Source organism: Companilactobacillus paralimentarius, from assembly GCF_963227125.1.
Taxonomy (GTDB): domain Bacteria; phylum Bacillota; class Bacilli; order Lactobacillales; family Lactobacillaceae; genus Companilactobacillus; species Companilactobacillus paralimentarius.
Window position 1 is genome coordinate 2,130,479 of the sequence record NZ_OY724131.1, and the last position, 57,671, is coordinate 2,188,149.

46 protein-coding genes and 5 tRNA genes (2 of these 51 running past the window's edge) are annotated in these 57,671 nt (G+C 36.5%); 9 read left to right on the plus strand and 42 right to left on the minus strand.

What is annotated here, in order from left to right:
• Positions 1-337, plus strand: the final stretch of a protein-coding gene (locus ACI6PB_RS10565) for a lysostaphin resistance A-like protein (protein WP_404327398.1). Its footprint begins 863 nt before the window's first position; only the last 337 of its 1,200 coding nucleotides appear in the window; its start codon lies off the left edge, out of view; its stop codon occupies positions 335-337.
• Positions 338-399: 62 nt separating this feature from the next.
• Here the strand turns inward: ACI6PB_RS10565 and fusA are convergent, their stop codons facing one another.
• Genes fusA through rpsL form a run of 3 tightly spaced genes read right to left on the minus strand, consistent with a single transcriptional unit; the run spans position 400 to position 3,478 of the window.
• On the minus strand, positions 400-2,499 hold the full coding sequence (gene fusA / locus ACI6PB_RS10570) for an elongation factor G (protein ID WP_025084406.1): 2,100 nt from the start codon (positions 2,497-2,499) through the stop codon (positions 400-402).
• A gap of 47 nt (positions 2,500-2,546) precedes the next feature.
• The gene (gene rpsG / locus ACI6PB_RS10575) at positions 2,547-3,014 is read right to left on the minus strand and encodes a 30S ribosomal protein S7 (protein ID WP_010018510.1); all 468 of its coding nucleotides are present in this window, start codon (positions 3,012-3,014) and stop codon (positions 2,547-2,549) included.
• 50 nt (positions 3,015-3,064) lie between these two features.
• Entirely contained in the window at positions 3,065-3,478 is a 414-nt protein-coding gene (gene rpsL / locus ACI6PB_RS10580) for a 30S ribosomal protein S12 (protein ID WP_025084405.1), read from the minus strand.
• Between the two features lie 229 nt (positions 3,479-3,707).
• On the opposite strand from rpsL, the gene ACI6PB_RS10585 reads away from it, so the two are divergent.
• A complete protein-coding gene (locus ACI6PB_RS10585; protein ID WP_404327399.1) occupies positions 3,708-4,370 on the plus strand; it encodes a prepilin peptidase in 663 nt (220 codons plus the stop codon).
• Here ACI6PB_RS10585 and ACI6PB_RS10590 read toward each other — a convergent pair.
• From ACI6PB_RS10590 to pth, 21 genes are all read right to left on the minus strand, one after another.
• On the minus strand, positions 4,360-5,178 hold the full coding sequence (locus ACI6PB_RS10590; RefSeq protein WP_051564080.1) for an alpha/beta hydrolase: 819 nt from the start codon (positions 5,176-5,178) through the stop codon (positions 4,360-4,362). The genes ACI6PB_RS10585 and ACI6PB_RS10590 overlap by 11 nt on opposite strands.
• A gap of 83 nt (positions 5,179-5,261) precedes the next feature.
• Positions 5,262-8,927, minus strand: a complete 3,666-nt coding sequence (gene rpoC / locus ACI6PB_RS10595; RefSeq protein WP_404327400.1) for a DNA-directed RNA polymerase subunit beta' — start codon at positions 8,925-8,927, stop codon at positions 5,262-5,264.
• A 24-nt stretch (positions 8,928-8,951) separates the two neighbouring features.
• Positions 8,952-12,557 (minus strand): DNA-directed RNA polymerase subunit beta, encoded by a 3,606-nt coding sequence (locus ACI6PB_RS10600; protein WP_056955947.1) that lies wholly within the window; start codon positions 12,555-12,557, stop codon positions 8,952-8,954.
• 250 nt (positions 12,558-12,807) lie between these two features.
• Positions 12,808-15,294 (minus strand): ATP-dependent Clp protease ATP-binding subunit, encoded by a 2,487-nt coding sequence (locus ACI6PB_RS10605; RefSeq protein WP_404327401.1) that lies wholly within the window; start codon positions 15,292-15,294, stop codon positions 12,808-12,810.
• 243 nt (positions 15,295-15,537) lie between these two features.
• Positions 15,538-15,611 (minus strand) — tRNA-Pro (locus tag ACI6PB_RS10610).
• 11 nt (positions 15,612-15,622) lie between these two features.
• Positions 15,623-15,694, minus strand: a tRNA-Gly gene (locus tag ACI6PB_RS10615).
• 10 nt (positions 15,695-15,704) lie between these two features.
• Positions 15,705-15,777: transfer RNA gene (locus tag ACI6PB_RS10620), tRNA-Thr, on the minus strand.
• Between the two features lie 64 nt (positions 15,778-15,841).
• Positions 15,842-15,924: transfer RNA gene (locus tag ACI6PB_RS10625), tRNA-Leu, on the minus strand.
• 37 nt (positions 15,925-15,961) lie between these two features.
• Positions 15,962-16,034, minus strand: a tRNA-Val gene (locus ACI6PB_RS10630).
• 537 nt (positions 16,035-16,571) lie between these two features.
• The gene (gene lysS, locus ACI6PB_RS10635) at positions 16,572-18,056 is read right to left on the minus strand and encodes a lysine--tRNA ligase (RefSeq protein ID WP_034543778.1); all 1,485 of its coding nucleotides are present in this window, start codon (positions 18,054-18,056) and stop codon (positions 16,572-16,574) included.
• Positions 18,057-18,131: 75 nt separating this feature from the next.
• Complete coding sequence (gene dusB, locus ACI6PB_RS10640) at positions 18,132-19,136, minus strand: tRNA dihydrouridine synthase DusB (RefSeq protein WP_025084401.1); 1,005 nt, start codon at positions 19,134-19,136, stop codon at positions 18,132-18,134.
• A 70-nt stretch (positions 19,137-19,206) separates the two neighbouring features.
• Complete coding sequence (hslO, locus tag ACI6PB_RS10645) at positions 19,207-20,088, minus strand: Hsp33 family molecular chaperone HslO (protein ID WP_025084400.1); 882 nt, start codon at positions 20,086-20,088, stop codon at positions 19,207-19,209.
• Between the two features lie 44 nt (positions 20,089-20,132).
• Positions 20,133-22,352, minus strand: a complete 2,220-nt coding sequence (gene ftsH, locus ACI6PB_RS10650) for an ATP-dependent zinc metalloprotease FtsH (protein ID WP_056955945.1) — start codon at positions 22,350-22,352, stop codon at positions 20,133-20,135.
• 83 nt (positions 22,353-22,435) lie between these two features.
• The gene (gene hpt / locus ACI6PB_RS10655; RefSeq protein WP_025084399.1) at positions 22,436-22,981 is read right to left on the minus strand and encodes a hypoxanthine phosphoribosyltransferase; all 546 of its coding nucleotides are present in this window, start codon (positions 22,979-22,981) and stop codon (positions 22,436-22,438) included.
• A gap of 9 nt (positions 22,982-22,990) precedes the next feature.
• Positions 22,991-24,310 carry a tRNA lysidine(34) synthetase TilS gene (gene tilS / locus ACI6PB_RS10660; protein ID WP_025084398.1) on the minus strand — a complete coding sequence of 440 codons (1,320 nt, stop codon included), beginning with the start codon at positions 24,308-24,310 and terminating at the stop codon, positions 22,991-22,993.
• A 58-nt stretch (positions 24,311-24,368) separates the two neighbouring features.
• Positions 24,369-24,785, minus strand: a complete 417-nt coding sequence (locus tag ACI6PB_RS10665) for a S1 domain-containing RNA-binding protein (RefSeq protein WP_025084397.1) — start codon at positions 24,783-24,785, stop codon at positions 24,369-24,371.
• A gap of 23 nt (positions 24,786-24,808) precedes the next feature.
• The gene (locus tag ACI6PB_RS10670) at positions 24,809-25,204 is read right to left on the minus strand and encodes a septum formation initiator family protein (RefSeq protein ID WP_025084396.1); all 396 of its coding nucleotides are present in this window, start codon (positions 25,202-25,204) and stop codon (positions 24,809-24,811) included.
• Between the two features lie 97 nt (positions 25,205-25,301).
• Positions 25,302-25,541, minus strand: a complete 240-nt coding sequence (locus ACI6PB_RS10675; protein WP_025084395.1) for an RNA-binding S4 domain-containing protein — start codon at positions 25,539-25,541, stop codon at positions 25,302-25,304.
• Positions 25,538-27,109 (minus strand): polysaccharide biosynthesis protein, encoded by a 1,572-nt coding sequence (locus tag ACI6PB_RS10680; RefSeq protein WP_081784474.1) that lies wholly within the window; start codon positions 27,107-27,109, stop codon positions 25,538-25,540. Before ACI6PB_RS10680 ends, ACI6PB_RS10675 begins: the two co-directional genes overlap by 4 nt.
• A 1-nt stretch (position 27,110) precedes the next feature.
• The gene (gene mfd, locus ACI6PB_RS10685; protein WP_404327402.1) at positions 27,111-30,635 is read right to left on the minus strand and encodes a transcription-repair coupling factor; all 3,525 of its coding nucleotides are present in this window, start codon (positions 30,633-30,635) and stop codon (positions 27,111-27,113) included.
• Between the two features lie 22 nt (positions 30,636-30,657).
• Positions 30,658-31,215, minus strand: a complete 558-nt coding sequence (gene pth / locus ACI6PB_RS10690; RefSeq protein WP_025084393.1) for an aminoacyl-tRNA hydrolase — start codon at positions 31,213-31,215, stop codon at positions 30,658-30,660.
• A gap of 146 nt (positions 31,216-31,361) precedes the next feature.
• Between pth and ACI6PB_RS10695 the strand changes: the two genes are divergently transcribed.
• Both ACI6PB_RS10695 and cbpA read left to right on the plus strand, forming a co-directional pair.
• Entirely contained in the window at positions 31,362-32,345 is a 984-nt protein-coding gene (locus ACI6PB_RS10695; RefSeq protein ID WP_025084392.1) for an L-lactate dehydrogenase, read from the plus strand.
• Positions 32,346-32,461: 116 nt separating this feature from the next.
• Positions 32,462-33,124, plus strand: coding sequence for a cyclic di-AMP binding protein CbpA (gene cbpA / locus ACI6PB_RS10700; protein ID WP_025084391.1), 663 nt, complete (start codon positions 32,462-32,464; stop codon positions 33,122-33,124).
• Positions 33,125-33,677: 553 nt separating this feature from the next.
• On the opposite strand, the gene alr is transcribed toward cbpA, so the two are convergent.
• From alr to murF, 4 genes are all read right to left on the minus strand, one after another.
• Positions 33,678-34,790: an alanine racemase gene (gene alr, locus ACI6PB_RS10705; RefSeq protein WP_404327403.1), complete on the minus strand. Its 1,113-nt coding sequence runs from the start codon at positions 34,788-34,790 to the stop codon at positions 33,678-33,680.
• 1 nt (position 34,791) lies between these two features.
• Complete coding sequence (gene acpS, locus ACI6PB_RS10710; RefSeq protein WP_404327404.1) at positions 34,792-35,151, minus strand: holo-ACP synthase; 360 nt, start codon at positions 35,149-35,151, stop codon at positions 34,792-34,794.
• 276 nt (positions 35,152-35,427) lie between these two features.
• On the minus strand, positions 35,428-36,966 hold the full coding sequence (locus tag ACI6PB_RS10715) for a DEAD/DEAH box helicase (protein ID WP_025084387.1): 1,539 nt from the start codon (positions 36,964-36,966) through the stop codon (positions 35,428-35,430).
• 83 nt (positions 36,967-37,049) lie between these two features.
• Positions 37,050-38,414, minus strand: coding sequence for a UDP-N-acetylmuramoyl-tripeptide--D-alanyl-D-alanine ligase (murF, locus tag ACI6PB_RS10720; RefSeq protein ID WP_025084386.1), 1,365 nt, complete (start codon positions 38,412-38,414; stop codon positions 37,050-37,052).
• Positions 38,415-38,503: 89 nt separating this feature from the next.
• Between murF and ACI6PB_RS10725 the strand changes: the two genes are divergently transcribed.
• A complete protein-coding gene (locus ACI6PB_RS10725; protein WP_025084385.1) occupies positions 38,504-39,736 on the plus strand; it encodes a multidrug efflux MFS transporter in 1,233 nt (410 codons plus the stop codon).
• Positions 39,737-39,777: 41 nt separating this feature from the next.
• On the opposite strand, the gene ACI6PB_RS10730 is transcribed toward ACI6PB_RS10725, so the two are convergent.
• From ACI6PB_RS10730 to ACI6PB_RS10755, 6 genes are all read right to left on the minus strand, one after another.
• A complete protein-coding gene (locus ACI6PB_RS10730) occupies positions 39,778-40,026 on the minus strand; it encodes a type B 50S ribosomal protein L31 (RefSeq protein ID WP_025084384.1) in 249 nt (82 codons plus the stop codon).
• Between the two features lie 100 nt (positions 40,027-40,126).
• On the minus strand, positions 40,127-41,623 hold the full coding sequence (gene abc-f / locus ACI6PB_RS10735; RefSeq protein WP_025084383.1) for a ribosomal protection-like ABC-F family protein: 1,497 nt from the start codon (positions 41,621-41,623) through the stop codon (positions 40,127-40,129).
• A gap of 258 nt (positions 41,624-41,881) precedes the next feature.
• Positions 41,882-43,156: a UDP-N-acetylglucosamine 1-carboxyvinyltransferase gene (locus ACI6PB_RS10740; RefSeq protein ID WP_025084382.1), complete on the minus strand. Its 1,275-nt coding sequence runs from the start codon at positions 43,154-43,156 to the stop codon at positions 41,882-41,884.
• Between the two features lie 40 nt (positions 43,157-43,196).
• Positions 43,197-44,810, minus strand: a complete 1,614-nt coding sequence (locus ACI6PB_RS10745) for a CTP synthase (protein ID WP_025084381.1) — start codon at positions 44,808-44,810, stop codon at positions 43,197-43,199.
• A 165-nt stretch (positions 44,811-44,975) separates the two neighbouring features.
• The gene (gene rpoE, locus ACI6PB_RS10750; RefSeq protein WP_404278280.1) at positions 44,976-45,620 is read right to left on the minus strand and encodes a DNA-directed RNA polymerase subunit delta; all 645 of its coding nucleotides are present in this window, start codon (positions 45,618-45,620) and stop codon (positions 44,976-44,978) included.
• Between the two features lie 46 nt (positions 45,621-45,666).
• Positions 45,667-46,107: a DUF1934 domain-containing protein gene (locus ACI6PB_RS10755; protein ID WP_025084379.1), complete on the minus strand. Its 441-nt coding sequence runs from the start codon at positions 46,105-46,107 to the stop codon at positions 45,667-45,669.
• Positions 46,108-46,162: 55 nt separating this feature from the next.
• On the opposite strand from ACI6PB_RS10755, the gene ACI6PB_RS10760 reads away from it, so the two are divergent.
• The 4 genes from ACI6PB_RS10760 (at position 46,163) to mscL (ending at position 50,839) form a co-directional block, all read left to right on the plus strand.
• A complete protein-coding gene (locus ACI6PB_RS10760) occupies positions 46,163-46,969 on the plus strand; it encodes a lipoate--protein ligase family protein (protein ID WP_025084378.1) in 807 nt (268 codons plus the stop codon).
• On the plus strand, positions 46,969-48,309 hold the full coding sequence (locus ACI6PB_RS10765; protein WP_025084377.1) for an HD domain-containing protein: 1,341 nt from the start codon (positions 46,969-46,971) through the stop codon (positions 48,307-48,309). The genes ACI6PB_RS10760 and ACI6PB_RS10765 overlap by 1 nt, the downstream gene beginning before the upstream one ends.
• 137 nt (positions 48,310-48,446) lie before the next feature.
• Positions 48,447-50,141 carry a glycerol-3-phosphate dehydrogenase/oxidase gene (locus tag ACI6PB_RS10770; protein ID WP_025084376.1) on the plus strand — a complete coding sequence of 565 codons (1,695 nt, stop codon included), beginning with the start codon at positions 48,447-48,449 and terminating at the stop codon, positions 50,139-50,141.
• 284 nt (positions 50,142-50,425) lie between these two features.
• Positions 50,426-50,839: a large conductance mechanosensitive channel protein MscL gene (mscL, locus tag ACI6PB_RS10775; protein ID WP_025084375.1), complete on the plus strand. Its 414-nt coding sequence runs from the start codon at positions 50,426-50,428 to the stop codon at positions 50,837-50,839.
• 69 nt (positions 50,840-50,908) lie between these two features.
• On the opposite strand, the gene ACI6PB_RS10780 is transcribed toward mscL, so the two are convergent.
• The 8 genes from ACI6PB_RS10780 to ACI6PB_RS10815 all read right to left on the minus strand — a co-directional run.
• Positions 50,909-51,940: a hypothetical protein gene (locus ACI6PB_RS10780; protein WP_309510717.1), complete on the minus strand. Its 1,032-nt coding sequence runs from the start codon at positions 51,938-51,940 to the stop codon at positions 50,909-50,911.
• Between the two features lie 131 nt (positions 51,941-52,071).
• Positions 52,072-53,049 (minus strand): ribose-phosphate diphosphokinase, encoded by a 978-nt coding sequence (locus ACI6PB_RS10785; RefSeq protein ID WP_025084373.1) that lies wholly within the window; start codon positions 53,047-53,049, stop codon positions 52,072-52,074.
• A 13-nt stretch (positions 53,050-53,062) separates the two neighbouring features.
• A complete protein-coding gene (glmU, locus tag ACI6PB_RS10790) occupies positions 53,063-54,451 on the minus strand; it encodes a bifunctional UDP-N-acetylglucosamine diphosphorylase/glucosamine-1-phosphate N-acetyltransferase GlmU (RefSeq protein ID WP_054642414.1) in 1,389 nt (462 codons plus the stop codon).
• A 74-nt stretch (positions 54,452-54,525) separates the two neighbouring features.
• Complete coding sequence (purR, locus tag ACI6PB_RS10795) at positions 54,526-55,368, minus strand: pur operon repressor (RefSeq protein ID WP_025084372.1); 843 nt, start codon at positions 55,366-55,368, stop codon at positions 54,526-54,528.
• A gap of 291 nt (positions 55,369-55,659) precedes the next feature.
• Entirely contained in the window at positions 55,660-55,950 is a 291-nt protein-coding gene (locus ACI6PB_RS10800) for a Veg family protein (RefSeq protein WP_025084371.1), read from the minus strand.
• Positions 55,951-56,087: 137 nt separating this feature from the next.
• Positions 56,088-56,966 (minus strand): 16S rRNA (adenine(1518)-N(6)/adenine(1519)-N(6))-dimethyltransferase RsmA, encoded by an 879-nt coding sequence (gene rsmA / locus ACI6PB_RS10805; RefSeq protein ID WP_404327405.1) that lies wholly within the window; start codon positions 56,964-56,966, stop codon positions 56,088-56,090.
• Positions 56,953-57,534, minus strand: a complete 582-nt coding sequence (rnmV, locus tag ACI6PB_RS10810) for a ribonuclease M5 (protein WP_309511213.1) — start codon at positions 57,532-57,534, stop codon at positions 56,953-56,955. Before rnmV ends, rsmA begins: the two co-directional genes overlap by 14 nt.
• Positions 57,531-57,671 carry the 3' portion of a TatD family hydrolase gene (locus ACI6PB_RS10815; RefSeq protein ID WP_025084368.1) on the minus strand. The gene runs 621 nt beyond the window's last position, so 141 of the gene's 762 nt are visible here — the last part of the coding sequence; its start codon lies beyond the right edge, outside the window; the stop codon is at positions 57,531-57,533. Before ACI6PB_RS10815 ends, rnmV begins: the two co-directional genes overlap by 4 nt.

The following is a 57,671-nucleotide window of genomic DNA, read 5'->3' on the forward strand; positions in this document are numbered from 1 at the left end:
TATCCTAAGCAGTCTCTGTTTTGGAATTATTCATTTGAGTAATGTCTCCGCTGGTCAAAGTTTGGCTAACACGATCGATCAGGTTATTTTTGCCTGTGGTATGGGTTTACTGATGTGTGGTATTTATCTATACACTAACCTTTTCTATCTTCCAGTTATCTTTCACACATTATTAGATACGCTTGCTTTTACAACTTCGGGAGAAATGATGTCCGGTAAAGTTACTAGTGTTGATGCGCTATTTACCATTATAGAAACAATTATTTTTGCGCTTATCGCTATAGGTTTGCTAATTTCAGTTTACCGTCGAGGACAAACACAAAGTTATAAATTTTAATTGAATGCACAAAAAAACACAATAACATTTGTTATTGTGTTTTTATTTTTATTCACTAATTATTAGTCAGCGTCAGGGTTTCCGCCATTCTTCTTGATAATATCAGCTTGAATAGACTTAGGAACCTTTTCGTAGTGATCCATTGTCATTGTAAATGTACCACGACCTTGTGTTGCTGAACGAAGTGTTGTAGCGTAACCAAACATTTCTGCAAGTGGAACAAAGGCATTGATAAGTTGTGCATTACCACGTGCTTCCATTCCTTCAACGCGTCCACGACGAGCAGTAACTTGTCCCATAACATCACCTAAGTATGATTCTGGTGTAACAATTTCAACCTTCATAATAGGTTCAAGAATTACAGCACCAGCAGTCTTAGATGCATTACGTAGAGCCATTGAAGCGGCAATCTTGAAGGCAGCTTCTGATGAATCGACTTCGTGGTATGAACCATCATACAACTTAGCTTTAACATCAATCAATGGATAACCGGCAAGAACACCGTTCTCCATAGCTTCTTTCAATCCTTGTTCTACTGAAGGGATGTATTCACGAGGAACAACACCACCGACGATAGCATCTTCGAATTCGAAGCCTTTACCTTCTTCATTAGGTGTGAATTCAACCCAAACATCACCATATTGACCTTTACCACCAGATTGACGAACGAACTTACCTTGAGCACTTGTTTGTTGTGTAAATGTTTCACGGTAAGCAACTTGAGGTTCACCAACCTTACATGCAACGTTAAATTCACGTTTCATACGGTCAACCATGATATCCAAGTGTAATTCACCCATTCCGGCGATCAATGTTTCACCAGTTTCAGGGTTTGTTTCAGCTTGGAATGTAGGATCTTCTTCAGATAGTTTTTGGATAGCAATATCCATCTTATCTCTATCTTCCTTTGAGTTAGGTTCGATAGAAACTTGGATAACTGGATCTGGAATATCCAATGATTCAAGAATCAATGGATCTGAAGGATCAGTTAGAGAATCACCAGTTGTAGTATTCTTCAAACCGATAACAGCAGCGATATCACCTGAGAATACTTCTGGGATTTCTTTACGGTGGTTAGAATGCATTTGTAGCAAACGACCAACACGTTCACGTTTGTCTTTTGTTGAGTTCAAGACATAAGAACCAGATTCTAGAGAACCTCTGTATACACGAATGTATGTCAAACGACCAACGAATGGGTCAGTAGCAATCTTAAATGCTAAACCAGCAAATGGTTTGCTGTCATCAGCCATAAGTTCAACTTCTGAATCATCCTTAGGATTTGTAGCCTTGTAAGGACGTACATCAAGTGGTGATGGTAGATAGTCAACAACGGCATCCATCAACATTTGAACACCCTTGTTCTTGAAGGCAGAACCTGCAAGAACTGGGAAGTACTTCAAGTTGATTGTTGCTTTACGGATAGCTGAGCGAAGTTCATCATTACTGATTTCTTCACCTTCAAGATACTTCTCCATAATGTCATCATCAACATCAGCAACTGATTCAACTAATTCAGCACGTCTCTTTTCAGCTTCAGCACGATATTCTTCAGGAACATCAACTGTATCCCATTTTGTACCTAATTCATCTTCGTCATAAAGGTCGGCTTTCATTTCGATCAAGTCGATAACACCTTCGAATTTGTCTTCGGCACCAATAGGCATTTGAATAGCATGTGCGTTAGCATCTAGTCTTTCATGCAATGTTTCTACAGAGTAGTCAAAGTTAGCACCGATTTTATCCATCTTGTTAACAAAAACAATTCTTGGAACACCATATGTTGAGGCTTGACGCCAAACATTTTCTGTTTGTGGTTCAACACCAGATTGAGCATCAAGAACTGTAATAGCACCATCTAGAACACGGAGTGAACGTTCAACTTCGATTGTGAAGTCAACGTGTCCTGGAGTATCAATAATATTGATACGATTGTTCTTCCATTCAGCAGTTGTAGCAGCTGATGTGATAGTAATACCACGTTCTTGTTCTTGAGCCATCCAGTCCATTTGTGAAGCACCATCATGTGTTTCACCAATTTTATGGATCTTACCAGTATAGTACAAGATACGTTCAGTAGTTGTAGTTTTACCAGCATCGATGTGGGCCATGATACCAATGTTACGGGTATCTTCTAGTGGAAATTCACGTTTATTAGCCATGAATAATTGTTTCTCCTCTCAAATTAACTAGTTTATGTAACTAGATCCTACCAGCGATAGTGAGCGAATGCACGGTTAGCATCGGCCATCTTATGTGTATCTTCACGTTTCTTAACAGCAGCACCAGTATTGTTTGCTGCATCCATGATTTCATTTGCTAGACGTTCGTCCATTGTGTGTTCACCACGTAGACGAGCATAGCTTGTGATCCAACGAAGTCCAAGAGTTGTACGACGATCTGGACGAACTTCGATAGGAATTTGATAGTTAGAACCACCGATACGGCGAGCCTTAACTTCAAGTACAGGCATAACATTGTTCATTGCTTCTTCAAACACGTCCAATGGTTCGTTACCTGTCTTATCTTTAATAATATCGAATGCACGATATAAAATTGTTGAAGCAGTACCTCTTTTACCATCATACATCAAGTGGTTAATCAAACGAGTTACTAGCTTTGAGTTGTACATTGGATCTGGCAAAACATCACGTTTTGGAGCTCTACCTTTACGCATAAAAAATTCCTCCGTTATTACATTATTTCATTAAGAATGATTATTTATTGTTATTTCTTAGGCTTCTTAGCACCATATTTTGAACGGCTTTGCATACGTCCATCAACACCGGCTGTATCTAAGGCACCACGAACAACGTGATAACGAACACCAGGTAGATCCTTTACACGTCCACCACGGACAAGGACAACACTATGCTCTTGTAGGTTGTGGCCAATACCAGGGATATATGCTGTTACTTCAATAAGGTTTGATAATCTAACACGGGCATACTTACGTAAAGCTGAGTTAGGTTTCTTAGGTGTCATTGTTCCGACACGAGTTGCAACACCACGTTTTTGTGGAGCTGGGTTCTTTGTAGCAACTTTCTTCATACTATTGTAGCCAAAGTTCAATGCAGGAGCATCTGATTTAGATACTGTTGACTTACGGCCTTTGCGAACTAATTGATTAATTGTAGGCATTCAAAGTTCCTCCTAAAAATTTAAGTACACACATCCAGGTGGTTCATAATTTTGTAAAATAATAAACCACGTTAGTGGCGTACGTTCTGAGCTTATATTTAAATAAACAAACTAATATTGCTGCCAATAAAAGCACGTCTACTAGAATACCATCTATAAAAAGCCATGTCAACGTAATCTCCTAAAAGTTATCCATAATTTTCCCGTAATTTAAAACGAGGTGATTAAAATGGAACTTTTTTTTCAAGTAACTGTCTTTATCTTAGGAGCTTGCATTATCTCCTTTCTAAAAGTAATTGCACAAGATTATCCAAACATCAACTATACCAGACGTTCCAGGTGCGATTACTGTCATAGAATTTTACAGTGGTATGAAATCATTCCTATAATAGGCTATCTCATAGTTCATGGTAAATGCTCTAGCTGTAAAAATCAAATTGATTTTTTTAACCCACTTCAAGAATTCAGTGGTGGTATTTTTCTTCTCTTAACAGTACATTTTGGCACTCTAAATTATCTACCATTGTTTCTAATGCTAATTATTCTAGGATTCAGTGATGCCTTTTATGGATATATCTATCCCATCTTCTATTTACTAGCTTTACCAACTGTCATTTGGCATTTTTCTATAATTCATTTTCTAACAGCTATTATTATCTACTTAGCTTTATTACTTTTAAACAACCATGCCTTAATTGGTTTGGGTGACATAGAGGTTCTAGCACTATTAGCTCTAATTTTTGATCTAAGCAACGTTTTAAAAATAACTATTCTTGCTTGCCTATTATGTATTATCCAATTTCTTTTCAATAAAAAAAGATCATATAGATTTGTTCCCTATCTCACCATTTCAACAGGCATAATCTATCTGATCTTTATAATTAAAATTTAGGTAAAATTTTTTGAAGTTTCATCCAGTTCACACACAATTCCCACCATTTGGCATCGTAAACATTGTAATCTCCACCATCTGGATGCTTTGTCACATATGTTGAAAGTGATAAACCGTGTCCACCTGAACCAAAGAGATGCATTTCATAAGGAATCCCTAGGAGATCCATCTTTTGTGCATAAATAATTGAATTCATAACTGGAACTGTATCATCAGTCACTGTTTGCCAAATAAATGTTGGTTTACCATGTTTAGTTAGATGTTCTTGGGCTTGCCAGTAATAGATATCTGAGCTGATCTTCATTGACCACTCTTCATCCTTAGGCCAACCAAGAGTCATATCGATAACCGAGTAACCTAAAATATTAGCAGCTGGTTCTACTTCTAAGTCGTCTGTAAAAATCTTTTTACGCTCATCTGGATTTAACATAATTGAATTAAAGTTAGCTACTACATGTCCACCAGCAGAAAAACCAACCAATAAAACTTTGCTCAAATCAATATGGTGACTCTCACTTTGTGTCTTCAACCAATTCAAGGTCGTCGCCATCTCTTGTAATGCCAAAGGATAAACAGCTTTACCATCCTCAATCAATTGGTAATGTAAAACTAAAGCGTGTATTCCTGCCGCATTAAATTTCATAGCAATTGGTTGTGCTTCACGATCAGAATGAAATTTAAACGCACCACCTGGACAAATAATTGCTAATGGTTGATCGACCGGTTCGTCAAAATCGGAAATAGGGTCTAACCAATAGGTATCTAAAGTAAACTTGCTATCTTCATAAGATAATTCCTGTTTTTGCAAAATACATACCCTCCCAAAATTTCTATCAATAATATCATTATACAAAAAAAGACGACCTTACCGGCCGTCTTTTTCATTTATTACTATTTTTCTGATTTAGCTGCATCTTCAGCTTTCATTTGAGCTTCGATGTCAGAAATTGTGTAGGCACCATTCAAAGAGTTATCTGCCATAGGGCCAGTCTTCTTTGGTTCCATATGGTTGTACTTAGCCATACCAGTACCGGCAGGAATAAGTTTACCAATAATAACATTTTCCTTAAGTCCAAGAAGTGGATCATTCTTACCACGAATTGATGCATCAGTAAGAACTCTTGTTGTTTCCTGGAAGGAAGCGGCTGACAAGAAACTGTTTGTTTCAAGAGAAGCCTTAGTAATACCAAGAAGTACTGGACGTCCAGTAGCTGGAATACCACCATTGAACAATGTTTCACGGTTATGGTCAGTAAATTGAGAAATATCCATCAATTGACCAGGCAATACATCTGTATCACCAGGATCAAGGATACGGATCTTTCTAAGCATTTGTCTAACCATAACCTCAAAGTGCTTATCAGAGATATCAACACCCTGCATACGGTAAACTTTTTGAACTTCAGCAAGTAAGTAGTTTTCTGTATGTAGAACGTTTGTAACTTTGATCAATTCCTTAGGATCAATTGAACCTTGTGTTAACTTACCACCACGTTTAACGTGATCACCTTCGGCAACCGCAACACTTGATGTATAAGGAACACTATATGTTCTAGTATCAATATCACCTTGAACAGTAATTTCCTTAGTGTGTTCTGCTGGGTTTTCATCAATGGCTGTAATTGTACCATCAACTTCTGAAATAACGGCAAGACCTTTAGGATTTCTAGCTTCAACAATTTCTTGAACACGAGGAAGTCCTTGAGTAATATCGTCACCACCAGCAACACCACCGGTATGGAAGTTACGCATAGTTAATTGTGTACCTGGTTCACCGATTGATTGAGCAGCAACAGTACCAACTGCTTCACCAATTTCAACTTCTTCACCAGTAGCAAGGTTACGACCGTAACACTTCTTACATACACCATGTTTTGTATCACATGTGAATGCTGAACGAATTGTAACGTGTGTAACACCAGCATCAACGACCCTTTGAGCCATTGTTTCATCCATCATGACACCACGAGGTACGATAACTTCGCCTGTCTTAGGATCTTTAACTGTCTTTTGTGTATAACGACCAACAAGTCTGTCATACAATGGTTCGATCATATCTGTACCTTCCATAATTGAACTTACAACAAGTCCACGGTCAGTACCACAATCTTCTTCACGAACAATAACATCTTGAGCAACATCAACCAAACGACGTGTTAAGTAACCTGAGTTAGCAGTCTTCAAGGCTGTATCGGTCATACCTTTACGAGCACCATGGGTTGACATGAACATTTCCATGACTGATAGTCCTTCACGGAAGTTAGAAATAACAGGGATTTCCATCATACCACCATTAGGGGCGGCCATAAGTCCACGCATACCAGCTAGCTGTGTAAAGTTTGAAATGTTACCACGGGCACCGGAATCAGACATCATTGAGATAGGGTTTGTAGGATCAAATGAATCGATCAACAATTGTTGAATTTCATCCTTTGTATCGTTCCAAACACTAATAACACGATCATGTCGTTCGTTGTCAGTAATAAGACCACGACGGAATTGCTTAGAAATTGAAGCAACTTGTTTGTGAGCTTTTTCAACGATTTCAGGCTTTTGAGTTAGATTAGGAACATCTGTAACACCAACTGTTAATCCAGATAATGTACAAATTGTGTAACCTAATTCTTTCATATCATCAAGAAGTGATGATGTTCTTTGAACACGATATACTTTAAAGATTTGAGCAATGATATCTGATAGATAACCACTCTTAAGTGGATCTACTAGATCCATTTCATCAAGACGTTGATGAATATCTTCACCCTTGCCTAAGAAGTACTTGTCAGGAACACCGTTCTTCAAATTGTCATCAGTTGGTTCATTCAAGTATGGGAAATCTTCTGGAAGAATTTCGTTAAAGATTACTTTACCAACACTAGTAATCATAACTTTATCTCTTTGATCATCCTTGAATGGTTTGTTAGGCATTGAATCAACAGCAATACCAATTCTTGTATGGTAATGAACATCACCATTTAGCAAGGCTGTTTGAACTTCGTTAGAATCCTTGAAGATCTTACCTTCACCAGTCATATGTCTTGTTTCAATTGTTAGATAGTAGTTACCTAAAACAACATCCTGTGAAGGTGTAACAATAGGCTTACCATCTTTAGGAGCAAGAATATGATGGGCAGCAAGCATCAACATACGTGCTTCAGCTTGAGCTTCATCTGATAGTGGCACATGGATAGCCATCTGATCACCATCAAAATCGGCATTGTAAGCTTCACAAGCTAGTGGATGCAAACGAATTGACTTACCATCAACCAATACAGGTTCAAAAGCTTGAATACCAAGTCTATGAAGTGTAGGGGCACGGTTAAGTAATACTGGACGTTCTTTGATAACGTCTTCTAGTACATCCCAAATGTCATCATCTTGGCGATCAATCTTTCTTCTAGCATTCTTGACGTTAGAAGCAATTTCACGCTTAACAAGTTCATGCATAACAAATGGTTTGAACAATTCCAAAGCCATTTCACGAGGCAATCCACATTGATAGAACTTCAATGTAGGTCCAACATCGATAACTGAACGGCCTGAGTAGTCAACACGTTTACCAAGTAAGTTTTGACGGAAACGTCCTTGCTTACCCTTAAGCATATGTGATAGTGACTTCAATGGACGGTTACCAGGTCCTGTAACAGGACGGCCACGACGACCATTATCGATCAAGGCATCAACAGCTTCTTGCAACATACGTTTTTCATTTTGAACAATGATGTTAGGAGCATGTAGATCTAACAATCTCTTCAAACGGTTGTTACGGTTGATAACACGACGGTATAAATCGTTCAAGTCAGAAGTGGCGAAACGGCCACCTTCTAGTTGAACCATAGGACGAAGATCAGGTGGGATAACAGGAATTGCTTCCATTACCATCCATTCAGGTTTGTTACCTGATTTTTGGAAGGCACTTAAAATATCCAAACGTCTGATAGCACGTGTACGTTTTTGACCTTGAGCAGTCTTCAATGTTTCACGCAACTCTTTAACTTCAGAATCCATATCAACTTGTCTTAGAAGATCACGGATACCTTCAGCACCCATTTCAGCGACGAATTTATTACCAAATTCTTCACGCTTCTTACGATATTCTGTTTCAGTCAATAATTGTTTCTTTTCTAGATCTGTTTCACCGGGATCAATAACTACATATGATGCAAAGTAGATTACTTCTTCCAAGTTTCTTGGACTCATGTCCAATACGAGTCCCATACGTGATGGGATACCCTTAAAGTACCAAATATGTGATACAGGAGCTGCTAGTTCAATATGAGCCATACGTTCACGACGAACTTTTGAACGAGTAACTTCAACACCACAGCGGTCACAAACAATACCCTTATAGCGGATACGTTTGTACTTACCACAGGCACATTCCCAGTCTTTAGTTGGTCCAAAGATTCTTTCATCGAATAGACCATCTTTTTCTGGTTTTAAAGTACGGTAGTTAATAGTTTCTGGTTTCTTAACTTCTCCATAAGACCAACTACGAATCTTATCAGGAGATGCTAAACCAATTTGCATACTATCGAATTTATTAACGTCTATCAAAAGGTAACCTCCCTACAGTTTTAACTAGTTTTCTGACTTTGTACTAGTTTCAGTTGAATCCTTTGATGCTTCAAGCTTTTTAGCTTCTTCTTCAGCACGTTTTTGTTCTTGTTGTTTAGCGAATTTAGATAAGGCATCAACACTAACTGTGTCTTCGTCATCATCCATATCTCTAAGTTCAATTTCTTTCTTATGTGCGTCTAGAACTTTCATGTCCAATCCAAGAGCTTGTAGTTCTTTGACAAGAACACGGAATGATTCAGGAACACCAGGTTTAGGAATACTTTCACCCTTAACGATAGCTTCATAAGTCTTTACACGACCAACAATATCATCTGATTTGTATGTCAAGATTTCTTGAAGTGTATATGCGGCACCATAAGCTTCAAGGGCCCAAACTTCCATTTCACCAAATCTCTGACCACCAAATTGTGCTTTACCACCAAGTGGTTGTTGAGTAACTAGTGAGTATGGCCCGATTGAACGAGCATGAAGTTTATCATCAACCATGTGAGCTAGTTTCAAGTAGTACATGACACCAACTGATACACGGTTCTTGAATGGTTCACCAGTACGTCCATCATAAAGAATTGACTTACCATCTGTATCCATATCAGCTTCTTTAACAATGTCCCAAAGTTCATCATTACTTACACCATCAAAAACAGGTGTTGAAACGTGGATACCAAGTTTTCTAGCAGCCATACCTAAATGAAGATCAAGAACTTGTCCGATATTCATACGTGATGGAACACCCATTGGGTTCAATAAGATATCTACTGGAGTACCATCTGGCATGTAAGGCATGTCTTCTTCTGGTACAACAATTGAAACAGTACCTTTGTTACCATGACGACCAGACATCTTATCACCAACTTGAATCTTACGCTTTTGAGCAATGTAAACACGAACTAACATGTTAACACCAGGATCAAGTTCGTCTCCGGCTTCACGAGTGAAGACTTTGACATCTTGGATAATTCCGCCACCACCATGTGGTACACGAAGTGAAGTATCACGGACTTCACGAGCCTTTTCACCAAAGATAGCATGTAGCAATCTTTCTTCGGCTGATAATTCTGTAACACCCTTAGGTGTAACTTTACCAACTAAGATATCGCCATCACGAACTTCAGCACCAACACGGATAATACCGAATTCGTCAAGATCCTTAAGTGAATCTTCACCAACGTTAGGAATTTCACGTGTGATTTCTTCAGGTCCAAGCTTTGTATCACGTGCTTCTGATTCATACTCTTCAATATGAATTGAAGTATATGCATCTTCACGTACTAGTTTTTCTGAAAGTACGATAGCATCTTCGTAGTTATACATATTCCATGTCATAAAGGCAATAAGTGGGTTTTGACCAAGGGCTAATTCACCATTTTCCATAGCAGGACCATCGGCAATGATATCACCCTTCTTGATCTTTTCATCCTTGTGGACAATAGGTCTTTGGTTGTAACTCTTACCATTATTTGAACGACGGAATTTAGTTACCTTATAAGTATCTGTTGTGCCGTCTTCGTCACGTTTGATAGTAACTTTCTTAGCATCAACATATTCAACAACACCATCATGATCGGCTAATAGAGCAGCACCAGAATCATGAGCAGCAATATATTCCATACCAGTACCAACAAGTGGTGCATGTGGATTGATCAAAGGAACAGCTTGACGTTGCATATTGGCACCCATCAAGGCACGGTTCGAATCATCATTTTCCAAGAAAGGAATACATGCAGTAGCTACAGAAACTACTTGCTTAGGAGAAACGTCCATATAATCGACTTTCTCTGGAGTAGTTTCAATGTTGTCATCTTTGTGACGAGCCAAGATTGTGTTGTCAGTAAATGAACCATCATCTTCCAATGGTGTATTAGCTTGAGCAACAACGTAGTTATCTTCTTCGTCAGCAGTTAAGTAATCGATCTTATCAGTTACTTTGTGAGTATCCCATGAAACACGACGATATGGTGTTTCAATGAAACCATATTTATTAATAATAGCGTATGAAGCCAAGTTATTAATAAGTCCGATATTAGGACCTTCTGGTGTTTCGATAGGACACATACGACCATAGTGAGTATAGTGAACATCACGAACTTCATATCCGGCACGATCACGAGTTAAACCACCAGGTCCAAGGGCTGATAGGCGACGCTTATGTTCTAGTTCTCCAAGTGGATTAGTTTGGTCCATGAATTGTGACAATTGTGATGAACCAAAGAATTCCTTAATTGAAGCAACAACTGGTCTGATATTAATCAATTGTTGAGGTGTAACAGTAGCTGAATCTTGAATTGACATTCTTTCACGTACAACACGCTCCATACGTGATAGACCAATACGGAATTGGTTTTGTAGCAATTCACCAACTGAACGAATACGACGGTTACCCAAGTGATCAATATCATCTGTTGTACCGATGTTTTCCTTCAAGTTTAGGAAGTAGTTAATACCGGCTAAAATATCAGCTGGTGTAATTGTACGGTTTTCTTCTGGAATATGACCGTTACCAATAATATTAACAACTTTTTCATTATCAGCTTCTGAATAAACTTTAATGATTTGAACAGTAATTGGGTCTGTTAGAACACCTTCATCAGAAGGAGTCAATGTAACTGTCTTGAAATCATCTCTTTCAAGATATGGACTCAACTTGTTCATAGCATCGCGGTCAATTAAAGTATCCTTAGCTAAAACAACCTCACCTGTATCAGGATCAGCTAATGTTTCAGCCAAAGTCTTGTTCAAAAGTCTTGTCTTAAGATTTAACTTCTTATTGATCTTATAACGACCAACAGGAGCTAAGTCATATCTACGTGGGTCAAAGAATCTAGCATATAGTAATGAACGAGAACTATCTGCAGTCTTTGGTTCACCAGGACGGAGTCTTTCATAAATATCTTTCAAGGCTTCTTCAACACGTGAATCACTTGTATCTTTATGAACATCTTTTTCAAGTGTTAGATTTAAAGTATCGTTTTCACCAAAAATATCAAGAATTTCTGAATCACTACCAAAGCCAAGTGCTCTAACTAGTTCAGAAATAGGTAATTTTCTAGTTCTATCAATTCTTACATAGCCAAGACCTTTAGCATCTGTTTCAAATTCCAACCATGCACCACGGTTAGGAATAACAGTTGTACCATAGTTCTCACGACCATTTTTATCTGTGTCTTGATTATAGTAAATACCAGGTGAACGTACTAATTGAGAAACAATAACACGTTCAGCACCGTTGATGATGAAAGTTCCTTCATCAGTCATGATTGGGAAATCACCAAAGAAAACATCTTGTGTCTTGATTTCGCCAGTTTCATGATTAGTCAATTTCAATGTTACATGTAATGGTGCTGAGAAGTTAGCGTCATGTGCTCTAGCTTCTTCAACAGTATATTTTGGTTCTAGTAACTTGTAACCGACGTATTCCAAAGAAAGGTTTCCAGCAAAGTCATCAATTGGCATAATATCGTCAAACATATCTTTTAGTCCTTCATCTAAGAACCATTTATAAGAGTTTGTTTGGATGTCAATCAAATTTGGCAGTGGAAGTACTTCCTTGATCTTTGCATAACTACGACGAACACGGTGTGCACCATAATTAACGTTATGATAAGTCAAATTTTTCACCTCAACATATATTTTGTTCAAATCCAGACCTCAAATATTACAATTTGATTACAATTTACCTGAAAACGGTTTTAAAACCTGTTTTAAGGCAAAAAAAAACCAAAAATAGAAACGAAAATCTATTTTTGTGTTTTTTTATTTAGCATAACCACGGACAATAGATCGCGGCCTGCAATTTGAACTATGAATCTCAAAGAGAAATAATACACTTATACACTATTTTTGTCAATAGTCAAGTCGATTATTTTTGATTGGAGACTGTTTCCTTACTATTAGGATTATCAACCGTTACCGTTAACTTGCCCTTTTTAGAACCAACTTTAATTGAATCGCCAGCTTTAACGTTACCCATAAGTAATTGTTCACTGACCGGATCTTCAATTTCTCTTTGAATAGTTCTTCTCATTGGACGAGCACCATATTCAGGATTATAGCCATCTTTTACTAAATCGCTATAAGCTGTTGGTGTGATAACCAATTTGATCTCTCTTTCAGCAAGACGTTTTCTCAAGTTATTACTCATGATCTTAGCAATATCCTTGAGTTGTTCTTTATCAAGAGCTTTAAAGACAATTGTTTCATCAATACGGTTCAAGAATTCAGGACGGAAGAAGCGTTTCAATTCTGTATTGATACGTTCTTGCATTTCCTTAAAGTCATCGTGAACATCTTTAGCACCAAAGCCGACTGACTTGTCATCTTCCAATGATCTAGCTCCAAGGTTAGAAGTCATAATAATAATAGTATTTCGGAAATCAACTTTACGACCCTTAGCATCAGTTAAGATACCATCATCAAGAACTTGCAATAAGATATTGAAGACATCTGGATGAGCCTTTTCAACTTCATCAAGTAGAACAACTGAATAAGGTTCATTTCTTACCTTCTCTGTCAATTGACCACCATCATCAAAGCCGACATATCCAGGAGCTGAACCAATCAACTTAGATGTACTATATTGTTCCATATATTCTGACATATCTACACGAATTAGATTATCTTCAGAACCAAACATTACTTCAGCGATTGATTTAGCCAATTCAGTCTTACCGACACCGGTAGGTCCTAAGAACATAAATGAACCAATTGGACGATTAGGGTCCTTCATACCACTTCTAGCACGACGAATTGCACGTGAAACAGCATTAATGGCATCATTTTGACCAATAACACGTTTATGAAGCTCTTTTTCAAGATTAAGTAACTTTTCACTCTCTTTACGAGTAATTTGCTTAACCGGAACTCCAGTCCACTCAGCAATGATCTCCGCAATATCATCCGCTGTTACAACAGGTTTCTTTTGTGCTGACTTCTTATCATTTAGCTTAGCAATTTCAGCTTGGACAGTTTGTTCTTGTTCACGAATCTTAGCAGCTTTTTCAAAGTCTTGATCCAAAATAGCGTTGTTCTTGTCATCCATCAACTTCAAAGCTTGATTAGTTAACTCTTCAAGTTTGTTATTTTTAGACACATTATGAATTCTAACTTTAGCTGAAGCTTCATCCATCAAATCGATAGCCTTATCTGGCAAGAAACGGTTAGTTAAGTAACGTGTAGAAAGACGAACCGCTGCTTCAACGGCTTCATCAGAAATTGTTAAGCCGTGATGTTGTTCATATCTTGGGCGAAGTCCTGTCAAAATCTTAACAGAATCTTCGGCACTAGGTTCTTCAACATAGACTTTGGCAAAACGACGCTCCAAAGCTGTATCCTTTTCAATGTACTTTTGATACTCATTAGATGTTGTTGCACCAATCAATTGCAACTCACCACGAGCTAAGGCAGGTTTCAAAATATTAGATGCATCAATTGCACCTTCAGCACCACCAGCTCCGATTAATGTGTGCAATTCATCAATAAAGAGAATGACGTGTTTATCTTCATAAATTTCTTTGATAATTTTCTTTAAACGATCTTCAAACTCACCACGATATTTAGTACCAGCTACTAATGAACCCATATCTAACATCATGATACGTTTGTTTTGCATATCTAATGGAACTTCTTTTTTTATAATAGCAATAGCTAAACCTTCAGCAATTGCAGTTTTACCAACACCGGGCTCACCGACTAGAACAGGATTGTTCTTAGTACGACGACTCAAGATTTGAATAGTTCGGTCAACTTCTTTTTTACGACCAATAACAGGGTCAATTTGATTATCACGAGCTAATTTTGTCAAATCACGAGCTAAGGAATCCAACGTTGGAGTTCCACCTTGCGATTGTTGATTTTTTTGTTTATTTAAATTTGCAGCAAAACCACGACGTGCAGCCTTGTTTGACATACCCATTTTGCTTAATAGCAAAGACTTAGTCTTAGCTAAGCTCAATCCCAAATTAACCAAAATACGGTTAGCCAAGTTATCGGCGTCATCAAGAATTGCCAATAAAATATGTTCTGTACCAATACGGTTAGCTTTATATAAGTTGGAATCTTCTTCCGCATTGCTTAAAATCATTTGTCCTTTAGGAGAGTATGGTAAATAAATTCCTTTAGCAGTATTAGATGAGACATCCCCATAACCTGTCAGATGTTCAATCTCCTCTTCAACATCTCGATCACTTACAGCTAGATCTCTCAAAGTAATACCGGCAATACCATCATTTTCCATTACTAACCCAAGTAGAATATGTTCTGTACCAACAGCATTATGATGAAATGTCTTGGCTTGTTCTTGAGCTAAAACTAGTGCATTCTTGGCGCTTTCGGTAAATACTTTGTCCATTAATGTTACCTCTACTTTTTAAGTGTCTGTTTAGAAAGTATAATTATGTTTCAAAAAAAAGCAATTATTTCATCTTGCAAAATATAAAAAAGTTAATGATTCTTCAGATTTTGCCTCCAATAGAATCCTAACACATTCACGAGATTTATAATTGATTCCTGACTTCAAAAAAATCTTTAGAGAACGAAAAAAGGTAATCAATTCATTTTCAGAATTAATTACCCTTTTAAACTTATCATGGAATCGGGAAAACAAGATTCGAACTTGCGGCCTTCACGCCCCGAACGTGACGCTCTACCAAGCTGAGCTATTTCCCGAAACCTCTCTAAGCGGAAGACGGGATTCGAACCCGCGACCCCCACCATGGCAAGGTGATGTTCTACCACTGAACTACTTCCGCATTATGACTATGCCGACTAGAGGATTCGAACCTCCGACCCCCTGTTTACAAGACAGATGCTCTGCCAACTGAGCTAAGTCGGCATTATGCCAAACGACATCTAACATAATACACAATAACCGATCCTTTTGCAAGGCCAATTATTAATACGGGTGAAAGGACTTGAACCTTCATGTCCACTGGACACTAGAACCTAAATCTAGCGCGTCTGCCAATTCCGCCACACCCGCAAAAAACTAAATGATTTCCACTAAGCACTTTGCTTAATGGAGGATACAGGGTTCGAACCTGTGACCTCCTGCTTGTAAGGCAGATGCTCTCCCAGCTGAGCTAATCCTCCATAGTGTTTCTCGTTCGAAACAACTATATTATTATACCTATTGACCACAAAAATTGTCAACGAAAACTTTTAAAAAAAATTATTAGGCTTATCAAATCGTTTAATTACGCGACAGTTTGAAAATTTATCCTTGATATAACCCAATATATCCGTGTTTAATTTCAGCTTTTTTCAGCCGTTCATGATCGGTATATTCAAATTCAACTTTTTTCTGTCAAATGAGATAGTTCCCTTTTATTCAGTGGACGACTAGAAACTAATATTTTAATAAGTAGCAGAATCTCGTCTTCTTTAAAACATATTTCTTACTTATGTTTATTTTATATATCGGAGATGTCAAAATATGTCGTTTCTTTATAAACAATAATATCAATAAAAAATACCAATGTGGCAACCCCTTTCGAAGTTGTTACACTGGTATTTTTAATTAATAGATATTCTAATTCTTCTATGTTTAATAGTAGAACCGAGCTACGCGGGCCAATTTCTTCCAATACTTAGGCAAATTCTCAGAAATTCCCAGACCTGCTTTGCTCTCTATTCTTCGCTATTGTCTTCTGGTCTCATTGTTGGGAACAAGATAACATCACGAATTGATGGTGCATCTGTTAGCAACATTACTAGTCTATCGATACCGATTCCTAGCCCACCTGTTGGTGGCATACCATATTCCATAGCTTCAACGAAGTCGTTATCAATATGTTCGGCTTCATCATTACCCTTTTCACGTTCGGCAGCTTGTGCTTCAAAACGTTCTTTTTGATCAATAGGATCATTTAGTTCAGTAAAGGCATTACCGAATTCATGACCTAAGATGTAAACTTCGAAACGGTCTGTGAAGTTAGGATTTTCTTTGCTCTTCTTAGCAAGTGGTGAAACTTCCAAAGGATATTCGTAAACGAATGTAGGTTCCTTTAAAGTGTCTTCAACGAATTCTTCAAAGAATTCAGCAATGATATGACCAACGCCCCAGAAGTCTTCGTACTTAACACCTTTTTCATCAGCTAATTTACGAGCTTGTTCAAGATCCATATCTTGGCTGAAATCAATTCCTGTTTGTTCTTTGATTGCATCAACCATCTTGATACGCTTGAATGGTTTGCTCAAATCGATTTCTTCACCTTGATAAGTAACTTGTTGTGTACCATTAGCTTTTTGAGCAGCATGTCTAAAGAGTCCTTCGACTTCTTTCATGACATCTGTCATATCCCAATATGCAGCATATGTTTCTAGTGAAGTATATTCAGGGTTGTGTTGTGTATCCAAACCTTCATTACGGAAAGCACGTCCGATTTCATAAACTCGTTCGAAGCCACCAACAATTAATCTCTTAAGTGGCAATTCAAGAGCAATACGGAGATACATTTGCATATCCAAAGCATTGTGATGTGTGATGAATGGTCTAGCACTAGCACCACCGGCTTGTGTATTTAGGACAGGAGTTTCAACTGACATGAAGCCTTCACCATCTAAGTATTCACGAACAGCTGAAATAATCTTAGTGCGTTTCTTGAAACGTTCAAAACTATCTTGGTTAGCAATTAGATCCAAATATCTTTGACGATAAATTTGTTCAACATTTGTCAAACCATGGAACTTATCAGGTAATGGACGTAATGACTTAGATAACATTGTTACGTGAGTAGCTTTAACAGTCAATTCACCCATGTCCGTTTTCATGATTTCACCATGAATACCTAAATGATCACCAATATCGGCACGTTTGAAGATATGGTAGTTCTCTTCACCAACGACATCTTTACGAACATAAATTTGAATTCTGCCACTTCTATCACGGATATCAGCAAAACCAACTTTACCTTTACCACGTTTTGACATCATACGACCGGCAATAACAACTGGTAAGTCCTGTTCTTCAAGAACTTCCTTATCTTCATCACCATACTTGTCATGAATCTCTTGAGCCAATGCAGTTCTTTCAAATCTTGAACCGAATGGATCAACACCTTCATCATAAAGTTCTTGTAGTTTTTCACGTCTGACCCTTAGTTGATCATTCATGACTCTAGTCTTTTTTATTTCTTCTTTCGTTGGTTGCTTTTTCTTATTTTCGTTACTCAAAATTTTTCCCCCTGTCTACGAAATTCTTGAAGATCTCGCTTCTCTCTTCTCGTAACTTTCAACAAATTGATCTAATGTATCGAACACTTCCTGCATGGAATCTTCTTCCACTACTTTAGCACGTGTTCTTACTGCATGGGGAATCCCCTTTAGATAATATGCTGCCTGTTGACGAAATTCTGGAACACCAACATGCTCACCTTTTAAGTCTACCAGACGTTGGAGTTGAAGTTTAGCTATATTAATTTTTTCTGGAACGCTTGGTTCTGGCAATAATTCTCCAGTTTCTAGATAATGGTTCATCGCATTTAATCTCCATAAATTACCAAGTACGGCTCGACCTACCATGGCAGCATCCGCACCCACTTCTTCGATCATTGTCTTAGCATCTTGAGGAGTCTTGATATCACCATTACCCATAAATGGAATGGAAACACTTTGTGCCACTTCATGTAAGATATCCCAATTGGCATGTCCCATGTACATCTGGGATTTTGTACGACCATGCATAGCAATTGCGGAAGCTCCGCCCTCTTGTGCTGCTAGAGCATTTTCAACTGCTAAAATATGATCGTCATCCCAACCAGTTCTCATCTTCACCGTTAGAGGTTTACTGATAGCTGAACTAACAGCCTTCACAGCCTCATAAAGATGATCTGGATCTCTTAACCAACAAGAACCTGCACCTGTCTTGGTAACCTTTTTAACTGGGCACCCCATGTTGATATCGATAATATCAGCACTAGTATTATCGTCAACAAATTTAGCTGCTTGAACTAATGAATCAACACTACCACCGAAAATCTGAATACTGACAGGATGTTCTTTAGGATCAACGAACATCATACCCAGTGTCTTTTCATTTCGATATTTAATGCCTTGATCACTGATCATTTCACAAACAGTTAGACCGGCTCCAAATTCCCTTGCTGTAACTCGAAAAGCTGAATTGGTTATTCCAGCCATTGGAGCAACCACAATTTGGTTAGGAATCGTTACATTGCCTATTTTCCATTCCATACTTTTTACCTCAAATTATTAACTACAACTTGCAATAATAACAAATTTTCTATTCATATGGCAAACATGATTAATCTTTAGTCGCAATAATTTTCTTCAATTCGGCTTCGCTAAATTGATACTTATTACCGCAGAATTTGCAGACTGCCTCAGCACCGTGATCTTCATCAACCATAGCTTGTAGATTGGCAGTAGATAAAGTAGCTAGTGATTTAGAGAAACGTTCTTTAGAACAGTCACATTGGAATTGAACAGGCATTTCATCCAAGACCTTCATCTCAACACCATTCATAATTTTATCTAAGATTTCATTATTACTTAGGCCTTCATTGAGCAAAGTTGATAAATTAGGAACAACCTTCAAATTTGCTTCAATTTTAGAAATATCTGTGTCAGTAGCTCCTGGCAGAGTTTGAACTAAGAAACCACCTGCAGCACCAACTTTTTCATTGGGTTCCACAAATACTGAAACACCAATAGCTGAAGGAATTTGTTCTGATTTAGCCATATAATAAGCAAAATCCATACCGATTTCACCAGAAACCAATGGCACTTCACCAGTGAATGGCTTCTTCATATGTAGATCTTTGGTAATACTCAAAGTTCCTTTATTACCGACTGCAGCTTGAACATCAATATGACCATCTTCACGAGCCTTTAGACTTACGTGTGGATTAGTAATATAACCTTTGGTATTTCCCTGAGCATCAGCATCAACCACAATGGCTCCAACTGGGCCACCGCCTTGAATTCTAGTTGTTAGAACTTCATCTTCTTTAAGAGTTGAAGTAGCGACTAAAATAGAACCAATCATTGTTCTACCCAATGCAGCACTGGAATTTCTCCAAGTGTCATGTCTTTTTTGTGCTTCCTGAATAGTTTGGGTGGCGTTAACAACATAAACCCTAAACTTTCCGTCTTTAGAAACTGATTTAGTTAAAGTATCAGTCATAATTTCCTCCGTTCAAAAAAGCGACTCATACGAGTCGCTCTTTTTTATTGATTATCATTATTGTTATTATCTTTGTCACTATTGGCAGTAGAATCTGTTGAATCATTATCATTATCAGACTTAGTTTCAGTAGATGATGGTGTAGTTCCAGTAGAATTATTCGTATCATCTGACTTAGTTTCGTCTTTTTCTGAAGGATAAACAGCTTCATCAATATTGTCATCTGACTTATCTGTTTCAGTAGTTGAACCCTCAGTTTTTTGCTTTTCAGCATCCTTAGCTTCAACAGCCTTTTTTGATTCTTCAAAGGTAGCAGCACTTTCACTTGGGAATTCTTGGTTAGCATCATTAGCAGGCATTTTACCTGTGTTATACAAGCTCAAGATTTCCTTTTCATCAAGTGTTTCATACTTCAATAGAGCTTCGGCAATAATCTTATGTTGTTCACGATGTGTTTCAAGAATTTCTCTAGCACGTTCGTGATCTTCATCAATAATACGTTTAACTTCTTGATCAATTGCTTTAGCAGTATCTTCTGAATAAGAAGGTAATTGACGATAATTACCACCACTAAATGGTTGACCATTCTTTTCAAGTTGAACCGTACCTAAACGATCTGTCATACCGTATTCAGTAACCATTGTACGAGCAATTTGTGTTGCTTGTTCAAAGTCATTTGAAGCACCTGATGAAGGTTGACCGACAATGATTTCTTCGGCAGTACGTCCACCAAGTAAACCAGTAATTTGTTCGTTTAATTCCTTCTTAGTAGCAAGGTTTTGATCATCCTTAGGTAACATGATAGCGTAACCGCCGGCACGTCCACGAGGAACGATAGTAACCTTTCTAACAACACGAGAATCACTCAAAACCAAACCAATCAAAGCATGTCCTGCTTCATGGTAGGCCACAGTGTGACGTTCTTGTTCAGGAACAACATGATTTCTCTTAGCTGGACCAGCAATAACACGATCTTCAGCTTCATCAAGATCACTTGGATCAATCTTTTGCTTGCCACGACGAGCAGCAACTAAGGCAGCTTCGTTAAGTAAGTTTTCTAGATCAGCACCAGCAAAACCTGGTGTTTGTTGTGCAATAGCTTTCAAATCAACATCATCTGTAAATGGTTTATTTCTAGCATGAACTTTAAGAATGGCCTCACGACCCTTAACATCAGGGCGACCAACCAAAATCTTACGGTCAAAACGACCGGGACGTAACAACGCTGGATCAAGGACATCGGAACGGTTAGTAGCGGCCATAACGATAACACCTTCATTACCAGTAAATCCATCCATCTCAATCAATAATTGATTAAGTGTTTGTTCACGTTCGTCGTTACCGCCACCGGTACCTGAACCACGTTGACGACCAACGGCATCAATTTCATCAATAAAGATAATTGATGGGGCATCTTTTTTAGCATTCTCGAACAAATCACGAACACGTGAAGCACCGACACCAACAAACATTTCAACGAAATCTGAACCAGAAATTGAATAGAAAGGAACTTTAGCTTCACCAGCAACAGCCTTAGCTAGTAAAGTTTTACCAGTCCCGGGAGGACCCTCTAGCAAAACACCTGCCGGTATTCTGGCACCCAAAGAAACAAACTTCCTTGGATCTTTTAAGAATTCAACAACTTCAACAAGTTCTTGTTTTTCTTCTTCAGCACCAGCAACGTCAGAGAATCTAACTTTATTTTTCTTAGGATCCTCTGGTTTGACCTTGGATTTACCAAAGTTCATGACACGGTTTGCGCCACCACCTTGGCCTCCACGACCCATCATTGCAAAGATTACAAAGAAGAACAATGCAAATGGAACAACGACCGTCAATATCAAGGAGATCCATTGACCGGATTGTGACTTAGGAGCAGCAGTAGTCTTAACTCCCTTCGCCATAGCGGCGTTATTAATTCTCTTTAACGTATCATTGTTAGGCAAAACAGTTGAACTAAATGAAGTTACTTCACTAGAACCACTAGATTGAGCACGACTGAATAGTGACACGGAACGTGTTGTATTAGCCTTTTGAGCTTTCTTGTATTCACCAGTTACTTGATAAGCTCCTCCGATAGGCTCTAGTTTGAAACTCTTCACTTTGCCTTGCTTCAATTGTGTGATGAATTGGTCTTGGCTTAGTGTTTTAGATTGATCTGAGGATTGACCACCAGCAAACCAACTTGCTGCCAGAACCAAAACAACAAAGAGCAAGATGTAAAACAGGCTATTATTGATTAACCTATTTCGATTATTTTTCATACATTTCCTCCTAAATTACTTAGACGTTACATATTGTAACATTGGTGAACAGTAACACAATAATAATTGTAACTCTATCTTAATTATTTTGTACTATATACCTCTGGTTTTAATACACCAACATAAGGTAAATTACGATAATGTTCATCATAATCCATTCCATAACCAACTACAAACTCATCAGGAATCTCTACTCCGATATAATCAACCTTAACATGCTTGATTCTACGAGCCGGTTTATCCAAGAATGAAACCAATTTAATTGATTTAGCATGACGTGATTCAAATAGTTCTACTAAACGATCTAATGTGTATCCAGTATCGATAATATCCTCAACTATTACCACATCGCGATCACGTACAGATGTATCTAAATCTTTAATGATACGAACATCCCCAGTTGTAACGGTATTTTCACCACCATAACTAGAAACATCCATAAAGTCGTATTCCATTTTAAAATCTAAACTCTTAACGAGGTCCATCATGAACATAGCGGCTCCACGTAAAATACAAACAAACAAAGGATTCTTTCCTTGATATTCTTTCGTTAACTGTTTACCCAAACGTTGAATAGTTTCATTAATCTCTTCTTCCGAGACTAATACCTCTTTAATATCTGAATTCATGTTTTTACCTCAATCAAGTTTTATTTTGTAATGCTTATTGCCTTTTTTTAAATAATCACTCATATTATAAATTTTTTCAACCCATACTATCTGATTATCAAATAATAAAATTAAATAATTATCACGTTCATATTCAGGTATCTTTTCATTTATAAATCTCTTACTCAACTTTTGATGTTGACCATTTGACAAGAGTAATTTATCGCCATCTCTGCGAGTCCGTAAGCTTATTTCATGCGGAGTATTCTCCACGGTTAGTGTAAAATCTTGCTCGTTTTCTAAAAGGCTGAATTTTCTATGATTAATTACCTGAGTTTGACCTATCTCAATAGAAGCTACTTGTAAATTCTGATCTTGTACTCGTTGGATCAAGAAATGATCATAGCTTTTAATAAACCGCCATGAATCTGCCAAATCAATTGAAGCATTGGCATGATCACCCAAAATAATTTCAATGATCTGTTCAATTTGACGATTACTAATTGAAATGCCCAAACTATTTTTGGTAAAAAAACTACCCCAAAACAGTGTCTGTTGTTCCGAATTTAAAATTTTGACCGGTTCTATCAACCCCGTTATTTTTTCAGGTGTCCTCACTAACTTCATTGAATCTTCAATTCGAGCGAACTCCCTTTGAGCTAAATCCAGCAATGCCATAATTTGTTGTTCAAAGAAAGCAAAATGTGCAAGTAATTGACCGTTCTCCTTTTGTAACTTTGGAAAAATATTATTACGCAAACGATTACGCATAGTTATATTATCAAAATTAGTTTCGTCTTGAACATGATGAATATCATGGATATCCGCAAAAACTGTGATATCTGATTTAGCAAATTTTAATAATGGTCGCACAATTTGACCACCGGCAAACGGACGTTGTTCCTTCAAACTAACAACTTCGTAGGCATTACCTGAACGGATCAATTTCATTAAAATATTTTCAGCCAAATCGTTGGCATGGTGTGCTGTCAGTAACGTATCAAAATCATTATCCTGCATAATTTTTTTGAAAAAGTCGTATCTAAAAGACCGAGCAGCTGCTTCCATTCCAATATCGTCTTGTGGCTTATTCAACCATTTAGTCGTAAAAAATTGATATCCGTTATCTACACAAAAATTTTGAACAAATTCAACTTCTTTAGCACTTTCCGGACGTAGATCATGATCAACATTAACAACACCAAAAGATTCCTTAGGTAGAATCTCACCAATCACATTCAACAGAACCATTGAGTCAACACCACCAGAAACAGCTACTAAAATTCTTTTAGTGTGGTACTTCTTCAAAACACTCTTAACAGTATTTATTATTCTATTATCTAACTCCATTTTTTCTCCAAATCCCTGAAACTAAAAAGGTTGAGACAATGTCTCAACCTAATATTTATTAGCTGCGGCGGCCACCACGACCACCACGTTTTCCTTCTGTGTTCTTTTTAATAGTACTTAAACGTTCTTCACTTTCCTTCATAAAGCCTGACATCATATCATCAAAACTTTCAGGTTTATGTGGACGTGATTTATGTTCATTACGTTCATGAGAATGATGTGCATGATACTTTGCCTTAGGCTTGTCAGAAGCCTGTTTGATTGAAAGTGCAATCTTATGATCTTTTTCATTAAGAACTAAAACCCTTACGGTATCACCGACACTCAAAACATCGTGAATATCTTTAACGTAACCATCAGCAACTTCACTGATATGTACCATTCCGCTTTGTCCTTCTCCAAGGTCAACGAACGCCCCAAAGTTTGTAATTCCAGTAACTTTACCTTCTGTTTTAGTTCCTACTTCGACTGTCATCTAATTAAAAATAATTCCTTTCCCTATTTTTGAATCGTAGTGGTCTTAACATCACCAGGCAAATTATAAATTTGTTCACCCGGTTTACTGTACATATATTTTTCCCGAATATATTTTTCCAAATAATTCGTATCATGAAGTTGTGCAACTTCAAGTTTCAAATCGCTTTGGATCGCTTTTTGCTTACTTAACTTCGTCTTACTAACTTCAATTTGTCCCATTGTATTGGCATAAGTCCGATGTGCGTTAAAAATTTGAACACCAAATACAACCAAAATAATTGCAAAAACAATACCAATCACTGCCATACGCCGACGATGTACCTTTTTGGCATAATTATGAGGGCCTGGCTTTGGAGGCATTTGCGACTGTTTAGGTTTCAATACAGAAACATTGGAATTTAATTTATGTACTTCCATACCACTACTCCCCTAGAAATGATTATCTTGAGTATAACAAGTTTAAGCAATTATTTGAACAATAAAATTGCCAATTTTAATCTAATTCTAATTTTTACTAAATCTCTTCGTACATATCTTCTGATTCATTCTTTTTGGTAGTTTCCTTAATATTAAGGACCTTTACCTTCATTGTTTTTTCACCAAAATGCAATTCGATCACATCACCAATTGATACATCACTAGACGATTTGGCTACACGACCGTTAATACTTGCACGACCATTATCAGTGAATTCCTTTGCTACAGTTCTTCTCTTAATAATTCTGGTAACTTTTAAATACTTGTCTAATCTCATTTTTTATCCTCTATTTTCATAAATCTTATAATATATTTTCCCATGGGTAAGATTTCCCATTCTTCCTTAGTCAATATATGCCAACGCTTGGTTAACTTTAAGTACACAAATGCGCCGATTGGTATCGTTATAACGTTCAACAAAATACTTTTTGATCTAGTCATAACTAAGCCAGATGACAGGATCACAACTGCTAATTTAACAATGATTGCCATCACTAAACCTGCTTTAATTAAAGCCTTGATAAAGCCCTTATCAAGTGATAAGAAACTTCGATTGAAACCATATATAGTCATGATTCCAAATAAAATTACGCATTCGCTGAGTACAGTTGCTAAAGCAGCTCCAGCAATTCCAAATTTTGGCACAAGAATAATATTTAAGGCTACTTTGGCTATCAAAGACATTCCAAACAATACAAGTTTGTGCAGATTTTTTTCATCATCACCACTTGTTACCGCAATTAATAAATTAATAAAGGAAACAATAATAATTGAAAACATATAAATGCTCAAAGTTCTTGAACCATTGGTATTAGTAAACAGCATCGTGTTGATTTGTGGCATTAAAGCAATTAATCCTGCCGTTTCAGCACCCGATAACCATAAACAGACTCGTACCATTTTAGAAATGGTCTTTTTATTCTGTTCTAATCGATTAGTTTCTCTTAATTGTGGCATTATTGTTGAAACAAACGAAAGTGAAATCACAATACCCAACTGTAACAATGGTTGGCCTCGATCAAAAACTCCTTTTTGAATTTCAGCTTGATCTAACGAAATACCCGAATGCATCAATAATCGAATCATTGAAAAAGAATCGATAAATTGATAAAAAATGGTAATTCCAGTAAATACAACAATCAAGACGATCTCTAAAGCTAAACCATGCTCTAACTTAATTGTGCCATCATCTTGATCAGCCGCCAAAAAGTTATTCTTATTTCTTACAAAGGTAACAATTAAAAGCCCAACTGCTAGTAATCCACCAATAAAAGCACCAGCATTAGCCAATGTTCCCATACGATAAACGTCAATCACTCCGTGACCAAACAACAAGGCACTACCAATGATAATCACAATTCTTAAAAATTGTTCCGAAACTTGTGAGATAGCACTGGGTGTCATCAACAGATCACTCTGAAAATAACCTCTCAAACTGGTCTCAAAAGGTATCAATAAGAAAGTTAAAGAAACCGCTCGGACTTCTAAATAAAGTCTAGGATCGCCCATTAAAAAAGCTAAGTATCTGGAAGACATCCACAACAGAATTGTAACCACACAACTAGCAATTATTAAGAGCATAAAAGTTCTCTTTAATAAATTATTCTTAGCAGCATTGTTTTTTTGCTGTGCAAATGCCTTCGATAGCACGACTGGTAAGCCTGACAAAGCCAGTACAGAGAATATTCCATAAATTGGATAAACCTGTTGGTAGATGAAGTATCCCCGATCACCTACGATGTTTTGCAGTGGAATCCGATAAATTGCACTCAAAAGTTCTGAGAACAATGAAGCAATCGTTAATATCCAAGTCCCCTTAATCGCCCTCGACACTTCTTTTTGCATATCAATTTTTTATTTTTTCTTTCTTCAAATTATCAAAGCCGTCAGCCATTTTTTCTGCGAACACCTTCAATTGATCGAACCATTCATCCTTTTTAACACTTGCTGAATCCAAGGTAATCATGAATCCACCATTTTTATTGTTTACCTTAGCCTTCATTGTCGTATTAGCTAGGAACTTAAAGACTAAATCTCCAGTTAAGTAATCGCCAGCTTTTTGTGAAAATTTAATTGTAATCTTCTTATTTCGCATAACCACACTGTTAACTAAAGCTTCATCAAATGAATTCTTCAATAAACTAACGTCCAACAGATTAGCAACTTCCTGTGGATAATCGCCAAAGCGATCCAACAATTCTGATTTAACCTCTTGGTAATTTTCCAAAGAATCAATCTGACGAATTCGTTTGTAAAGTTCAACCTTTTGACGTTGATCACTAATATAATCCTCTGGCAAGTAGGCTTCCAAAGCCAAATTGATCTCTGAATTAGTCTTCTCAGCCTTAGTGTGACCACGTTTCTTGGCAACCGCATCATTTAACATCTGCGTATACAAGTCAAAACCAACTGAATCGATAAAGCCATGTTGTTGCTTACCCAATAGATTACCAGCCCCACGAATAGACAAGTCTCGCATCGCAATCTTAAAGCCAGAACCTAATTCAGTAAAGTTCTTAATAGCTTCCAAACGTTGTTCGCCGACTTCAGTCAAAACCTTATTGGGACGATACATCAAGTAAGCATAAGCTACTCGATTCGATCTACCAACACGACCACGAATTTGATAAAGCTGCGATAGACCATAACGATCAGCATTTTCTACTACTAAGGTATTGGTATTAGGCATATCAACACCAGTTTCAATAATTGTTGTCGTTACTAAAACATCATAATCACCGGCCAAGTAATCGGAAATAACACCTTCCATTTGAGTCTCATTCATTCGACCATGTGCTGTTGCAATTCGGGCATCTGGCACTAAGGATTGCAATTGATCTGCTACTTGATCCATATCTTCAACTCGATTGTGCAGGTAAAAGACTTGGCCACCACGAGCCATTTCACGTTTAATTGCACCAGCAATTACCTGATAATTCTGCTCCATAACGTAGGTTTGAACGGGATAACGATTACTAGGGGCCGTTTCAATCAAAGAAAGATCACGCACACCCAGCATTGACATATTCAAAGTTCTTGGAATTGGTGTTGCTGTCAAAGTTAGAACATCGACATTACTCTTTAACTGTTTAATCTTTTCCTTATGCTTAACGCCAAAACGCTGTTCCTCATCAATTATCAACAATCCGATATCGTGAAATTTAACATCCTTCGAAAGTAAACGATGTGTTCCCACAACAATATCAACCGATCCGTCTTCTAATTTTTCAATAATCTCTTTACTTTGCTTACGAGTTTGGAAACGTGACAACATTCCAATTTCCACCGGGAACCCCGCAAAGCGTTCCTTCATAGTTTCATAATGTTGTTGTGCTAACAAGGTCGTTGGTACTAAAAAGACTACTTGTTTACCTGCTTCAACAGCTTTGAAGGCTGCTCTCAACGCTACTTCGGTTTTACCGAATCCAACATCCCCAACCAAAAGTCGATCCATTGGATGTGGTTTTTCCATATCACGTTTAATTTCATCGACAGATCTCAATTGATCAGGTGTTTCTGGATATGGAAAGGCATTATCAAAATCATTCTGCATCGAATCATCTTTTGGAAAAGCAAATCCCTTTTCTGCCTCACGTTTAGCGTAGAGATCTATCAAGTCATCAGCAATATCTTCAATATTAGACTGAACTCGACGTTTAGTTTTTTGCCACTCATTACCACCTAATTTATTGATCTTAGGCGATTTACCTTCAGCTGAAACGTACTTCTGAACCATATCCAGTTGCGTAACTGGAATGAATAGACGACCATCGTCACGATATTCAATCGTAATATAATCTTGATGTTTACCGTCGACCTCCATCGTCTGCATACCAATAAACTTACCAATACCATGATTAACGTGAACGACGTAATCGCCTGGCTTTAATTCGTTATAACTCTTCAGTCTTTCAGCATTAGCCAGAGTTTGGTGACGTCTCTTCTTTGGTTGTTTATTGAAGAGTTCTTTTTCAGTGATAACGGCCAATTTTTGTTCTGGCATTTCAAAACCAGAACTCAATGTAGCATTCATAATTTGTGTCTGATCTTCAACAACTTTATCAGGTGTCGTTAAGGTCGCTTTAATTCCAAAATCGATCAATGTATTATTGATTGCCGCAATCCGTTTTTCATTACTGATAGTTAAAAGTACGGTATATTTTTGCTTTTGCCAACGTTCAACTTCCGATTTTAACAACGGCATTTGACTGAAGAATTGTTGCATTGTTCGAACTGGTACATTTTGCAATTGGTTCAAACGAATATGTCCCATTCCCTGTTGAAATGCTGACAAATAAATTTGGGCCAACTTGTTATCTTTGATCAAATCGGCAAAACTCTGACGAATCTTCTGCTCTGGCAAAGCCTTACCAAACTCTAATTGACTAGCCAACCAAGATTGATTCTCAGCTTGACTATCATTAGACTGTTCAATCAAACGATTATATTCATTAAAAATGATGACATCATTGGAGTCTAAATAGTCTAATAAACTCTTGGGATGCTCAAAAAGATAATCAGCAATTCGACCGATATTCTCTGGACGAATCCCTTCCGATAATTCTTCAATTGTTTGACCGAAGTTTGTCTGTAAATTTTCCTTAATATCTTTATCATCTGACGATTTCAATTGACGGTCGTAACTCTTCTGTAACTTGGTTAGGCCTGTTTCAACTTGATCATCGGTGACAATTCGATCTTGCGCTGGCAAAATCTGAATTTCTTTTAATTCTTCAATACTTCGTTGTGTTTCGGTATCAAAGTACTTAATTTTTTCAACTTGATTTCCAAAGAAATCGATTCGTACTGGGTTATCAACATTCAATGGATAAATATCGACAATATCACCACGAATAGCAAAGTCACCTGGTTTAGCAACTAACTTATCTTTTACATATCCCATCTGAACAAATTGTTGATTCAAATCTTCTAAATCATATTCTTCATTTACTTCAATTTTTAATTGGACAGACTTAAAGAGCTCTTTTGCTGACAATTCATACTCTAACCCAGCAATTGAAGTTACTACTATACCAGGTTTATCATCTGCCAAAAAGCTTAAGGTATCTAATCGTTGACTCAGTTCGTCTGGTGAACTGGTTGCTATTTCAGTTGAGATTGATTCTTCAACTGGAAAAATGTGAACAGCGTCACTGTTCAATAAATTTAAGTCGTCATATAGCTTATTTGCATGAAAATTAGTGTTTTCAACAATCAAAATCTTCTTATTTAATTGTCTTAAAGTATTCAATGCAAAAAGGGAAATTGTTGATCCCGTCAAACCTGTCAATAAATTCTTTGTTTCAGGCTTAACTTGACTAATAAATTCCCCTAAGTCCAACTTATTTGTAATGAAATTTATTAAATTCAATTTTTGCCCCCTTTTTAATCTTCTAATTATATTTATTCATTAATTGATCAATACTACTGCCTGCAACCCAATCTTTAACCATATCGACTGCTTGATCGATACCTGATAAAGCCACTGGTTCTTGATCCTTATTGAATGGTGTTAACACCCAGTTAACTACTGTTTGACGATCAGGATGTTGTATACCAATCTTAATTCGTTTGAAATCTTTAGTACCCACAGCTGAGATTATACTCTTAATACCATTGTGACCACCAGCAGAACCCTTTGTCCGTAATCTAACTTTTCCAATAGGCATATCTAGGTCATCTTGAATTACCATCATTTCCTCAGATTTAATTTGGTAATATCCCATTAAAAAATTAACGGCACGACCAGATTCATTCATAAATGTGAGTGGTTTAACTAGAAAAACTGTTTCACCGTCGACTTTGAACTTACAGTACTCAGCTTCAAAATCTTTTTTCATTTGTGTTTGACCGTATTCATCCATCAATCTATCGATGGTCATAAAGCCCATATTATGCTTTGTTCGATCGTATTTCTTTCCTGGATTTCCTAAGCCAACAATTAGTTTCATATTTAATATACCTCATTTCGAACTTACATTATATCATGTCAAAAATACTATTTTTTCACTTTTTTCACAATCGGCTTGTTTATTTACCTTAATTATTTGTATAATGGGTCAGGAACATATTATTTTCGAAGGGATGATATTTTATAATGACAACTCCAACAAACGAAAAGAACCACCAAAAAGTACTTCTAGTTGGTGACGGTGCTGTAGGTTCAACATTTGCCTACGCAATGACACTTCAAGGTATTGCTCAAGAACTAGTTATCTGTGATATCGCTAAAGACAAGATTAAGGGTGACGCAATGGACCTTGCAGATGCAATTCCATTCTCATTCCCTAAGAACATTCACGCTGGTGAATATTCAGATGCTAAGGATGCTGATATCGTAGTTATCACAGCCGGCGCTCCACAAAAACCAGGTGAAACAAGACTTGACCTTGTTAACAAGAACTTAAACATCTTGAAGACAATCGTTGATCCTATTGTTGAATCAGGATTCAATGGTATCTTCGTAGTTGCTGCTAACCCAGTTGATATCTTGACATACGCTACTTGGAAACTTTCAGGCTTCCCTAAGGAACGTGTAATTGGTTCAGGTACATCACTTGATACTGCTAGATTACAAAAATTCGTTGGTGAAGAATTAGATCTTGACCCTCGTTCAGTTCATGGTTACATCATGGGTGAACACGGTGATTCAGAATTCGCTGCATGGTCACATCTAACAATCGGTGGCGTTACAATGGCCGAATGGATGGAAAGCCACCCAGAAATCACTAAAGATACTCTTGACAAGATTTACAAGAAGACTGTTAACGCAGCTTACGACATTATCAATACTAAGGGTGCTACATTCTACGGTATCGGTACTGCTCTTGCAAGAATCTGCAAGGCTTTGCTAAGCGACGAAAATACTGTTCTTCCATTATCAAACATGATGACTGGTCAATATGGCGTTTCAGACATCTATATCGGTTCACCTGCTATCGTTAACCGTAAAGGTCTAAAACAAATTATCGAAGTTCCATTGAATGATGAAGAATCAGCACAAATGAAGAAATCAGCTAAGGAACTTGAAAAGATCCTTAAAGATGGCTTCGAAGCTACAGGTATCAAGGGTCGTCAATAATCCTTAATACATGCATAAAAAAGACTGAAACAAATGAAAAATTTGTTTCAGCTTTTTTTTTATTCTGAATTACTGTATTATTAATTCAATTATAGATAGATTGGATGTGAATATATATGTTAGTTAAGTCACTTGTACTAAAAAAGGACAAGCTTACGACAGTTAAAGAAACTGTCACACTAGAAGAAGCATTAAAAGTCCTAGAAGACTCAGGTTTCCGTTGTGTGCCAATTTTGGATGAAAGCGGACAAATATTTAGGGGTAACATTTACAAGATGCACATCTACCGTCACAAGTCTCGTGGTGGCGATATGAGCTTGCCTGTAACTACACTTATGAAGAACGCTACTAAAACAATCAGCGTAGACTCACCTTTCTTCAAAGTATTCTTTAACATTAAGGATTTGCCTTACATTGCTGTTCTGGATGAAAATAATTTATTTTATGGAATCTTAACCCATGCAAGACTTCTCAGCATGTTATCAGATGCTTGGAACCTTGATATTAGTAGTTACGTTTTGACTGTTAGTTCTTCTGGCGACCGTGGTGACCTAGAGAAGATGTCAAAAATTTTTGCTAAGTATGTCTCTGTAGCTGCTTGTATGACCTTGGATGCTAAATCAAATGAAGTTGTACGAAGAACTCTATTTACTTTACCATCAGGCACTGATATCGATACTTTGAAGGAAATTATTAAACGCCTTGAAAAGAAGAGTTTTGTAGTTTCTGAAATTGATGATTTGAAGTCTGGTAAGATTCTAGATAAGAACACACTATAGTTCTTGTCTAAAAAATATTTCTAAAACAAAACCATTTCCAAAACAAAACCTAAAAGTCCGTTCTAGTTAAACTACGTCAACTAGAACGGATTTTTTATAGTCTTTTGATTTTAAACACCGGTTCAACCCGATAGCGGTTCAATTCTTCATCAACAGGGTGACTTTTAAAATACTGTAATTGATATTCCTCCATCAAATCTCTCTGAAATCTATCAATAAAGGGTTTATTAAGATCGATAAGAATTTGATACCTCTTATACTCACCATTTTGCATAAACTTATACCATTCCTCATTAATCACGGTTGACACTTCTTTCCCTTTTCTAAAATTTCAACCAGAGGATACTACCATTTTTATTTATATAACAATTATTTGCGTTTAATTTTTTAAATAACACAGAAAAAAATTAAAAGAACGGTCTCTATTAGATATTCACGATACTTAGAATATCTAATAGAGACCGTTTTTATTTATTACTTAAATTTTATAATTTAACACAGTAAAATTTAGACACTTTTGCATTCTAACTTAAATAGAACTTTTTAATCAAAATTAATATTTATAAACTCGAGGTAATCTTTCACTTAAACAGCAAAGAATTTCATAACTGATTGTGCCGGCATACTTAGCTGTATCTGTCGCAGTAATTTCTTCATTGCCATCTTTACCAATCAAAGTGACCTTTGTACCAACCGGTAATTCTTTAGGTAGACGAACCATGAATTGATCCATACAAACACGACCAACACTTTGACAACGTTCTCCATTGATCAAAACATCACAGCCTTGCATTCTTCTCAACCAACCATCTGCATAGCCAAGAGGAATTGTACCGATCCACTCGTCTTCCTTGCTAGTGTAAGTAGCTCCGTATCCAACACTTTGTCCAGCTTTGATCTTTTTAACAAATGTGAGTTCTGAATACAAACTTAAAGCAGGTTCTAGCTCATATGGTAATTTTGTAATATCAGTTCCTGATGGATTCAAGCCGTACAAAGCCAACCCATATCTAACTACATTGACGGCCAAATCTTTATGCCATAAAGCTGTGGCAGAATTAGCACAGTGAACATAAGTAAATTTGGTTGGTAAATTACTAGACATTTCTTTGAAATTCTTAACCTGTTTTTCAAAGTAACTTTCATCAGGACTATCGGCAGTTGCGAAGTGTGTGAACAATCCTTCTGGAATAAACGATTCTTTGTGTTCATTTAAAAAGTTACATGCTTCAATCAAACTAGCCTTATCTTGGAATCCAATTCGACCCATACCACTGTCAACAGCAATATGAACTTTCAAATTAGTAACTCTCAATTCTACAGCTACCCTCAGCCAATCTAAACTACCGACTGTCAGCGAAATATCGGCACGTGCGGCTACTTTAGCATATTCCACGGGAACTATACCCAAAACTAAAATAGGCGCTGTAACGCCACTATTTCGAATCTCTAGGCCTTCATCTAATGAAGCTACACAAAGTCCAGATGCTCCAAATTCAATTTCAGATTGAGCGACTTTAACCAAACCATGACCATAAGCGTTGGCTTTTACAACAGCAAAAACTTTTGTTCCTTCGGGAACAGCCTCTAATTCATTTTGTAAATTTCTCTTTAACTTTGACAAGTCCACTTCAACATAGGCTGGACGATGAATTGATGGTAACATTTTATTTCTCCTCCTCTAGAATAACCTCGGTTATTACTAGTTCATCTGTATCTGATATTGATACATGAATATTGCCCTTGAAAATTTCAGTTTTAATGTAGGGTTGACCAGATTCCTGATTCAAAACACTTAAGTCATGAAATCCAATTCCGCGAAGACCAGTACCCATAGCTTTGGTAAAAGCCTCTTTTACAGAAAATCTTCCTGTTAAGTATGTCATCTTAGCTTTCTCGGTATTGAGGTTATTAAAAACTTCAATCTCATCTTCATTTAAAATTTTCTCTAAAAATCGAGGGTGACGACCATAAATCTTTCGTACACGGTCAATTTCTGCAATATCTATACCTAATCCTTTGATCATATTTTTTTCTCGCAATCTATTTTTTTAATTAATAATAAATTGAAAAGTTTTCAATTGAAGTAAAGCACAGTTTTCAATTTCTTGCAGTTCCAATCAGCAATTAAATTAAAATTTGTTTGATTTAAGCTTAAATCATAGCATTTTTAGATAACTTTTCAAGTTTCAACCGTCTTGGCAGGTCTATTTTACTGTAAAAAAAAAGCCAAAGTAAAATAATTTACCTGGCTTAATCATTATAATTATATTTTCAATAACTATAATTCATATATTCATTAATTATAGATTTGTTCTAATCTTGAATGACTTTTTGCTACGACCATTACGTTTGTTGTCATGTTCGCGGCGCTTGCCACCTTTTTCATCATGATGTCCATCACGACGATCACTATTACGACGTCTGTTACCACTGCCACCACGGTGATCTCCACCACCACGATGTCCGTTGAACTTACCACGACGACCATGACCTGAACGACTGTGGCTTACCTTACGTGAAGGAAGTGGTCTTTCAGGAGCAATCTTAACAGGAACACTTTCAGCATCCTTGATTGATTCGCTTAAGAAGATACGAGCGATATCTTCGGCAGAGTAATCTGCTAACAATTCTTGAACAGCTGAATCGAAACGATCCAAGTGTTTGTCATGTTCCAAAGTATCTTTAATATCTTGCTTAACTGATTCCAATTGTCCTTTAAGAACTTCTTTATCAGTAGGTTGAGCAAGTGGTTCCATACGTTTCTTAGTTAAGTTTTCGATTGTACGTAAGTAGCCCATTTCATTTGGTGTAACGAATGTTACAGAAACACCAGAATGTCCGGCACGACCTGTACGGCCAATACGGTGAACATAACTATCAGGATCTTGAGGAATATCATAGTTATAAACATGTGATACACCAGAAATATCCAATCCACGAGCAGCAACATCAGTTGCAACTAAGAAGTCTAACTTACCAGCTTTAAACTTACGTAAAACGCTAGTTCTCTTATCCTGTGACAAGTCACCATGAATACCTTCAGCATTGTAACCACGAGCTTGTAAACCACGTGTAAGTTCGTCAACACGACGCTTTGTACGACCAAAGATCAAAGCCAATTCTGGTGCTTGAACATCGAATAAACGAGTCATCAAGTCAAATTTTTCAAATTCCTTAGCCTTAACAAAGTATTGATCAATCTTATCAGCAGTCAATTCTTTTGACTTGATCTTAACGATTTGAGGATCTGTCATAAACTTATCAGCAATTTTCATGATAGGTTTTGGCATTGTAGCTGAGAATAACAATGTTTGATGTTTGTTTGGTACGTTTGAAAGGATACTTTCAATATCTTCAACGAATCCCATATCTAACATTTCATCAGCTTCATCAAGAACAACGGTATTAACGTTGCCAAGTTTCAAGGTGTGACGGTTGATGTGGTCAAGCATTCTTCCGGGAGTACCAACCACGATCTGAGGGTGATTCTTCAAGGCACGGATCTGTCTTCTAATATCTGATCCACCATAAACACTTTGAACCTTAACCTTCTTGTCACTACCTAAGCGGTAAAGTTCTTCTTGTGTTTGAATAGCTAATTCTCTAGTTGGAGAGATAATCAATGCTTGAATGTTACTTGATTGAGTATCAACGGCATTTAAAATTGGTAAACCAAAGGCTGCCGTCTTTCCTGTACCAGTTTGAGCTTGGCCAATTACGTCGGCCCCACTCATAACTAGTGGAATAGTTTGAGCTTGGATGGGTGTTGTTTCTTCGAAACCGGCTTCATTGATAGCGCTCAGTAATCTGGGATCTAAATCTAATTCTTTAAATTTCACAAATGTCCTCCATTTTTTAAAACACGATAAAATAACAATCTACCTACTCTACCATGTTTTATGAACAATCTCAATTGACAAGACTAAATTAGTTCATGTAAAACGTTTTCTAAATGAATTCCATGGCTACCCTTTAATAAAATCGTGTCATTGGGCTGTAATTCTTCTTTTAATTTTGTAGTTAATTCTTCTAACTGATCCTTTTCAAACCAGAAAAGATCGTTTGTATCATATTTAGCACTAAGTTTATTGCGTAAATACTTCATATAATCGCCAACAAGATAAACTTTGGCAAAATCTTCCTTGTTAATATGACTTGCTAAGGACTCGTGGAGTGTCTCCGATGCCTGACCTAACTCTAGCATATCGCCTAAGACAATCAATTTACGACCTGTAGTCTTAATGTCCTTCAAACTGTTAAGTACTTCGATAGCAGCCGTTGGATTAGAATTGTAGACATCGCTCAAAATATCAGCACCATTTTCGGCCTTCATCCACTCAGTACGATTAGCTGTCACAAATAAATCTTTCAATGCTTGTTGCATAGCTTCCGGTTTAATATGAGACATTTTACCTACTAGCATTGCAGCCAAGGCATTATTGACATTGTATTCACCCATCATTGGAATTTCAAAATCTAATTCAGGCCACAAATTAGTTTTAAAACTAGTTGTCGTCTTACCCGGATTAATTTCCGTTGCGTACAAATCATTGTTGTCATGACTACCAAAAGTTGCTTGTCTTTGACTAACTTTTTCAGCACGTTCTAGCAGCAGTGGTTCATCCCCATTGTAAACAAAGGTTCCATCTTCATTAAGGTGATCGACGATTTCCATTTTTGCATCAGCAATTTTATCTCTAGTACCAAAAAACTCAATGTGCGCTTCACCAATCATTGTAATAACGGAAATATCAGGGTTAGCAATATCGCTCAAATGATCAATTTGACCAGGACGATCCATTCCCATTTCGACAACTAAAACCTCAGTATTAGTTGGCATATTCAAAATTGTATAGGGCACACCAATTTCATTATTAAAGTTTTGCGGTGTTTTAGCAACATTATTGCTTGTACTAAGGATCTTAGCAATCATATCCTTAGTCGTTGTTTTACCGTTACTACCAGTCACAGCAACAACTTTAGGGTTTACTTTCTTCAAGTAATATTTAGCTAAAGTTTCAAAAGCCTCTGAAACGTTTTTTACAACAACATAAGGTACTTCGTTATTAGGAATATCATGATCACTTTGCCAAATAGTAGCACTAATGCCATTCTTAATTGCACTATTAATAAACTCATGCCCATCGCGTTCCCCTTGCAATGGAAAGAATAAGTCACCTGCTTTAGCTTTCCGACTGTCAAAACAAACACCCGTTATTTCAACATCTTCAACTTCGCCACTTTCAATTTTTAATACAGAGTAAACTTCCCTTAACTTCATCTTCATAGAAAAACTTCCTTAATTTGAAAAAATAATTTTATAAGATATAAACAAAAAAAGAGTATACTAAGATACTTAGAAAGGATTTGATGTATATGACATCTAGTACAAGTGATACTCCCGAACCGAATAATTATTGGAAAAAGAATCTAATAGTTTTATGGTTTAGTACTTTTGTATCAGGTATTGGCTTTAGTATGATTACACCTTTTATGCCATTATACATTAACCAGTTAGGTAATTTCACAAAAAGTCAACTTGTGATCTGGAATGGTATTGCCTTTTCATCGACGTTTTTAGTCATGGCAATCATTTCTCCTATTTGGGGTAAGATTGCTGACCGTCGAGGTCGAAAACTAATGCTGATTCGAGCTTCACTTGGTATGGCGATTGTTATTTTCCTACAGGCCTTCGTAACTGCTCCTTGGCAATTAGTTGTTTTAAGACTCCTTCAAGGTGTCTTTTCTGGATTCGTTAGTAACTCCAATACGTTAATTGCTTCAACAGCTCCTAGATCTGAAAGTGGAAAAGCCTTGGGTACCTTAAACACCGGTGTTATCTCCGGTACTTTATTAGGACCACTGGTCGGCGGTGTAATTGCACAATATTTTGGTTATCGAATTCCCTTTATGATAACTGGTTCTCTACTTTTCATTGCTTTCATCTTGGTTACTGTCTTCATCAAGGAAGATTTCAAACCAATTCCCAAAGGTGAAGAGGAATCAACTAAAGAAATTTTCCACAAGTTGAAAAATCCTAATCTCATCTTGGCAATGTTTGTTACAACCATGATCATTCAGACTTCTAACAACTCAATCAATCCGATCATTAGTTTGTACGTTAAACAGTTAATGCACAATTCTAGTCAGGTCACATTAGTTGCTGGAGTTGTCGCAGCGATGCCTGGTATTGCTAATATTATTGCTGCACCTAGATTTGGTGCTTTAGGTGACAAAATTGGAACGGGAAAAATCTTAGTTGGTGGATTAATCTTCGCCATCTTGGTTTATATTCCACAAGCCTTTGTCACTAACGTTTGGCAGTTGGCTGCTTTGAGATTCTTAGTTGGTGTTTCTGATGCCTGCTTAGTTCCTCAAGTTCAGACAATTCTGGCCAAATATACCGATCCAAAATACACTGGTAGAATCTTCGGATATAATCAGTCATTCCAATCAGTTGGTAATGTCTGTGGACCACTCTTAGGTTCTTATATTACCAGTGCTTTAAGTTATTCCGCTGTCTTTATCAGTACCAGTGGTTTAGCTTTGATCAACTTCATTTGGGTCTACACACACTTGAAATCAAAGAAAAGCAAAGTCAAAATATAAAGCTTTGCAAAAAAATAAGCCATCCATTCGGATGACTTTTTTTACTTGTTTGACAAGCCATATTTCTTGTTGAAACGGTCGATACGTCCATCTGCTTGAGCAAACTTTTGTTTACCAGTGTAGAAAGGATGTGAATCTGATGAGATTTCAACACGAATTAATGGATATTCGTTACCTTCGTAATCAGTTGTTTCTTTTGATTCAACAGTTGAACCAGCTAAGAATTTCTTACCTGTTGATGAGTCCATAAAGACAACTTGATGGTAATCTGGGTGAATTCCTTGTTTCATTCTATGTCGCTCCTTTGCCATAAATCTTTTACAGAAATATAGATTAAATTACTAACAGTGTCTAATAATATCATGAGTTACACAATTATTCAATACCATTCTAATAATGTAAGTAAACCTTGGCACTAGAAACCGAATCAATTAAATCTTGATCATGATCGATTAACAACATCGTTGGATGTTGTTTTTTTATTGCCTCAATAATTTGCTGACGAGTAATTACGTCTAAATAATTTAACGGTTCGTCCCAGAAATAAAGGTTAGCCTCTTCTGACAAACTCACTGCCAGTGCAACCTTTCGACGTTGACCTTGACTCATCTGTTCAATCGGTTGTTCAAAGAGATAGCGTTCAAAACCTAATTTACGTAAATTAGAAAAGGTTAATTCTGGTTCGATTTGTTTTTGTTCTGCCAATTGTCTGATAGTACCTTGTAGTTCATTGTCTTGACGCAGGTAAGAAATTTTTAAATTATTGGCAACATGAATCTGTCCAGTCTGTTCAAAAGGCTGTGACAAACCTAGAATCTGTTTAAAGATAGTTGTCTTGCCGATTCCGTTAGGTCCAATCAATGACACTACTTGATCTCGTTTAACTTTGAAGTCGACTGTTGGCGTCACAATATTTTCATGTTGTAATCTTAAATTTTCTACCTGTACGAATACGTCAGGATGCGATAATTTTTCGTAATTTAGTTCGATAGGCGCTTCTATTTCAATATTTTTCAGCAAAGTTTTCTTCTCATCAATAGCTGAGTTGACCCGACGTTCAGCTGTTTTAGCTTTTTTCATCATCTTAGCCGCCTTGGTACCAATGAAGCCCTTATCCAAATGAACTTTTTCTGTGTAATGTTTTCTATTTTTTTGTGATTCAGTTTGTCTGGACCAGTTCTCACGTTTAACCGCTGTTTCATGAAGACGATTAATATCTTTCTTCAATTGCTCCTTTTCGGCTAACTCCGACTGATCTTGACGTTCTTTTTGTTCTTGCCAGGTATCAAAATTTCCTTTGTACACCACTACATCACTACGATCAATTGAAATGACATGATCAATTACTGGATTTAAGAAGCTCTTATCATGACTAATCACAATAAAGCCCTTCTTACTTTTGAGATAATCTGAAACAATCTTTCTACCCTCAATGTCTAAATGATTGGTTGGTTCATCAATTAATTGAAATCCTGATTCATCAATAAACAAGATTGCTAACAATACTTTGGTTCGTTCACCTGGACTCAAGGTTGAAAACTCCTGTTGCAAAACATCTACATCAACTTTCAATTTCTCTAACTCAATTTCAATTTTCCAAAGATCGTAATCCTCTAAATGTGCTAAATTCTTAACAACTTCAACGGTTGGCACATCTTTATCAACAACCGTCTGTGGATAATAATAAAAATTTAAATTGGAAATGATTTGGCCTTGATACTGTAACTGTCCTAACAACATTTTCATCAAAGTTGTTTTTCCACGACCATTACGTCCGATTAAACCCAATTTCCAGCTCTCATCAATCTTTAGATTTAAAGCATTGAATAAATTATCCACCATTTGATCATATTTAAAACTGACATTTTCTATTTGAATTGTTCCCATAAAACAACACCCCACTTAAGGTGTGGGTCAGATCGACTTGGTTTGTTCATTTTTTTCGACAAAAAAAGAGAACGCTAAACAGCGTTCCCTAATTTACTTTTGGGAAGCACTGTTGAGAATTTAAGCCGAGCAAAACTACACACCATATATTTCTATACTTGTATAATTTTGAACTCTAGCTTATTTTCTCAACGGCGCACTTCCTCTCTTGTATTAAACTATCACTTAATCTAACAATTTATAATCCTAAAGTCAAGACTAAACTAAATCATCTTCACCAATCAGCTTAACATCAGCATTTAAACAATGTAATTTCCAAACAACTTGATCATAACCACGTAAAATGTTTTCAGCATGGCTAATAACTGTTTGACCATCAGCCAATAATCCAGCAATCATCAAGCAAGCTCCAGCTCTGATCTCATCGGCACTCACATTAGCACCCTTTAATTGAGCTCCGCCATGAACAAAAATCAAATCATTTTCACTTGTGATATTAGCACCCATCTTAATCAATTGAGAAATATGCTTTACTCGTTTGGGATAGATGGTATCAACAATCATTGCTTCGCCACTGGCTTTCATCAGTAATGGTGTAATTGGTTGTTGTAAATCTGTAGCAAAACCAGGATATGGCATTGTTTTAATGTTAACAGCTTTTAAGTTGGGAGATGGTTTCACATAGATACTATCTTCGCCAACTTCAAGATTCACACCCATCTCATCTAATTTAGCTAAAAAGGCATCTAAATGTTCACTGATGATATTCTTTACCAAAATATCTCCACCATTAGCTGCAGCTAAACTAAGATAAGTTCCTGCTTCAATACGATCTGGAATAATAGTATGAGCATTATTTGAACATAAGGTATCAACACCTTCGATACGAATTGTTTCAGTACCGACACCACGAATAGTTGCCCCCATATTGTTCAAGAATGTTGCTAGATCGATGATCTCAGGTTCCTTAGCAGCATTTTCAATTATAGTTGTTCCTTTAGCTTTAACAGCAGCCAGAATTACATTAATTGTTGCACCAACTGAAACCATATCTAAAAAGATTTTTGCTCCTTTAAGGCCTTCTTCAGGAGCTGTAATAATGATTTGCCCGTGTCTGTTCTCAACGTGTGCACCTAGTGCTTCAAATCCTTTAATGTGTTGATCAATTGGACGTGGTCCAATGTCATCCCCACCTGGGAAACCAACAACAGCTTTACCAAAACGGCCTAGCATTGCTCCCATAAAGTAATATGAAGCTCGCAAACTACTAACTTTTCCACTAGGCAATTCAGCAAATTGGATTTTAGTTGGATCAATTTTTAATACATCATTATTCATTTCAGAAGTAACGTTCATATCTTTTAAAATTGAACGCAAATTTTTTACATCTCTAATTTGTGGTACTGAATCTAACACTACAGGTGTATTAGACAAAATAGCAGCTGGAATCAAGGCTACAGTACTATTCTTAGCCCCGCCAATTGTTACTTCACCTGATAATTTCTTTCCACCGTTGATTACAAGTTTTTGCATAAGCTTTTTCCTAACTATATTTGACTACTTCAAGAGAAGACTACATGTTGTCTTCTTCAAGGCCTGAAGCTGCACCGATAAAGCCTTTGAATAGGCCTTCTGGCTTAGTAGGTCTTGACAAGAATTCTGGATGATATTGAGCAGCAATGAAGAACTTATTTTCAGGAATTTCGATAACTTCAACCAAGTGGTTATCTGGTGAAACACCTGAGAATACTAATCCAAGATCTTCAAATTGTTTACGATATTCATTGTTAAATTCATATCTGTGACGATGTCTTTCTTGAATAACTGATTGATTGTCGTATGCGGCTGCTGTCTTTGAACCTGGTTTTAATTTACATGGATAAGCACCTAAACGTAATGTACCACCACGGTCTTCAACATCTTTCTTGTCTGCCATGATATCGATGATCTTGTTTGCTGCATCTGGATCAACTTCACCAGTTGTAGCATCTTTGATACCAGCAACATCTCTAGCAAATTCAATACTTGCCATTTGCATACCTAAACATAGTCCAAGATATGGAACATCATTTTCACGAGCATACTTAATAGCAGCAATCATACCTTCAAGGCCACGACTACCAAAACCACCTGGTACTAGAATACCATCAGAATCCTTAAGATAATCGGCTACATTGTCATCATTGATAAGGTCAGCTGAAATCTTTTCGATCTCTATCTCTGTATTATAAACATATCCAGCAGAACGAAGTGCTTCAGTAACAGAAATGTAAGCATCTTGTAATTTTGTATATTTACCAACTAGAGTGATCTTTGTCTTATGCTTCAAGTTGTTAACACGGTCAACCAACTTATGCCAATCTGTCATATCAGCTGGTTTTGTATCTAAGTGCAAGTAACGACATACAATATCATCAAAGTTTTGAGCTTGTAGGTTCAATGGAACATCATACAATGACTTAGCATCACGTGATTCGATAACTGCTTCAGGATCAACATCACAGAATGATGCAATTTTATCTTTCATGCTTTGTGGCATTGGAAGTTCAGTTCTGACAACCAAGATGTTAGGTTGAATACCGATACCACGTAATTCCTTAACACTGTGTTGTGTTGGCTTTGTCTTCATTTCGCCAGCTGCCTTCAAGTAAGGTACTAGTGATGTATGAATATAAACAACGTTTTCTGAACCAACTTCGGCCTTCATTTGACGCAATGCTTCTAGGTATGGTTGTGATTCAATATCACCAACAGTACCACCAACTTCAGTAATAATAACGTCTGAATCTGTTGTAGTTGCAGCACGCATAATTTTTTGTTTGATCATATCTGTAATATGTGGAATAACTTGAACAGTTGCACCGTTATAATCACCACGACGTTCGCGACGAATAACTTCTGAATAAATCTTACCTGTAGTAACATTTGAATACTTGTTCAAATCATTATCGATAAATCTTTCATAATGTCCAAGATCGAGGTCAGTTTCTGTACCATCGTTTGTAACAAAAACTTCACCGTGTTGATATGGACTCATTGTTCCTGGGTCCACATTAATGTATGGATCAAATTTTTGCATTGTTACCTTAAGTCCGCGATTTTTTAGTAATCTACCAAGGGATGCGGCAACGATTCCCTTACCTAATGATGAAACGACTCCACCTGTAATAAAAATGTATTTAGTCATAACTTCCTCCACATATTAATTCTAGGGATTTCTTAACTCACAAAAATAAAAAAGTTCCCCATTCAGCATGAACAGGGAACTTAAAGTTGTCTATCTAATAGAGCCCGAACTATATAATACCGTGATATGTTCGAGTCGTCAAACTTTTAATTCAAAAAGTTAAACTTAATTTTCGTCATCGTCGTCGTTGTCATCTTCATCATCATCGTCGTCATCAAGATCGATGTCTTCATCGTCGTCATCGTCCGCGTCAAATTCAGATAATTGACCTTCGATACCGTCATCTAATCCTTCATCATGAGGGTCATCGTCGTCATCATCAACAGATGTTAAATCTGAGTTAGTAAATTTAGATAAGTCAGGACCATTGTCTGAACCATCACTATCATCGTCATCGTCCATATCATTAACATCTAAATCACTGTCATCTTCATAATCGACAACATCGTCATCTTCATCATCGTCACTCAAGAAGGCATTAACCTTTTGAGCTGCCTTGTGAGCATTTTCTGTACCGTTATCCTCAGGATGATTTACTTCCTCATCAACTGAATCATATGGATACCACTTACGTAAGCCCCATACATTCTCACCTAATGAGAGAAAACTACCATCGTTATTTAAATCTGTGTAAAATTGTGGAAGTGATCTCTTGATGTCCTCATCCGACTTGCCTAAGTAGTCTTGTATTTCATTAACGATATCAGAAAAGTTCATAACTTTCTTGTTATTCTCGTTAAGAATCTCGTATGCAACCTCAATCAATGAGAGTTCGTCTTTATTTTGATCCTTGAATTTATCAAACTTCAAACGTGTACACGTCCTTTCGCAGCGTCTTACTTATAATCATATCTACCTATACGCCAAAAATCAATCTAAACTTATAATTACCTATTACATTATTGTCGTAAATCAAATCATAATCAATGTTTATTTTTCCTGAAAGTGGTTTACTTACGATTTCAACTTTTGAATCTTTGGTAAATGTATCTAGTGGTAGAACACCATATTCTGTTTCCAATTGTCCATTATTATGCTTCTGATGTGTAAAATATAAAAGTGAAGACAAATTAGTCGATTTGGCAACACGTTTGATATGAATTTCACCGTTGCCGCCAACCTTTACTAAGATGGATGCCTTTGCACCATTTTCTAGACTTTCATTAAATCTTAGATAAATTGACTTACCCATTTGAGTGAACTTACCTGATTCAGAAATCTTTGTCTTCGTCAGATTGCCTGATTGTAAAGTTTCAATACTCAAATTCACATTTACATCAATACTATTATTTTCCAATCCTTACCGCCTCTACATGATAAAATTATATTAATTAATTAAAAGAAGTGATTAAGTGAACAATACTATTATATTATACGACCAAAAAATAAGCTCTAGCAAAGATCTGCTTGTTCCTTTTTCAGATACTGGAGCTATTTTAAAATTTGTTTCCGAAAATAATCAACCCGTAATCCATTTTTGGGTTACACCACCAACTGTTATTTTGGGTATGCAAGACAAACGCCTCAATAACTTACAGGGCGGCTTAGAAATGTTATCAGAAAAAGATTATCTTTTCTACCTTCGTAATTCAGGTGGACTCGGTGTAGTTACCGATGCTGGTATTCTTAACTTCTCCATCTTTTTACCAGACAAGGATAATTTATTGATCGATGATGCTTACGAAAAAATGTTCACGGTCCTCAAAAAAAGTTTTTCTTCCAAAATTAAAACTGGTGAGATCAGTACATCCTATTGTCCAGGAACATACGACCTTAGCATTGATCAAAAAAAGTTTGCTGGTATCTCTCAACGAAGAGCGGGAAATGCTGTAGCCATTATGGCCTATATCAGTGTCAATGGGCAGCAAAAAGACCGTAGTCAGTTGATGAAAGATTTCTATGAGATTAGTAATTATCCTCTTAAAGATGGTTATCCACAAATAGATATTCACTCGATGGAAAATCTTGATACTTTGTTAGATCACGAGCTCTCAATTAACCAAGCTAAGCAAAAGATTTTAGCTATTATAGCTAAGCAATATACTATTAATAAAGAGGAATTCTTCATCATTCAAAATTCTCTACCATATCAAGAAGCCTATAATGCAACTTTAAAAGATTTAATCAAACGTAATCAACAAATATTGGGGGAAAAATAATGCCATACCATATCGAAATGTTACCACGCGAAAAAGTTTTCCGCGATCCAATTCATAATTATATTCATGTTCAACACAAAGTTATTTTAGATTTAATCAACACAAAAGAATTTCAAAGACTTCGTCGAGTTAAACAACTTGGTACAGCTTCATTTACTTTTCACGGAGCTGAACACTCTCGTTTTGGCCATTGTATTGGTGTCTATGAGATAACTCGCCAAATCTGTGATAATTTTCAAAGAAATTATTCTACCAAAACTCCTGGAGATGGACTTTGGGATGACAATGAACGAATTGTAGCTTTATGCGCTGCTCTTTTACATGACGTCGGACATGGTCCTTATTCACACACCTTTGAACATATCTTCGATACCGATCATGAAATGTGGACTAGAAAGATCATCACATCACCAGAAACTGAGATCAATCATGTTTTGAAGCAAGTTTCCGATGATTTCCCTGAAAAAGTCGCTAGTGTCATTTCTCATACTTATCCTAATCCTCAAGTTGTACAAATGATCTCTAGTCAAATTGACGCTGACCGTATGGATTATCTACTACGTGATGCTTACTTCACGGGTACCAAATATGGAATGTTCGATTTAACGAGAATCTTACGAGTTATGCGCCCTTATAAAGATGGAATTGCTTTTGACTATGATGGCATGCATGCGGTTGAAGATTATGTCTTGAGTCGTTTCCAAATGTATCAACAAGTTTATTTCCATCCTGTTTCTCGTGGTATGGAGGTTGTCTTAACTAAATTGCTGCAAAGAGCCAAAGACTTATACGAACATAACCACATGAATGGTTTTGAAATGCCAAGTCTTCTGATTCCTTTCTTCGAAAACAAAGTTAATATTGACGATTACTTACTTTTGGATGATGGCATTCTCAATACTTACTTTACACTTTGGCAAAGCTACCCTGACGAAATCCTCAAGGATTTATCTTACCGTTTTCTAGCCCGTAAACCATTTAAATCAGCCAAATATGATAAAAAGACTAAACATTTATTGCCTGAAATAGCTGATATTGTTGAAAGTGTCGGTTTCCAAAAGAAGTATTACACCGCTACTAACACCAGTTATGATTTGCCTTACGATGTTTACAATCCTAACTCTAACAAGAGTCGAACTCAGATTGAAATTATGCAAAATGATGGTTCATTAATTGAATTATCTACTATCAGTCGTTTGGTTAATGCCTTGACAGGTAAGATTTCTGGGGATGAACGATTCTACTTCCCTAAATCAATGTTGATGGAACATTCCGATGATATCTTTAGTAATGAATATGATGAATTTCAAAAACACATTTACAACGATACGATCATTTAATTTTTAATGCTTTCATATTTTTGAAATTTTAATTAAAATAAATGTATTAATTTTATGTTTCACTCGTGCAATTCTTATTCAGTGAGATTATGATTATTTTGAATTCAATAATCAGTAACTATCGATTGGAGGGCAACATGAAAGAATTTTCAAATAGTATAAGAACTAAGAATTTACAAGATATGCAAACCAACCAACTAGACTTACTTGTTATCGGCGGTGGTATTACTGGTAGTGGTATTACTTTAGACGCTCAAAGTCGACACATTCAAACTGGTTTAGTTGAAATGCGTGACTTTGCTTCTGGAACCTCAAGTCGTTCCACCAAATTAGTTCACGGTGGCTTAAGATACTTAAAACAAGCAGCTATCAAGGAAGTTCATGAAGTCGGTAGTGAACGAGCTATTGTTTATAACAATGCTCCTCAAATCACTACCCCATTGAAAATGATGTTGCCTTTCTATGAAGGTGGAACTTTTGGTCCGTTTACGACTGCTATCGGATTAGACGTTTACGATCGATTGGCTGAAGTAAAGTACTCCGAACGTAAATATATGTTAAAACCTCGCGATACTATGGAACGTGAGCCTTATTTAAAATCAGAAAACCTTAAGGGTGCTGGTGTTTACGTTGAATACAGAACTGATGACGCTCGTCTAACTTTGGAAGTCTTGAAAAAAGCCAACGACTTAGGTGCTAAAATTGCTAACTATGTTAAAGTTACTGGTCTACTTTATAATGATGATAAACGTGTTTGCGGCGTTACCTATGAAGATCAAATCAATGGTGAAATCGGTGAGATACACGCCAAAAAAGTTGTTAATGCTTGTGGTCCCTGGGTTGATGAGATCCGAAAAATGGACGATTCCAACAAGGGTAAACATCTTCATCTGACTAAGGGAGTTCACTTAGTTATCGATCAAGAAAAATTTCCAATTTCTAATTCAATTTATTTTGACACGCCATTTCACGATAATCGTATGATGTTTGCCATTCCTCGTGAAGGTAAAACTTATATCGGAACAACCGATACCACTTGGACTGAAGATCCGAAAGAACCAAATATCACAGCTACTGATGTGACTTACATCTTAGCCGCCGCAAATCAAATGTTCGATTTACCTCAATATCTAACACCTGACGATGTTGAGGCTGGTTGGTCCGGTGTCAGACCACTAATTCAGGAAGAAGGTAAATCTCCTTCCGAAATATCTCGTAAAGATGAGATTTTCCAATCCGACAGCGACTTATTATCGATTGCTGGTGGAAAATTAACTGGTTACCGTAAAATGGCTGAAAAAATTGTCGACCGAGTAGCTCAACAATTATCAGTCGAAACTAATTACGAATTTCAACCGGCACAGACAAAAGATTTAACACTTGGTGGTGGCGACGTTGGTGGTGAAGAACACTGGATGGACTTTTTCGATAAAGCTGTTCATGAAGGAATCACTAACCACAATCTGACACGTGATGAAGCTGAAAAATTAGTTCAACGCTATGGTTCTAACGTTGATGCTATTTATCAATTATTACCAGAAACCAAAACTAAAGCTCGCCTACCTAGAATCGACTGGGCTATGTTAACGTACGGCCTAGAACACGAAATGGTAGAACATCCAATCGATTATCTCTTACGTCGTAGTAGCCAAATGCTTTTTAACATGAAACACATGCGTTCCATCAAAACACCAGTTATCGAATATATGACCAAATACTACAATTGGGACGATACCACTAAACAGACAATGACTGACGAGGTTGATACCAAGTTGGCTTTGACCGATTTAAGAGATATCAAGAAAAAGTATGCACAATATATTAACAAATAAATTTAGTTATTCTTATTATGGTTAGCTTAAAATTTCATTTTCCACAAAAGTCGAAAATGCCGAAACGTACAGAGCTTTCGCTACCAATCGGATAATATCTTTTATTACTTATCAATAATTAGGATTACCTTCAAGTCATATTCACAACGTTCCACCAGTAAAATAATAATCTCAATTAAAATTTCACTAAATATTTATGTCACCTCTTTTATTTTTTTGAAAATATAGTAGAGTGAGTCTTGTACTTTGAAAAAGGTAAAATCAATGAAGGAGATTTGGCGAAAATGTTTAAGGAATTCCAAGAGTTTATTTCCCGTGGTAGTGTTGTTGACTTAGCCGTCGGTGTTATCGTTGGTGCTGCTTTCAACAGTTTGGTATCAGCGTTAACTACCTACATTTTAAATCCGCTAATCGGTCTCATTATTGGGCAAATTGATTTGTCAGATATGAAGTTCCAAGTTTTAGGTGCAAATTTTCTAATCGGTGACTTCATCAATGCTATAATCAATTTCTTGATCATTATGTTCGTTGTTTTCATAATTGTTAAAATGATGAATAGAATGCGTCGTGATGGTTCACGTAGTAAGTTTGATAAAAATGGTGATGAAATTCCTGACCCACAAACTGAATACTTACAACAAATTCGTGATCTATTGAGATATCAACAAAGAAATAACAACAATAACAATAGATACTAAAAATAATCCGCACTAACTGTTTTGGAACTATCCTATAACAGTTAATACGGATTTTTTTGTTGAAAATTTTTAATGTAAAGGTGTAACGACTTTCAAATCTAGAGCTTGTAAGAATCCACTTGGTCCATCTACTACCATTGGAATCACATTAACACTTGGCGCTGCGCTAGTTACATAACTTTCATCTAGTGGCATCATTCCGTTGATGCTGATATCCAATGATTTTGGCATACCTTCAATATGAATTTCATTATCAATGGCAGGTGTTTTAACAACATCATCACAAATCTTGTGTACATAAATCAAACTGACTTTAGCTTCACCTTTAACCATGCCACTCATTGTAAACTTATGTCCATAAATGGTCCCTTTCTTAACAGTTCCAAAAGTTGGGTGCAAATCTTCAGGAGCTGTATACCACTCGTGATCAACTTTTACATCGTCAAACTTAATTCCTAAACGCTCTCCCATCTCATACACACCTGAAATGTAGTATGAAGCAATTCCTAATTTGAGTTTATCCTGTGGGAATTTATCTGGATCCATCCCATAGCCGAAGACCTTGACCCAACTTGAATAGTTGTGTTGATCGTCTTCACCTGATTGAACAGTTATTTTATCAACGTGTCCCATCAAACCTGCCAAGACCGTTGGAATATATGATGCATAGGCTCCTGGCAATAATCCGGTTGGCAAATATGAAACACCGTTTTCTTTAGCAGTATCATTGATCATCTTATACAAATCTGGTGTTGTAACTTGTGAATAATAGATTGGCAAAGTTGTGACAACATTCTTTTTAGACTTTAATACTCGACAAATATCAAGTGCACTAGGAGTAAAACCACCCTTTTCGTCACGAACTAACGGTGTATAATCCAAAACTACATCTGCATCTAACTTCAATGCATCTTCAATATTATCAGTTACAGTAATACCGGTTTTAGGAAAATTAAATATTTCACCAGAATCACGACCGATTTTCTTAGGGTCAACATCAACAGCAGCAACCAACTTCAATGATTGTTTTTCTTGAATCATTCTGATAGCTGCTCTACCAACATTTCCAAGGCCCCAAACGATAACTTTATATTGTTTCATCCTATCACCTCAAAAGGTTTTAATGACCTTTTTCTATTGCTCATATTATCACGTAGTTAAAAGAGTTAATACCAATAACACATGAAAAAAAAGAGCCACTTTCTAAGAAGTGACTCTTTTTTATTTGCGGCTTATTTTTTATTCTTAAAACGTGTATTGAACAATGGACTGACAGGTTCATTTTCATGGACACGTTGAATTGCTTCACCGATAAGTGGTCCAACTGAAACTTGAACCATCTTGTCGATAATTTTTTCTTTAGGAAGATTGATTGAATCAGTAACAACTAAAGTCTTGATTGGTGATGCTTCAATTCTTTCGATAGCAGGACCTGAAAGAATTGGGTGTGTACAACATGCGTAAACTTCAGTAGCACCAGCATCAATAAGTGCTTGAGATGCTAGAGAAATTGTACCAGCAGTATCGATCATATCATCAATAATGATGGCACGTTTGCCTTTAACATTACCAATAATATTCATAACTTCAGCAACATTGGCACGAGGTCTACGTTTATCGATAATAGCAATTGGTGTCTTCAAGAATTCAGCTAGTTTTCTGGCACGAGTTACACCACCATGATCAGGTGAAACAACAACAGCGCCTTCTTCTAGATGATTTGTTAGGAAGTAATCAGCTAGCAATGGAGCACCCATCAAATGATCAACTGGAATATCGAAGAAACCTTGAATTTGTGCAGCATGAAGATCAAGTGCAAGTACACGATCTACACCAGCACGTTCCAACATATTAGCAACTAATTTAGCAGTAATAGGTTCACGTGAACGTGATTTACGATCTTGTCTAGCATAACCATAATAAGGAATTACAACATTGATAACACTAGCTGAAGCACGTCTTAAGGCATCAACCATGATCAATAATTCCATCAAATTATCGTTAACTGGTGCTGAAGTTGATTGAATCAAGAAGACTTCTGCTCCACGAATACTTTCTTCAATATTAATTTGGATTTCACCGTCACTGAAACGTGTAACTGATGACTTTCCAAGTGGTACTCCTACAACCTTAGCAATTTTTTCTGCTAAAGGTTTATTAGAGTTCAATGCAAAAATTTTCATTGGTCGTTCATTATTTTGACATGACATTAATTATTCACCCTTATTTCCAATCTTCACTTTTTGATAGTGGTAATCTTTCCCAAAAATCTTCTTTGTTAGTTTGTCTTTCACGCGCAATAGCCATTGCATGCTTAGGAATGTCGTTAGTAATAGTTGAACCAGCGGCAATAAATGAATGATCAGCCATTTCTACTGGAGCAATAATATTTGAATTGCTACCAATAAATGAATGGTCACCGATATTACTGTGCCACTTCTTAACACCATCGTAGTTAACAAAAACCACTCCACAACCAACATTGATATCAGTTCCAAGAGTTGCATCACCGACATATGTCAAATGACCAACCTTAGTTCTGTCACCAATTTTAGCATTTTTAACTTCACAGAAATTACCAATATGGACATCACGGCCAATTTCAGCTTTTGGTCTTAGATGTGAGTTAGGCCCAACATTGCTACCTTTATGCATAATGGCACTCTCAATTGTTGAACTGATAACTTCAACGTTATCTTGAATCTCAGAATCAGAAATTCTTGAGCCAGAACCAATAACACATTCTGAACCAATAGTTGTTTTACCAAAGATTTTTACATTTGGTTCGATAACTGTATCGTTACCAATTTCAACATCAATATCAATATATGTGTTATCAGGATCAACGATTGTAACGCCATCACGCATATGTGCTTCGTTGATTCTTCTTTGCATAATCTTTTCAGCTTGTGACAAGGCAACACGATCATTAACACCTAATGATTCGCTCAAATCAGCCATTTCAAAGGCTGAAACTTTCTTACCTTGTTCTTTAAGCAATGAAATTACGTCAGGTAAATAATATTCACCTTGGGCATTATCATTATTAACTTTATGTAAGTTTTCAAACAATAGTTTATTGTCAAAACACAATACACCAGTATTAATTTCTTGTATTTCTTGTTCACTTCTTGAAGCATCTTTTTGCTCAACAATTTTTTCAACGTTGCCACCATTATCACGGACAATACGACCGTAACCAAATGGATTATCAGCATGCGCTGTCAAAATTGTAACGGCTGCTTCTTCTTTTTCATGATAATCTAATAATTTTTCAAAAGTATCAGCAGTGAATAATGGTGTATCACCATTAACAATGAGCGTTATACCCTCTTTGTTACCTAGATCCTTTTCAGCTTGCATTACAGCATTTGCTGTTCCCAATTGTTCCTCTTGCAAAGCATAGTTAGTTCTATCACCGAGTAGATCTCTAACTTTATCGGCACCATTTCCAATAACAGTTTCAATCAAGTCTGGTTCGATCTTTTCAACTTGCGTTAAAACATGATCAACCATTGCTCTACCAGCAACAGGATGCAATACTTTGTATAGTCTCGACTTCATTCTTGTACCTTTACCGGCAGCAAGAATTATTACATAACGATTCGACATCAGAAACTCCCTTCAGTCATTCAAATATCCTTATATATAATAGCATTATTATATATAACTGCTCAATCAAGAATTTATTCAAAATAACTGAAATCGGTATTTGTTAAATAATTTCCCGGTTCCACATTCAAAACTCGATTCTTGGTATCAATTTTTGTTACTTTGAAAATTGATGTTACATCGGAATCACCAAATTGACTATTAATATTGATGTTTTCGGCAAAGACCGTTGCACCAACAAAAATAGCATTGAATTCCGAGATCAAACTACGCAAACCATTGATGGTTCCGCCGCCTTTCATGAAGTCATCAACAACTAATACACGTGATCCTTCTTCTAAACTGCGTTTTGATAATTCCATTTTTTCAACACGATCAGATGAACCTGATGCATAGTTGACACTAATAGTTGATCCTTCAGTGATCTTCGAGTCACGACGAACAATCACAAATGGAATATTCAAGAAATTAGCTACACTTTGGGCAATTGGTATACCTTTAGTAGCCACCGTCATAACGACATCAATTGAACTTTGTGAATATTGGGTGGCAATCATACGGCCAACATTTCTCAATAATTCAGGATCAGCCAACAAATCAGTTAAGTACAAATACCCACCAGGTAAAATACGGTTGGGTTCAACTAATTTTTTGGATGTTTCTTCAACAAATTCAGTTGCTTCTTTCTTAGAAATTCCAGGTGTAAATATCACACCGCCACCAGCACCAGGCAATGTTTCTAGAACACCAATTCCTCTGATCATAAATGTTCTTCTCAAAATACCCAGATCCTCAGATATTGACGACTTAGCTGATTCGTAACGATCAGCAAAAAACGCTAGTGAAATTAGCGTATGTGGTCGTTCAAGTAAATAGCGAGTCATATCAATTAAACGTTCGCTTCTTCGTGTTTTCATCTTTTTTTCTCCTAAAACGTATCTCACTACAAGATTATAAAGCAAAACAATGAACAATTCATGTTTTTTTGAATGTAACCAGTATCATTTTACAAACTTTATAAATTTTTGCATAAAATTTAGATGTCAGCTCCTGTGGCAAAGTAGCTTGGTCTGGAATACTATAAACGTTCAAAATAAAATATTAAACAAAAAATAGACCATAATAATCAATTTTGATTATCATGGTCTATTTACTTTATTGCTTGGAAATTAAACTTATTGTTCACTATTCCAACTAACGGATTCTTATTATTCAGCCTCTGCCTCAGTGTCTGAGTCAGAATCAGTTTCAGCTACTTCTTCTTCATTATCAAAATGAATATCGATTGATTTTGTTAATAGATCTGCATAACTGTATGAAACTCTTTCAAAAGAATTTTCATTTTGATCCAAATCTACAACAAAAACTGAATGGAATGTTTCTGATAAAGTTCCGCGACGGCGGATTACTTTCTTACGACCTGCTTGTGCGACAATAGTCAAATTCTCACCTAAGTGTGAATCTAATCGACTCTTAATTGTCTTCAATGATGTTGGCATTATAATAATCACTCCTTAGGAGTGAAATTTTACCACGTTTCATTGATTTTTTCAAGAAAAACTTTCATTTGGCATAAAATTATTTTTTTGATGCCGTCCTCTATAACAAAATCTTTACGGACGACAGGAATTATACACTATTTTGCAAATTCTATTGCCATTTGCTTGAATTGTTCAATTGAAACTTCTTCAGCACGAGCATTTTCACCAATGTTGCATTTTTCAAAAATGGCTTTGATCTTTGCACGATTCTCATCAGTTCTTCCTTGCCAGTTCAACATATTATTCATCAAGCTCTTACGCTTATGAGCAAAGGCAGAACGAACTACTTTATTGAAGAATACAGGATCACTAATATCTACTTTTTCCTTTGGTAAACGATTCAAAACCGCAACGGCTGAATCAACTTTAGGACGTGGGATGAAAGAGTTGCGACCGACAATACGATCAATCTTTGCATCCATTTGTGTTTGCACTGCAATAGTTAAAGAACCATACTCACGATGCCCCGGATTGGCAGTGATTCTTTCAGCTACTTCTTTTTGCATCATCAAAACAAGTGATTGGAACGGATAATCACTATTAATCAAATTCAACATAATTGGTGTAGTGATGTAATAAGGTAAATTAGCTACAACTTTGATTGTTTTACCAACCAAATCATGTTCTTTAACAAATTCATCTAAATCAACTTTCAAAATATCCTGATTGATAACCTCAATATTATCATAATACTGTAAGGTATCAGCTAATACAGGAATCAAATTTTCATCAATTTCAAATGCATAAACTTTTTCGGCAACTTGTGCTAATTTTTCAGTCAAAGCACCAATACCAGGTCCAATTTCAATAGCAATCTCATCTGATTTCAAACCACTAGCATCCACAATTCCGTCTAAAACTTTTTCATTTGTTAAAAAATTTTGCCCCAAACTTTTCTTTGCGCGTAACTTATACTTGCGCATTATGTCATTAGTACGAATAGGGTCAGCGATACTTAATCTATTTTGTGTCATGAGTACTTCCTTTATCAAATTTTTCAACTATGGCGACTAAATCTTGTGGTGCAATTTGAAACATATTCAGACGATTCAAAAATTGTTTGGCATTAGTGTAACCTATCTTCAGTTTTGAACCAACAAATTCACGACGTAAATGCGAATCACTTTTACCTACTAAACCAAGATCCACCATGTCATCATGGTCATAATCCTTAAAATTGTTATCGGTTCTAGTATAAACGGCTGCCAAAGCCGCCTTGATGTCTGCATCATTAGCGTGTTCTATTCCTAAACTACCATCACTCTTTTTGGGAACTGCTTGAGATCTTGGTAGAAAAGCCTGTTTAGCAGCAGGAACAGCCTTTTGAATAATAGTTCGGAGACGATTTCCATTAAAATCGGGGTCAGTGAACACAATTACGCCACGCTTATCTTGAGCAATCTTGATACGTTCGATTGTCTCTTGATTAAGTGCCGAACCAGTTGTTTCAATTGTATCGACATCACCAAAACAATCTTTTAATCGATTGGTATCGGATTTACCTTCTACAACTATAATTTCTTTTATTTTTTTCATGTTTATAGATTATACACTTTATGAGCATTTTTAAAGGTATGTTCAGCAACTTCATCAGGTGAAATATCTTTATACTTAGCAATCGCATCGACTACGTATCTAGTGTATGCCGGTTGATTAGAATGACCACGATATGGTTCAGG

Excerpts from the sequence above, each read along its gene's own strand:
- alr (WP_404327403.1), bottom strand. The coding sequence starts at position 34,790 with ATGTTACCATCAATTCATCGTCCAGCCTATGTTGAAGTGGACTTGTCA.
- abc-f (WP_025084383.1), bottom strand. The coding sequence starts at position 41,623 with ATGGGAACAATTCAAATAGAAAATGTCAGTTTTAAATATGATCAAATG.
- mscL (WP_025084375.1), top strand. The coding sequence starts at position 50,426 with ATGTTTAAGGAATTCCAAGAGTTTATTTCCCGTGGTAGTGTTGTTGAC.
- murF (WP_025084386.1), bottom strand. The coding sequence starts at position 38,414 with ATGAAGATGAAGTTAAGGGAAGTTTACTCTGTATTAAAAATTGAAAGT.
- cbpA (WP_025084391.1), top strand. The coding sequence starts at position 32,462 with ATGTTAGTTAAGTCACTTGTACTAAAAAAGGACAAGCTTACGACAGTT.
- ACI6PB_RS10800 (WP_025084371.1), bottom strand. The coding sequence starts at position 55,950 with ATGCCAACATCATTGAAGACAATTAAGAGTCGATTAGATTCACACTTA.
- ACI6PB_RS10740 (WP_025084382.1), bottom strand. The coding sequence starts at position 43,156 with ATGCAAAAACTTGTAATCAACGGTGGAAAGAAATTATCAGGTGAAGTA.
- ACI6PB_RS10785 (WP_025084373.1), bottom strand. The coding sequence starts at position 53,049 with ATGTCATGTCAAAATAATGAACGACCAATGAAAATTTTTGCATTGAAC.
- lysS (WP_034543778.1), bottom strand. The coding sequence starts at position 18,056 with ATGAATGATCAACTAAGGGTCAGACGTGAAAAACTACAAGAACTTTAT.
- rpsL (WP_025084405.1), bottom strand. The coding sequence starts at position 3,478 with ATGCCTACAATTAATCAATTAGTTCGCAAAGGCCGTAAGTCAACAGTA.
- purR (WP_025084372.1), bottom strand. The coding sequence starts at position 55,368 with ATGAAAACACGAAGAAGCGAACGTTTAATTGATATGACTCGCTATTTA.
- dusB (WP_025084401.1), bottom strand. The coding sequence starts at position 19,136 with ATGGAATGGAAAATAGGCAATGTAACGATTCCTAACCAAATTGTGGTT.
- tilS (WP_025084398.1), bottom strand. The coding sequence starts at position 24,310 with ATGGAGTTAGATAATAGAATAATAAATACTGTTAAGAGTGTTTTGAAG.
- ACI6PB_RS10725 (WP_025084385.1), top strand. The coding sequence starts at position 38,504 with ATGACATCTAGTACAAGTGATACTCCCGAACCGAATAATTATTGGAAA.
- hslO (WP_025084400.1), bottom strand. The coding sequence starts at position 20,088 with ATGACTGATACTTTAACTAAATCAGTTTCTAAAGACGGAAAGTTTAGG.
- ACI6PB_RS10730 (WP_025084384.1), bottom strand. The coding sequence starts at position 40,026 with ATGAAACAAGGAATTCACCCAGATTACCATCAAGTTGTCTTTATGGAC.
- hpt (WP_025084399.1), bottom strand. The coding sequence starts at position 22,981 with ATGAATTCAGATATTAAAGAGGTATTAGTCTCGGAAGAAGAGATTAAT.
- glmU (WP_054642414.1), bottom strand. The coding sequence starts at position 54,451 with ATGTCGAATCGTTATGTAATAATTCTTGCTGCCGGTAAAGGTACAAGA.
- ACI6PB_RS10765 (WP_025084377.1), top strand. The coding sequence starts at position 46,969 with ATGCCATACCATATCGAAATGTTACCACGCGAAAAAGTTTTCCGCGAT.
- ftsH (WP_056955945.1), bottom strand. The coding sequence starts at position 22,352 with ATGAAAAATAATCGAAATAGGTTAATCAATAATAGCCTGTTTTACATC.
- rsmA (WP_404327405.1), bottom strand. The coding sequence starts at position 56,966 with ATGACACAAAATAGATTAAGTATCGCTGACCCTATTCGTACTAATGAC.
- ACI6PB_RS10695 (WP_025084392.1), top strand. The coding sequence starts at position 31,362 with ATGACAACTCCAACAAACGAAAAGAACCACCAAAAAGTACTTCTAGTT.
- ACI6PB_RS10745 (WP_025084381.1), bottom strand. The coding sequence starts at position 44,810 with ATGACTAAATACATTTTTATTACAGGTGGAGTCGTTTCATCATTAGGT.
- ACI6PB_RS10680 (WP_081784474.1), bottom strand. The coding sequence starts at position 27,109 with ATGCAAAAAGAAGTGTCGAGGGCGATTAAGGGGACTTGGATATTAACG.
- acpS (WP_404327404.1), bottom strand. The coding sequence starts at position 35,151 with ATGATCAAAGGATTAGGTATAGATATTGCAGAAATTGACCGTGTACGA.
- ACI6PB_RS10670 (WP_025084396.1), bottom strand. The coding sequence starts at position 25,204 with ATGGAAGTACATAAATTAAATTCCAATGTTTCTGTATTGAAACCTAAA.
- rpsG (WP_010018510.1), bottom strand. The coding sequence starts at position 3,014 with ATGCGTAAAGGTAGAGCTCCAAAACGTGATGTTTTGCCAGATCCAATG.
- pth (WP_025084393.1), bottom strand. The coding sequence starts at position 31,215 with ATGAAACTAATTGTTGGCTTAGGAAATCCAGGAAAGAAATACGATCGA.
- ACI6PB_RS10770 (WP_025084376.1), top strand. The coding sequence starts at position 48,447 with ATGAAAGAATTTTCAAATAGTATAAGAACTAAGAATTTACAAGATATG.
- ACI6PB_RS10780 (WP_309510717.1), bottom strand. The coding sequence starts at position 51,940 with ATGAAACAATATAAAGTTATCGTTTGGGGCCTTGGAAATGTTGGTAGA.
- fusA (WP_025084406.1), bottom strand. The coding sequence starts at position 2,499 with ATGGCTAATAAACGTGAATTTCCACTAGAAGATACCCGTAACATTGGT.
- ACI6PB_RS10605 (WP_404327401.1), bottom strand. The coding sequence starts at position 15,294 with ATGGACAAAGTATTTACCGAAAGCGCCAAGAATGCACTAGTTTTAGCT.
- ACI6PB_RS10665 (WP_025084397.1), bottom strand. The coding sequence starts at position 24,785 with ATGACAGTCGAAGTAGGAACTAAAACAGAAGGTAAAGTTACTGGAATT.
- ACI6PB_RS10585 (WP_404327399.1), top strand. The coding sequence starts at position 3,708 with ATGGAACTTTTTTTTCAAGTAACTGTCTTTATCTTAGGAGCTTGCATT.
- ACI6PB_RS10675 (WP_025084395.1), bottom strand. The coding sequence starts at position 25,541 with ATGAGATTAGACAAGTATTTAAAAGTTACCAGAATTATTAAGAGAAGA.